Origin of the sequence: Tenebrionibacter intestinalis, from assembly GCF_016632365.1 — a bacterium.
In the GTDB taxonomy this organism is placed as follows: domain Bacteria; phylum Pseudomonadota; class Gammaproteobacteria; order Enterobacterales; family Enterobacteriaceae; genus Tenebrionibacter; species Tenebrionibacter intestinalis.
In genome coordinates this window covers 1-41,421 of sequence record NZ_JAEPBH010000035.1, presented here as the reverse complement: position 1 = coordinate 41,421, position 41,421 = coordinate 1, and the positions used below count along the sequence as shown (strand labels likewise).

General features: G+C 53.0%; 37 protein-coding genes and 1 tRNA gene. 20 read left to right on the top strand and 18 right to left on the bottom strand.

The genetic code is table 11. From position 1 onward, the window contains the following. Positions 1 to 650: 650 nt before the first annotated feature. Entirely contained in the window at positions 651 to 2,051 is a 1,401-nt protein-coding gene (gene asnS, locus JJB97_RS13450) for an asparagine--tRNA ligase (protein WP_238714511.1), read from the bottom strand. A gap of 227 nt (positions 2,052 to 2,278) precedes the next feature. Further along, the gene (gene pncB / locus JJB97_RS13445; RefSeq protein WP_238714510.1) at positions 2,279 to 3,481 is read right to left on the bottom strand and encodes a nicotinate phosphoribosyltransferase; all 1,203 of its coding nucleotides are present in this window, start codon (positions 3,479 to 3,481) and stop codon (positions 2,279 to 2,281) included. Between the two features lie 263 nt (positions 3,482 to 3,744). Here pncB and pepN point away from each other — a divergent pair, with 263 nt between their 5' ends. The 3 genes from pepN (at position 3,745) to JJB97_RS13430 (ending at position 8,467) form a co-directional block, all read left to right on the top strand. After that, the gene (pepN, locus tag JJB97_RS13440) at positions 3,745 to 6,357 is read left to right on the top strand and encodes an aminopeptidase N (RefSeq protein ID WP_238714509.1); all 2,613 of its coding nucleotides are present in this window, start codon (positions 3,745 to 3,747) and stop codon (positions 6,355 to 6,357) included. A 402-nt stretch (positions 6,358 to 6,759) separates the two neighbouring features. Continuing rightward, positions 6,760 to 7,770: a quinone-dependent dihydroorotate dehydrogenase gene (gene pyrD, locus JJB97_RS13435; protein ID WP_238714508.1), complete on the top strand. Its 1,011-nt coding sequence runs from the start codon at positions 6,760 to 6,762 to the stop codon at positions 7,768 to 7,770. 157 nt (positions 7,771 to 7,927) lie between these two features. Next, entirely contained in the window at positions 7,928 to 8,467 is a 540-nt protein-coding gene (locus JJB97_RS13430) for a cell division protein ZapC (RefSeq protein ID WP_238714507.1), read from the top strand. Here JJB97_RS13430 and JJB97_RS13425 read toward each other — a convergent pair. Continuing rightward, positions 8,464 to 9,573 (bottom strand): YcbX family protein, encoded by a 1,110-nt coding sequence (locus tag JJB97_RS13425; protein ID WP_238714506.1) that lies wholly within the window; start codon positions 9,571 to 9,573, stop codon positions 8,464 to 8,466. The two genes, JJB97_RS13430 and JJB97_RS13425, sit on opposite strands and share 4 nt — an antisense overlap. Positions 9,574 to 9,670: 97 nt before the next feature. On the opposite strand from JJB97_RS13425, the gene rlmKL reads away from it, so the two are divergent. The 6 genes from rlmKL to rmf all read left to right on the top strand — a co-directional run bounded on the left by rlmKL (position 9,671) and on the right by rmf (position 17,581). Then, entirely contained in the window at positions 9,671 to 11,788 is a 2,118-nt protein-coding gene (gene rlmKL / locus JJB97_RS13420; RefSeq protein ID WP_238714505.1) for a bifunctional 23S rRNA (guanine(2069)-N(7))-methyltransferase RlmK/23S rRNA (guanine(2445)-N(2))-methyltransferase RlmL, read from the top strand. A 3-nt stretch (positions 11,789 to 11,791) separates the two neighbouring features. After that, the gene (locus JJB97_RS13415; RefSeq protein WP_238714504.1) at positions 11,792 to 13,708 is read left to right on the top strand and encodes an ABC transporter ATP-binding protein; all 1,917 of its coding nucleotides are present in this window, start codon (positions 11,792 to 11,794) and stop codon (positions 13,706 to 13,708) included. Positions 13,709 to 13,722: 14 nt separating this feature from the next. After that, positions 13,723 to 14,991: a membrane integrity-associated transporter subunit PqiA gene (gene pqiA, locus JJB97_RS13410; protein ID WP_238714503.1), complete on the top strand. Its 1,269-nt coding sequence runs from the start codon at positions 13,723 to 13,725 to the stop codon at positions 14,989 to 14,991. Continuing rightward, positions 14,981 to 16,621 carry an intermembrane transport protein PqiB gene (gene pqiB / locus JJB97_RS13405; RefSeq protein ID WP_238714502.1) on the top strand — a complete coding sequence of 547 codons (1,641 nt, stop codon included), beginning with the start codon at positions 14,981 to 14,983 and terminating at the stop codon, positions 16,619 to 16,621. Before pqiA ends, pqiB begins: the two co-directional genes overlap by 11 nt. Further along, complete coding sequence (gene pqiC / locus JJB97_RS13400) at positions 16,618 to 17,178, top strand: membrane integrity-associated transporter subunit PqiC (RefSeq protein WP_238714501.1); 561 nt, start codon at positions 16,618 to 16,620, stop codon at positions 17,176 to 17,178. The genes pqiB and pqiC overlap by 4 nt, the downstream gene beginning before the upstream one ends. Positions 17,179 to 17,413: 235 nt before the next feature. Beyond that, positions 17,414 to 17,581, top strand: a complete 168-nt coding sequence (rmf, locus tag JJB97_RS13395; protein ID WP_238714500.1) for a ribosome modulation factor — start codon at positions 17,414 to 17,416, stop codon at positions 17,579 to 17,581. A 75-nt stretch (positions 17,582 to 17,656) separates the two neighbouring features. Here rmf and fabA read toward each other — a convergent pair whose 3' ends face one another. Further along, positions 17,657 to 18,175, bottom strand: coding sequence for a bifunctional 3-hydroxydecanoyl-ACP dehydratase/trans-2-decenoyl-ACP isomerase (gene fabA / locus JJB97_RS13390; protein ID WP_238714499.1), 519 nt, complete (start codon positions 18,173 to 18,175; stop codon positions 17,657 to 17,659). A 67-nt stretch (positions 18,176 to 18,242) separates the two neighbouring features. Continuing rightward, positions 18,243 to 19,997 (bottom strand): AAA family ATPase, encoded by a 1,755-nt coding sequence (locus JJB97_RS13385; protein WP_238714498.1) that lies wholly within the window; start codon positions 19,995 to 19,997, stop codon positions 18,243 to 18,245. Between the two features lie 183 nt (positions 19,998 to 20,180). Here JJB97_RS13385 and matP point away from each other — a divergent pair, with 183 nt between their 5' ends. Beyond that, entirely contained in the window at positions 20,181 to 20,633 is a 453-nt protein-coding gene (gene matP, locus JJB97_RS13380; RefSeq protein WP_238714497.1) for a macrodomain Ter protein MatP, read from the top strand. A gap of 111 nt (positions 20,634 to 20,744) precedes the next feature. Here matP and ompA read toward each other — a convergent pair whose 3' ends face one another. Then, on the bottom strand, positions 20,745 to 21,818 hold the full coding sequence (ompA, locus tag JJB97_RS13375; RefSeq protein ID WP_238714496.1) for a porin OmpA: 1,074 nt from the start codon (positions 21,816 to 21,818) through the stop codon (positions 20,745 to 20,747). A gap of 364 nt (positions 21,819 to 22,182) precedes the next feature. Further along, entirely contained in the window at positions 22,183 to 22,680 is a 498-nt protein-coding gene (gene sulA, locus JJB97_RS13370) for an SOS-induced cell division inhibitor SulA (protein ID WP_238714495.1), read from the bottom strand. Positions 22,681 to 22,897: 217 nt separating this feature from the next. Here sulA and JJB97_RS13365 point away from each other — a divergent pair, with 217 nt between their 5' ends. Next, complete coding sequence (locus JJB97_RS13365; protein WP_238714494.1) at positions 22,898 to 23,524, top strand: TfoX/Sxy family DNA transformation protein; 627 nt, start codon at positions 22,898 to 22,900, stop codon at positions 23,522 to 23,524. On the opposite strand, the gene yccS is transcribed toward JJB97_RS13365, so the two are convergent. Both yccS and JJB97_RS13355 read right to left on the bottom strand, forming a co-directional pair. Beyond that, the gene (yccS, locus tag JJB97_RS13360; RefSeq protein WP_238714493.1) at positions 23,521 to 25,644 is read right to left on the bottom strand and encodes a YccS family putative transporter; all 2,124 of its coding nucleotides are present in this window, start codon (positions 25,642 to 25,644) and stop codon (positions 23,521 to 23,523) included. The genes JJB97_RS13365 and yccS overlap by 4 nt on opposite strands. Positions 25,645 to 25,661: 17 nt before the next feature. Beyond that, positions 25,662 to 26,111, bottom strand: a complete 450-nt coding sequence (locus JJB97_RS13355) for a YccF domain-containing protein (RefSeq protein ID WP_238714492.1) — start codon at positions 26,109 to 26,111, stop codon at positions 25,662 to 25,664. Between the two features lie 139 nt (positions 26,112 to 26,250). Between JJB97_RS13355 and helD the strand changes: the two genes are divergently transcribed. Further along, positions 26,251 to 28,305 carry a DNA helicase IV gene (gene helD / locus JJB97_RS13350; RefSeq protein ID WP_238714491.1) on the top strand — a complete coding sequence of 685 codons (2,055 nt, stop codon included), beginning with the start codon at positions 26,251 to 26,253 and terminating at the stop codon, positions 28,303 to 28,305. On the opposite strand, the gene mgsA is transcribed toward helD, so the two are convergent. Then, on the bottom strand, positions 28,306 to 28,764 hold the full coding sequence (gene mgsA, locus JJB97_RS13345; protein ID WP_238714490.1) for a methylglyoxal synthase: 459 nt from the start codon (positions 28,762 to 28,764) through the stop codon (positions 28,306 to 28,308). 140 nt (positions 28,765 to 28,904) lie between these two features. On the opposite strand from mgsA, the gene JJB97_RS13340 reads away from it, so the two are divergent. Then, positions 28,905 to 29,318 carry a CoA-binding protein gene (locus JJB97_RS13340; protein WP_238714489.1) on the top strand — a complete coding sequence of 138 codons (414 nt, stop codon included), beginning with the start codon at positions 28,905 to 28,907 and terminating at the stop codon, positions 29,316 to 29,318. Positions 29,319 to 29,342: 24 nt separating this feature from the next. Here JJB97_RS13340 and hspQ read toward each other — a convergent pair whose 3' ends face one another. Beyond that, the gene (gene hspQ / locus JJB97_RS13335; RefSeq protein ID WP_238714488.1) at positions 29,343 to 29,660 is read right to left on the bottom strand and encodes a heat shock protein HspQ; all 318 of its coding nucleotides are present in this window, start codon (positions 29,658 to 29,660) and stop codon (positions 29,343 to 29,345) included. 108 nt (positions 29,661 to 29,768) lie between these two features. After that, positions 29,769 to 30,959, bottom strand: coding sequence for a 23S rRNA (cytosine(1962)-C(5))-methyltransferase RlmI (gene rlmI / locus JJB97_RS13330; protein WP_238714487.1), 1,191 nt, complete (start codon positions 30,957 to 30,959; stop codon positions 29,769 to 29,771). Positions 30,960 to 31,058: 99 nt separating this feature from the next. On the opposite strand from rlmI, the gene yccX reads away from it, so the two are divergent. Next, entirely contained in the window at positions 31,059 to 31,337 is a 279-nt protein-coding gene (yccX, locus tag JJB97_RS13325) for an acylphosphatase (RefSeq protein WP_238714486.1), read from the top strand. On the opposite strand, the gene tusE is transcribed toward yccX, so the two are convergent. Continuing rightward, positions 31,334 to 31,663: a sulfurtransferase TusE gene (gene tusE, locus JJB97_RS13320; protein ID WP_238714485.1), complete on the bottom strand. Its 330-nt coding sequence runs from the start codon at positions 31,661 to 31,663 to the stop codon at positions 31,334 to 31,336. The two genes, yccX and tusE, sit on opposite strands and share 4 nt — an antisense overlap. Positions 31,664 to 32,112: 449 nt before the next feature. After that, complete coding sequence (yccA, locus tag JJB97_RS13315; protein ID WP_238714484.1) at positions 32,113 to 32,772, bottom strand: FtsH protease modulator YccA; 660 nt, start codon at positions 32,770 to 32,772, stop codon at positions 32,113 to 32,115. Positions 32,773 to 33,081: 309 nt separating this feature from the next. On the opposite strand from yccA, the gene JJB97_RS13310 reads away from it, so the two are divergent. After that, positions 33,082 to 33,169, top strand: a tRNA-Ser gene (locus JJB97_RS13310). Positions 33,170 to 33,234: 65 nt separating this feature from the next. Here the strand turns inward: JJB97_RS13310 and JJB97_RS18575 are convergent. The 4 genes from JJB97_RS18575 to JJB97_RS13290 form a co-directional block, all read right to left on the bottom strand. After that, a complete protein-coding gene (locus JJB97_RS18575) occupies positions 33,235 to 33,516 on the bottom strand; it encodes a site-specific integrase (protein ID WP_399198542.1) in 282 nt (93 codons plus the stop codon). A gap of 551 nt (positions 33,517 to 34,067) precedes the next feature. Then, the gene (locus JJB97_RS13300; protein ID WP_238714483.1) at positions 34,068 to 34,301 is read right to left on the bottom strand and encodes a hypothetical protein; all 234 of its coding nucleotides are present in this window, start codon (positions 34,299 to 34,301) and stop codon (positions 34,068 to 34,070) included. Between the two features lie 311 nt (positions 34,302 to 34,612). After that, complete coding sequence (locus JJB97_RS13295; RefSeq protein ID WP_238714482.1) at positions 34,613 to 35,077, bottom strand: hypothetical protein; 465 nt, start codon at positions 35,075 to 35,077, stop codon at positions 34,613 to 34,615. Positions 35,078 to 35,079: 2 nt separating this feature from the next. After that, positions 35,080 to 35,868, bottom strand: a complete 789-nt coding sequence (locus JJB97_RS13290; RefSeq protein WP_238714481.1) for a winged helix-turn-helix domain-containing protein — start codon at positions 35,866 to 35,868, stop codon at positions 35,080 to 35,082. A gap of 773 nt (positions 35,869 to 36,641) precedes the next feature. Between JJB97_RS13290 and JJB97_RS13285 the strand changes: the two genes are divergently transcribed. From JJB97_RS13285 to JJB97_RS13265, 5 genes are all read left to right on the top strand, one after another. Further along, on the top strand, positions 36,642 to 37,058 hold the full coding sequence (locus JJB97_RS13285; RefSeq protein WP_238714480.1) for a winged helix-turn-helix domain-containing protein: 417 nt from the start codon (positions 36,642 to 36,644) through the stop codon (positions 37,056 to 37,058). Between the two features lie 332 nt (positions 37,059 to 37,390). Next, complete coding sequence (locus JJB97_RS13280; protein ID WP_238714479.1) at positions 37,391 to 38,344, top strand: OmpA family protein; 954 nt, start codon at positions 37,391 to 37,393, stop codon at positions 38,342 to 38,344. A gap of 62 nt (positions 38,345 to 38,406) precedes the next feature. Next, positions 38,407 to 40,332 (top strand): Ig-like domain-containing protein, encoded by a 1,926-nt coding sequence (locus tag JJB97_RS13275; RefSeq protein WP_238714478.1) that lies wholly within the window; start codon positions 38,407 to 38,409, stop codon positions 40,330 to 40,332. Between the two features lie 41 nt (positions 40,333 to 40,373). Then, positions 40,374 to 41,258, top strand: coding sequence for an Ig-like domain-containing protein (locus JJB97_RS13270; RefSeq protein ID WP_263457964.1), 885 nt, complete (start codon positions 40,374 to 40,376; stop codon positions 41,256 to 41,258). Continuing rightward, positions 41,237 to 41,421 (top strand): hypothetical protein (locus JJB97_RS13265; RefSeq protein ID WP_238714476.1); only part of this gene is annotated, 185 nt, incomplete at its 3' end. The genes JJB97_RS13270 and JJB97_RS13265, both read left to right, overlap by 22 nt.

Below are 41,421 nucleotides of genomic sequence, written 5' to 3'. Positions count from 1 at the left end.
TGGCAGCCTGAGCTTCCTGTCTTAGCTCTCTCCAGGAAAACCGGTGCGGTTCACCTGGACTGATTCGTAATCGCTGGATTCGGTCATTCTGTCTCCTGGTTTATACGGGTTAACCAGATAACCACGGGGAGCAGGTACCGGCATCCACTTTACAGACGGTCCCGGCGTAAAATGCCTGACCTGGCTCCTGTTAGCGGTTACCAGCGCCCCACCAGACCCGGTGACATCACCCCCCGGATCATGGACGACTGGGGGCAGTAATCATGCCGGGTCTGGCTGGCTAACACCCCATTATAAGGGGTTCGAATAAAGTAACGGGGCAGGCGGCGGGTAACACAGGCCGCTGCGGCTCTTCTGGCAAAGGCCTGCGATACAGTAAAATCACCACCGCTTCGCGGTGCGTCCACCGCCAGCTTGCGGCCGTCCCGGCGTTCTGTTTCGCCTCAGCCCGCCTGTCAGCAGACGTCAGCGCTCTGTGCGTAAGCCTGTACGCGTTAAAGCGAACAGGGATGCTGAGAGCAAAAAAAGAGGCCCGATATAACGGGCCTCAATATGCCGTGGATTTTTGTATTAACAGGAATCGTTATTTACAAACAGGCTTAACTGACTGGCATTACAGCGTGACGCAGGCCCTTTCAGTCAGTTGCTGTTTAGAAATTCGCGTTACGCGGCGTACGTGGAAAGGGGATAACGTCACGAACGTTCTGAACGCCGGTTACGTAGGCAATCAAGCGCTCAAAGCCAAGCCCGAAGCCGGAATGCGGCACGGTGCCATAGCGGCGCAGATCGCGATACCACCAGTAATCTTCTTTATTAAGCCCCATTTCCGCCATGCGGGCATCCAGTACATCCAGGCGCTCTTCACGCTGGGAGCCGCCGATAATTTCGCCGATGCCCGGCGCCAGTACATCCATTGCCGCCACGGTTTTGCCATCTTCATTAAGACGCATGTAAAACGCCTTAATATCTTTCGGATAGTTTTTTACTACCACTGGCGCTTTAAAGTGCTTTTCGGCCAGATAGCGCTCATGCTCTGAAGCTAAATCCACGCCCCAGTACACCGGGTTTTCAAATGGTTCGCCGCATTTTTCCAGGATAGCTACCGCATCGGTGTAGTCTACCTGCGCGAAATCGGCCGCTACGAAACGCTCCAGGCGTTCAATGGCTTCTTTATCAACGCGCTCGGCAAAGAACTGCATGTCGTCGCGCCGCTCCTGCAGCACAGCGTTGAAGACGTATTTCAACATGGCTTCCGCCAGTGAAGCGACATCGTTGAGGTTGGCAAACGCGACTTCAGGCTCCAGCATCCAGAACTCGGCGAGATGGCGGCTGGTATTGGAGTTTTCGGCGCGAAAAGTGGGGCCGAAGGTGTAAATCTTTGACAGCGCGCAGGCGTAAGTTTCGCCATTAAGCTGTCCGGATACGGTCAAAAAAGCTTCTTTGCCGAAAAAGTCCTTATCGTAATCCACGCGGCCTTTATCGGTGCGCGGCAGGTTTTCCATATCCAGCGTGGAAACGCGGAACATTTCGCCTGCGCCTTCCGTATCGGATGCCGTAATAAGCGGTGTGGAAACCCAAAAAAAGCCCTGCTCGTCAAAGAAGCGATGCAGCGCCTGCGCCAGCGTATGGCGAACGCGCGCTACCGCGCCAATCAGATTGGTACGCGGGCGAAGGTGCGCGACTTCACGCAGATACTCGATGCTGTGGCGCTTGGCGGCCATTGGATAAGTGTCCGGATCGTCAACCCAGCCCGTCACTTCAACCTGCGTTGCCTGAATCTCGAAGCTTTGGCCCTGGCCTGGAGAGGCGACGACGATACCGGTCACGATAACGGAGCAGCCGGTAGTCAGACGCAGCACGTCTTCATGGTAATTCGGCAGAGAATGATTAATGACGGCCTGTACGGGATCAAAGCAGGAACCGTCATAAACGGCAAGGAAGGAGATACCGGCTTTAGAATCTCTACGTGTGCGTACCCATCCGCGCACGGTGACTTCACTGTCAACGGCGACGCGACCCTGGAGTACGTCAGCTACAGGCACAACGCTCATATTTTTCTCTCTTTAAAAGTCAGTGTGATATCCCGGCGTCCGGCGGGCAAAACGAAGCCGCAGAAACGTCATGTTCCGATCCCGTTAATTGGCTAAGGGCCGGGAAATAAAGTTTACCCTGTAACAGGGGGTTACTTATGTTACCTACTGGCGGCTATCGGGCAAGCAGAATTCGCACGATGCAGAAAAGAAAAAGACAGGCAGGGCGCAGCTCGCGCGCCCTAAAATTAGCTGGCTTTGCTTACCTTAGGCAAATCGAACGCTTTGCGTAGCGCGCGGACAAACGCTTTATCTTCGCAGATGGTTTTTCCCGGGCTGTCTGAGAGTTTAGCGACCGGTTTGCCGTTACATTCCACCAGCTTAATTACAATATTAAGCGGTTTTACGCCTGGTATGTCGCAGGTTAATCGGGTACCGATACCAAAACCTAACTGCACACGTGAAGCGAAGTGCCGGTAAAGGCTGACGGCTTTGGGGAAATCCAGGTTATCAGAAAAAATCAGCGTCTTACTGAGGGGATCGATACCCAGTTTTTCATAGTGCGCGACGGCTTTTTCGCCCCACTGCACCGGATCGCCTGAATCATGGCGCAACCCCTGATAGCGGGTGGCGAATTCGCGGCCGAAATCGCGCAGAAAGGCGTCCATAGTGATGCAGTCGGTAAGCGCGATGCCCAGCCTGTCCGGATACTCTTTAAGCCAGGCTTCCAGCGCCGCGCGCTGGCTGTTAGCCAGTACCGGACTGATTTGTTGATGGGCCTGAAACCATTCGTGCGCCTGGGTGCCCATTGGCGTTAAATTCAGGCGGCGTGCGAGATCGTAGTTGCTGGTGCCGATAAACCACGGTTCCTGTTGCAAACGCTCAACGATGGCCTGCTGCACATCGCGCGAGAAGCGGCGGCGGGTGCCGAAATCCATAAGACGAAACCGGCTCATATCGAGGTCCGCGGTAATTTTCGCCAGATCTGCAAGTTTGGTTTCCAGTCGCTCCAGCGCAAGCTCAACGCTTGCCTGCGGCGAACGGTAGCGATGTACCACTTCGCTAATAACGGCTAACAGCGGTACTTCCCACATAATGACTTCGCGCCAGGGGCCGGTCAGACGGATATCAAGCTTGCCGTTCTGGCTACTGATTTTTACCTGATCCGGGTTATAGCGGAACTGGCGAAGCCAGCTCAGGTAGTCGTCTTTAAAGAAAGGAAGGGCGCAGAGCCAGCGAAATTCCTCGTCCGTCAGGGCAAGGTGCTGCATCTGCTCAACCTGTTCGCGTATGGCGCCGGCATAAATACCCAGCAGATCGTCACCACGACAGCGAAATTCCGCTGCGACATTGACATCATCATAGTGGTGAAAAACCGCCTGCTGCATATGAAGCTTGTAGGCATCGGTATCCAACAGCGTTTGCAGTATCGGGGAAGCGTATCGTGTCATGGCGCGTCGCGGCAACCTCTCACAGGAGCGTTTCATCGGTGCTAAACAGACAAAGACGCAGGAGTATACCCTGATTATTAGTTTATTGAACCAGAATCACAACATAACTGCCTCGATGGGTCGAGGGCAAATTGTGCCGCCTGTTACGCGGTTAGCGCAAACTTGCTGATGTGTTGCGCAGAAAGACGGATCGCCGTGGCAACATCGCAACAACAGGAATAGACTGACTGTCGTTACTTACGGATGATATAAAAGGCCCTTTTATGACACAGCAGCCACAGGCGAAATACCGTCGCGACTACACTGCGCCGGAATTCACGATTACAGATATAGACCTGACGTTCGAGCTGGATGCCGCCCGTACTACGGTAACGGCCATAAGCCGGGTGCAACGTCAGGGGAGCCATCCAGCCGCGCTGCGGCTGGATGGCGGAGAGTTGAAGCTAATAGCGCTGAAAGTAGACGACCGTGACTGGCGGGATTACCGGCTACAGGATGGAGCGCTGGTTATTGATAACCTGCCTGACACCTTCACGCTGACGGTGATTAACACCCTCAGCCCGGCGGCCAATACCGCGCTGGAAGGGCTGTATCAGTCCGGTGAAGCGTTGTGTACCCAGTGCGAGGCCGAGGGGTTTCGCCATATCACCTGGTATCTGGATCGTCCGGATGTCCTGGCGCGCTTTACCACAAAAATTATCGCAGACAGCACGCGCTACCCCTGTTTGTTGTCAAACGGCAACCGTATTGCGCAGGGCGAGCTGGATGACGGCCGTCACTGGGTGCAGTGGCAGGATCCCTTTTTAAAGCCGTGCTACCTTTTTGCGCTGGTGGCGGGCGATTTTGATGTGCTGAGGGATAGTTTTACTACCCGCTGCGGGCGTGAAGTCGCGCTGGAGCTGTATGTCGATCGCGGTAACCTCGATCGCGCCGGCTGGGCGATGGCGTCGCTAAAAAATTCGATGAAGTGGGATGAAACCCGCTTCGGCCTTGAGTACGATCTGGATATTTACATGATTGTCGCCGTTGATTTCTTCAACATGGGAGCGATGGAAAATAAAGGCCTTAATATCTTTAATTCTAAATTCGTGCTGGCGCGCGCTGATACCGCGACGGATAAAGATTATCTGAATATTGAACGCGTTATCGGCCATGAGTATTTCCATAACTGGACGGGCAATCGCGTTACCTGCCGCGACTGGTTCCAGCTCAGCCTGAAAGAGGGCCTGACGGTATTTCGCGACCAGGAGTTTAGTTCCGACCTCGGTTCCCGCGCGGTGAACCGTATCAGCAATGTACGCACGATGCGCGGTATGCAATTCGCCGAAGACGCAAGCCCAATGGCGCACCCCATTCGGCCGGATAAAGTTATTGAAATGAATAACTTTTACACGCTGACCGTGTATGAGAAGGGAGCGGAGGTGATTCGTATGCTGCACACGCTGCTGGGCGAGGCTAACTTCCAGAAAGGCATGCAGCTTTATTTTGAGCGTCACGATGGTAGCGCTGCCACCTGCGACGACTTTGTGCAGGCTATGGAAGACGCTTCAAACATTGATCTTTCCCATTTCCGCCGCTGGTACAGCCAGTCTGGTACGCCCATCGTTTCAGTGCAGGATAATTATAATCCGCAAACGAAGCAATATACGCTCACTATCGCTCAGCGTACGCCGCCGACGGCCGATCAGCAGGAGAAGCTGACGCTGCATATTCCGTTTGATATTGAGCTTTACGATGGCGAAGGTCGAATCATCCCGTTACAGCACAACGGGCATCCTGTACACCACGTACTGAACGTCACTCAGGCGCAGCAGACGTTTGTATTCGATAATGTCCATTCCCGGCCGGTGCCATCCCTGCTGCGCGAGTTTTCTGCGCCGGTGAAGCTGGAATATAACTGGAGCGATGCTCAGTTAACCTTTCTGATGCGCCATGCGCGTAATGATTTCTCACGCTGGGATGCGGCTCAGAGCCTGCTGGCGGCCGTTGTCAGATTTAATGTGGCGCGTCAACAACAGGGGCAGCCGCTGTCATTGCCTCAGCATGTAGCGGACGCTTTTCGCGCAATACTGCTTGATGAAACCATCGACCCGGCGCTGGCGGCGGAAATTATGACGCTGCCAACCCAGAATGAAATGGCCGAGCTGTTTGAGGTTATCGACCCGCAGGCGATTGCGGCGGTTCATGACTCGCTGACTCGCGCGCTGGCGCAGGAACTCGCGGATGAGCTGTTGGCGATTTATAACGCGATGGCCGTGAAGACGTACCGAATCGATCATGGCGATATCGGTAAACGCGCGCTGCGAAACGCCTGCCTGCGCTATCTGGCATTTGGAGAACAGACGCTGGCGCAGAGGCTGGTGAGCGCGCAGTATTACGGCGCGGATAACATGACTGACGCCATAGCTGCGCTGTCTGCGGCGGTAGCGGCGCAACTGCCCTGTGCCGATACGTTGATGGCCGAATATGATGATAAATGGCATCAGGATGGTCTGGTAATGGATAAATGGCTGGCGTTACAGGCAACAAGCCCGGCAGCCGATGTACTAAAGCGCGTGCGTATGCTGCTGACGCATCGCGCGTTTTCTATGAGCAACCCGAACCGCGTGCGTTCGCTGATTGGGGCGTTTGTCAGCGCCAACCCGGCGGCGTTCCATGCGCCGGACGGCAGCGGTTATCAGTTTCTGGTCGAGATGTTGAGCGAGCTAAACAGCCGTAATCCGCAGATAGCATCGCGTCTGGTTGAGCCGCTAATCCGCTTTAAGCGCTATGATGAGCATCGCCAGACATTGATGCGTACAGCGCTCCAGACGCTAAAGGCGCTGCCGAATCTTTCCGGCGACCTGTATGAAAAAGTGATGAAAGCGCTGGCGTAGTCATTCACCCCTTGTGATAAGAAGCCAGGCTCTGGCTGGGACCGCAGATTGATATCAAAGGGGGGCAAAACGCAGTTTTGCTCCCTTTTTACTTAAACATGCGCAAATCATCCCGTTATCTTATTTTCCAGGCGCCGGGGACGAATCTGTACGGCCCGGCGCTTGTTAACAAATTTTTTACTGGCGTGTAAATAGCGACGCGGCGAAAAATGTGACGCCTCTGTATGCCGGTCAGTACGCTCCCGGCGTAAAGACGGTTAAAAAAGCGTCTTTATGGTTTACGCGCAACATAGCGTAAAGCAGATGCAGTTAGCGCTTTTTTGCGACAGGTCAATTCACATTCGGCGTGCGATCCTGAATAATACGGCCCCGGTTTGCATACCGGGAATCCAAGGAGAGTTCATGTACTACCCCTTTGTTCGTAAAGCCCTGTTTCAGCTCGATCCTGAGCGAGCTCATGAAGTGACCTTCCAGCAATTACGCCGCGTGACGGGTACGCCGTTTGAGTGGCTGGTGCGCCAGAACGTGCCGGATAAACCGGTCGCCTGTATGGGTTTGACGTTTAAAAACCCGCTCGGCCTTGCCGCCGGCCTGGATAAAAACGGCGAATGCATTGATGCGCTGGGCGCGATGGGGTTTGGCTCGATTGAGATTGGCACTGTAACGCCGCGCGCGCAGCCCGGTAACGATAAGCCGCGCCTGTTTCGTCTGGTGGAAGCCGAAGGTTTAATCAACCGTATGGGCTTTAATAACCTCGGTGTGGATAACCTGGTTGAAAACGTTAAAAAGGCGCATTTTAACGGCATTCTTGGCATCAATATTGGTAAAAATAAAGATACGCCGGTTGAGCAGGGGAAAGATGACTATCTGATTTGTATGGAAAAAATCTATCCTTATGCCGGGTATATCGCGATTAATATTTCGTCGCCGAACACGCCCGGTCTGCGTTCACTACAGTATGGAGAAGCGCTCGACGATCTTCTTTCTGCGCTAAAAAATAAGCAGCAGGCGCTTCATGAGGCTCATCATAAATATGTGCCGCTTGCCGTTAAGATTGCCCCGGATTTGACCACGGAAGAATTGATTCAGGTCGCCGATAGCCTGGTTCGTCATAATATTGATGGTGTGATTGCGACAAATACAACGCTCGATCGCACGCTCGTAAGCGGCATGAAATATAGCAATGAAGCCGGCGGCTTAAGCGGCAGGCCGCTGCTGCAAAAAAGCACGGAAATTATTCGCAGCCTGGCGCAGGAATTAAATGGCCGCCTGCCGATTATCGGCGTGGGCGGCATCGACTCCGCCATTGCCGCGCGTGAAAAACTGGCCGCTGGCGCGACCCTGGTACAGATATATTCCGGCTTCATTTATAAAGGACCGACGCTAATAAAAGAGATACTTAAACATCTCTGATAACGGTTTCCGGGGCTTTATTTTTGGCCCTGGTTACATTATATTCCACGGCTTGTTGCTTATTTGGGCATTATGGTCTTTTCTTTTAGGTGAGCAATTTAAAGCGAAGCGCGAGCTTATAACAAAATAGCGTAGGCAAAAGTCAGGGGTTAGGATTATGCGCATTAAACCGGACGATAATTGGCGTTGGTATTTTGATAAAGGGCACGATCGTATGATGCTCGATCTGGCCAATGGCATGGTCTTTCGTTCGCGTTTCCCCGGTAAAATGCTCACCCCGGATGCCTTTACCCACTGTGAGTTTTGCGTTGATGACGCGGCGCTCTATTTTTCTTTTGAGGAGCAGGCGCGCGAACTGGAATTAACCTCTGACCAGCGAGCGGAGCTGGTGCTTAATGCGCTGGTGGCCATCCGCTTTCTCAAACCGCAGATGCCGAGAAGCTGGCACTTTATGTCTTATGCCGATATCTGGCAGCCTGCGCAGGGCGATGCCGCCAGCGTCTGGATCTGCGATAATTATCAGCAGGTCAACCTGCTGGTCGTCGAGGCTGCCGGCAGCGCCTCGCTGTGTTTGCTGGCGCAGCCGTCGCTTTGCCTTGCCGGGCGTACCATGCTGCTTGGCGATGCGATAAAAATTATGAACGATCGCCTGCGTCCGATGCCGGTACAGCAGGCGCTGGCGCGCGAAGCCGTTTAAGCTTCGCTCAGCCGCAGCGGCCCGGCCGGAATACAGCTACAGCACAAAATTGTGCCATCTTCGGCAATGGCGCTCTTTTTCAGCGGCGTCACTTCCCCTTCCAGCAGCCGTATACGACATCCCCCGCACACGCCGGCGCGGCATGACCACGCAACGCGTATTCCCTGGCTTTCCAGTTGCTCCAGCAGCGGTTGCTGGTTATTGCCCTGCCACTGCCGGTCATTCCACTGCAGGCTAAATTGTGAGACGGCTTCTGCCCGTGGTTTGCGCGTATCTTCAATTATGCCGGCGCCGTAAACCGGTGCTTCGCCAGTTTCAAGCACTTCGAATCTGTCTCCCTCGCGTACCAGCCCGCTGTTGCGGGCAATCAGGTTTTGCCCAAAGTTAATATTGCCATCTTCACCAGTGCGAAAACGTTGTAATGTTGCGAGCGGTTCGCCTGCGCCGTGCTTATGTCCACGCTGTGGATTAACGGTTGTGAGCACGCAGCGGGAGCAGGGCCTGGCGACGTCGAAAATGACATTGCCGATGCGCACTACGCGCCAGCGATCCTCGTCCCACGCCTCGGCGCCGGTCACGACCAGATTCGGACGAAATTGCTCCATTTGTACCCCGGCCGGGCAGCGTTTTTGAAGATCGCGCAGCGAGCTTTCGCTGGTAAGCAGATACGGAAAGCCGTCGGCAAAGCCGAGCGGAATTTGCTGATGGTCTTTGATGCGTCGCGTCGGCTGCGGCCCAATCCAGCGCAGCTCAATGTTGTGATTAAAGAAGCCGCTCAGCCAGCGGTTGATGTCGGCAGGTGCGATGCGGGCAGTGAAATGGTTACCCCAGACTTCAGTTGGAGCCTCCTGGGGGTGGAAATCGGTAAAACGCACGCTGGCCGCGCTGCCGTCAGGCGCATACAGGCACAGGCCGTCGGGCAGCATAACGGGCGTAAACAGCACCATTTCCGGGTACTGGCGCGCGGTAATAAACGTTCCGTCGGTATTTGTCAGCATAAAATGTCTGTCGAAATTCAGACCGCTGATACCGGCTGCGGCGTGGGAGACGCGCAGGCCACGCAGAGATTTGACGGGATATATGTAAACCCGGTTAAGTGAAAGCATGTGGCCCTCCGCAGGCAGAAATAAAAGGCCAACTTTAGGATATGTGACCTGGATTAGCTATAATGCGCGGCAATTTTCCTTATCAGTAAGTGAGACTATGAATTCTCTGTTTGCCAGCACGGCGCGCGGGCTTGAAGAACTGCTTAAAAGCGAACTGGAAAACCTGGGCGCCCGGGACTGCCAGGTGGTCCAGGGAGGGGTACATTTCCAGGGCGATATGCGTCTGCTGTATCAGAGTTTGATGTGGAGTCGCCTGGCGTCGCGTATTTTGCTGCCGCTTAGCGAGTGCAAAGTTTACAGCGATCTCGATCTTTATCTGGGGGTACAGGCGCTGGACTGGCCGTCGATTCTGGCGCCGGGGGCGACGTTCTCTGTACACTTCAGCGGGTTAAATGAGCAAATTCGCAACAGCCAGTATGGCGCAATGAAAGTGAAAGACGCCATTGTGGACGCCTTTACCCGTAAAAGCCTGCCGCGCCCCAATGTCGATCGTGAAATGCCCGATCTGCGCGTTAACGTGTGGCTGAATAAAGATGTCGCCAGCATTGCGCTGGATATGAGCGGCGAAGGCCTGCACCAGCGTGGCTATCGCGATCGCACCGGCGCGGCGCCGCTGAAGGAAAACCTTGCGGCGGCGATTGTGTTGCGCTCAGGCTGGCAGCCCGGCACGGCGCTGCTGGATCCGATGTGCGGTTCCGGCACGCTACTGATTGAAGCCGCAATGCTGGCAACCGATCGTGCGCCAGGTCTGCATCGCACCCGCTGGGGCTTTCATGGCTGGCAAAAGCATGATGAGGAGGTCTGGAAAACGGTAACCACGCAAGCGAAGGAGCGCGCGCGCCGCGGCCTGTCCGACTATGGCTCACGCTTTTATGGCTTTGATAGCGATGCGCGCGTTATTGAACTGGCGCGCGTTAACGCCCGTCGTGCCGGTCTGGCCAGTCTGATTCGCTTTGACGTAAGAGACGTAGCGCAACTGGAAAACCCACAGCCGCAGGGGCCGTGCGGAACAGTTATCAGCAACCCGCCTTACGGGGAACGCCTTGAAAGCGAACCGGCGTTAATTGCTTTGCATAGCCTGCTGGGGCGTATTATGAAAGCTAAATTTGGCGGCTGGAATCTGTCGCTGTTTAGCGCCTCGCCGGAGCTGCTCAGTTGCCTGCAACTGCGCGCTGACAGGCAATTTAAGGCCAAAAACGGCCCGCTTGACTGCGTACAGAAGAACTACCGTTTGGCTGAAAACCCCTCTGGCGCTCAGCCGGTTGATATTGCTGGCGATTTTGCCAACCGTCTGCGTAAAAACCAGAAAAAGCTGGAGAAGTGGGCGCGTCAGGAAGGCGTTGAATGCTATCGCCTCTATGATGCTGATCTGCCGGAATATAACGTTGCCGTGGATCGCTACGCCGACTGGGTGGTGATTCAGGAGTACGCGCCGCCGAAAACGGTCGAGCCGCAGAAGGCGCGCCAGCGCCTGTTTGACGTGATTGCTGCAACGCTCACGGTACTGGGCTGCGCCACGAATAAGCTGGTGCTGAAAACCCGCGAACGTCAGAAGGGGAAAAATCAGTATCAGAAAATGGCTGAGAAGGGTGATTTTATGGCGGTGCGTGAATATGATGCGCGCCTGTGGGTTAACCTCACCGATTACCTCGATACCGGCCTGTTTCTGGATCACCGCATTGCGCGGCGTATGCTGGGTGAAATGAGCGGCGGTAAAGATTTCCTGAATCTGTTCTCGTATACCGGCAGCGCCAGCGTCCATGCCGGGTTAGGGGGCGCACGCTCTACGACCACGGTAGATATGTCCCGCACTTACCTGGAGTGGGCCGAACGCAACCTGCGCCTTAATGGTCTGAGCGGGCGCGCTCATCGCCTGATTCAGGCTGACTGCCTGAGCTGGCTGCGCGACTGCGACGAACGTTTCGATCTGATATTTATCGATCCGCCAACCTTCTCAAACTCTAAACGAATGGCGTCGGCGTTTGATGTGCAGCGCGATCATATTCAATTGATGCGCGATCTCAAACGCCTGCTGCGCGCAGGCGGCGTCATTATGTTCTCGAATAACAAACGCGGGTTTCGCATGGATATTGAGGGATTGGCAGAAATTGGGCTAAACGCGCGTGAAATTACGCAGAAAACGCAGTCCCCGGATTTTGCCCGCAACCGCCAGATCCACAACTGCTGGCTGATTACCCACGTCGGCAAGGAATAAAACATGTCTTTAATAAGTATGCATGGCGCCTGGCTTTCCTTTAGCGATGCGCCGCTTCTGGATAACGCTGAACTTCATATTGAAGATAACGAACGCGTGTGTCTGGTAGGGCGTAACGGCGCCGGTAAATCAACCCTGATGAAGATACTCAACCGGGAAGTACCGCTTGATGATGGAAAGATTATTTATGAACAGGATCTGATTGTCGCCCGCCTGCAACAGGATCCGCCGCGTAATGTTTCCGGCAGCGTCTATGACTTTGTGGCTGAAGGCGTGCAGGAGCAGGCTGAATATCTGAAGGATTACCATCGCCTGTCGCAGACGGTGATGGCCGACCCCAGTGAAAAGAACCTTAACGCGCTGGCGAAGATTCAGGAAACGCTGGATAACCAAGGGCTGTGGCAATTGGAAAGCCGTATTAGCGAGGTGGTGGCGCAGCTTGGGCTGGAGGCTGATATGCCGCTCTCTTCGCTCTCAGGCGGTTGGCTGCGTAAAGCCGCCCTTGGACGTGCGTTGGTCAGTTCGCCGCGCGTACTGTTGCTTGATGAACCAACCAACCATCTTGATATAGAAACTATCGACTGGCTGGAAAATTTCCTGAAATCGTTTGGCGGCACTATTGTCTTTATCTCCCACGATCGCGCCTTTATCCGCAATATGGCGACGCGTATTGTCGATCTCGATCGCGGAAAGCTGATTTCATATCCGGGTGATTACGATCGTTACCTTCTGGATAAAGAAGAAGCGCTACGCGTGGAAGAATTGCAGAATGCGGAGTTTGACCGCAAGCTGGCGCAGGAAGAAGTGTGGATTCGCCAGGGCATTAAGGCGCGCCGTACCCGCAACGAAGGCCGCGTTCGCGCCCTGAAGGCGATGCGCCGCGAGCGTAGCGAGCGCCGGGACGTTATGGGAGCGGCGAAAATGCAGGTGGAAGAAGCGTCCCGCTCCGGCAAGATAGTCTTTGAGATGGAAAATCTCAGCTATGGCATTGGCGAGCGTACGCTGGTAAAAAATTTCAGCGCACAGGTGCAGCGCGGCGACAAGATTGCGTTAGTTGGCCCGAACGGCTGCGGCAAAACCACCTTGCTCAGGCTAATGCTTGGCGATTTGGCGCCCGTAGCCGGGCGTGTACATACCGGAACGAAGCTTGAAATTGCCTATTTCGATCAGCATCGGGCAGCGCTTGATCCCGATCGTACGGTGATGGATAACCTTGCTGAAGGCAAGCAGGAGGTTGTGGTCAATGGTAAACCGCGCCACGTACTGAGCTACCTGCAGGACTTTTTGTTCCATCCGAAACGCGCGATGACGCCGGTGCGCGCGCTTTCTGGCGGTGAACGTAACCGCCTGCTGCTGGCGCGCTTGTTCCTCAGGCCCAGCAATCTACTGATTCTTGACGAACCGACCAACGATCTGGACGTGGAAACCCTTGAGCTGCTCGAAGAGCTGATTGATAGCTATCAGGGCACCGTTTTATTAGTCAGCCATGACCGTCAGTTTGTGGATAACACCGTCACCGAATGCTGGATTTTTGAAGGCGAAGGCCGCATCGGGCAATATGTGGGGGGCTACCATGACGCCCGTGAACAGCAGGCGTATACGCAACCGCTGCGTCAGAGCGCAGCGCCAAAAGCTGAAGAGAAAAAAACGCCGGTGAAAAATGAACCGGCTAAGCGCGGCGCGCCTGCAAGCAAGCTCAGCTACAACCTGCAGCGAGAGCTGGAAGCATTGCCGCAAAAAATGGAAGATCTGGAGGCCGGGCTGGAGGCGTTGCAGGCCCGGGTGAGCGATGCTGATTTTTTTAATCAGCCTCATGAAGTAACGCAAAAAGTGCTTTCAGATTTAGCGGCCGCCGAACAGGCGCTTGAAACGGCATTCGAACGTTGGGAATATCTTGAGTCGTTGAAAAACGGTGGATAAGGGAGAATCCCGGCATGTGTGAACAGCACCACGCTTCGCGACATATTTTGTGCCCCCAGTGTGATTTGTTGGTGGCGCTGCCGCCTTTGACGGCGGGAGAAAAAGCCTGTTGCCCACGCTGCTCGACAACGCTTACGACGCAATGGCAAGCGCCGCGTCAGCGCCCGACGGCTTACGCTCTGGCGGCGCTGTTTATGCTGTTGCTCGCTAATTTATTTCCGTTCGTTAATATGAAAGTCGCAGGCGTCGTCAGCGAAATTACGCTACAGGCGATCCCTGGCGTCATGTTTTCCGAAGATTACGCCAGCCTCGGTACGCTTTTTGTGCTGTTTGTTCAACTGGCGCCGGCAACTTGCCTGCTCGGCATTTTGCTGCTGGTCAACCGTATCCCTGTGACTTTCAGGGTATCGCGCGTGCTTGCCCGTGTATTGTTCCAGCTAAAAACATGGGGTATGGCGGAGATTTTTCTCGCGGGTGTGCTGGTGAGCTTTGTCAAGCTGATGGCCTACGGCGATATCGGTATCGGGCCTGGCTTTTTACCGTGGTGCCTGTTTTGCATACTTCAGTTGCGCGCCTTTCAGTGCGTGGACCGACGGTGGCTGTGGGATGATCTCGCCCCTGCGCCTGCGGTGCGACAGCCGCTTGAAGCAGGCAAAATGGGTATGCCGCAGGGGCTTCGCGCCTGTTTGTGCTGCACCGCGATAGTGGCGGCGCAGCAGTCTGTTTGCCCGCGTTGTCATGTGAAGGGATATGTGCGTCGCCATAACAGTTTGCAATGGACGCTGGCGTTGCTGTTAACCTCCATCATTCTCTATCTGCCGGCAAACCTCCTGCCCGTCATGATTACCGACCTGTTGGGCGACAAAATGCCCTCGACCATTCTCGCCGGCGTCGTGCTGCTGTGGAGCGAGGGGTCGTACCCGGTGGCGATGGTGATTTTCATCGCCAGTATTATGGTGCCGACGCTAAAGATGGTGGCCATCGGTTGGTTGTGCCTGGATGCCAAAGGTTACGGGCGGCGTGACAGTGAGCGGATGCACAAGATTTATGAAGTAGTGGAATTTGTTGGACGCTGGTCAATGATTGATGTCTTTGTGATTGCCGTACTTTCTGCGCTGGTGCGTATGGGTGCGTTAATGAATATTTATCCCGCTATGGGAGCCTTAATGTTTGCTCTGGTGGTCATTGTAACAATGTTGGCCGCCATGATGTTTGACCCGCGGCTGTCGTGGGACAGGGCGGCACAATCAAGCCATAAGGAGCTTGCTGAGCATGGAAAGTAACCGCGGGGAGGCGCAGGTGCGTAAGATCAGAAGCTGGTCGCCAGTGTGGATCTTCCCGATTATTACCGCGCTTATTGGCGCGTGGATCCTGTTTTATCACTACAGCCATCAGGGGCCGGAAGTGACGCTGATTACCACCAATGCAGAAGGCATTGTTGGCGGTAAAACGGCAATAAAAAGCCGCAGCGTGGATGTGGGCGTGGTAGAAAGCGCGGTGCTCTCTGACGATCTGCATCATGTAGAAGTAAAGGCGCGTCTGAATGCGGGCATGGAAAAGCTGCTGCATAAGGATTCGGTATTCTGGGTTGTTAAACCTGCCATCGGCCGCGAAGGGGTGACCGGGCTGGGCACGCTGTTGTCTGGCGCTTATATTGAGCTTCAGCCGGGTACGGCAGGCGCTGCGCCGGGAGAGTATGAATTGCTCGATTCACCGCCGCTTGCTTCGCCGGATGCTAAAGGCATTCGTATTGTGCTTGACAGCGACAAGGCCGGGCAACTGTCGCCGGGCGATCCGGTGCTGTTTCGCGGCTATCGCGTCGGCTCGGTGGAAACCAGCAGCTTTGATGCCAACAAACGCAGCATGCAGTATCAACTCTTTATCAGCGCGCCGAATGACCGTCTGGTTACCAGTAATGTGCGTTTCTGGAAAGACAGCGGTATCGCGGTGGACATGTCCTCATCCGGCATGCGCGTGGAAATGGGATCGCTCACGACGCTGTTTAGCGGCGGCGTGAGTTTTGACGTGCCGGAAGGATCGTCGTTGGGCGAACCGGTGGCGGAGCGCAGCGAGTTTAAACTTTATGACGACCGGCGCAGCATTCAGGATTCACTGTTCACGCGACATATTGACTACCTGCTGTTCTTTAAAGATTCGATTCGCGGCCTGCAGCCGGGGGCGCCGGTCGAGTTTCGGGGCATTCGTTTGGGCAGCGTATCTCAGGTTCCGTTCTCAGTGCCGGGTATGGATCAGAAATTGAACGCGGATTACCGTATTCCGGTGCTGATCCGCATTGAGCCGGAACGGATTCAGAACCAACTGGGCGAAGATCCGGATATCCAGGGACATCTGTCTGAGCTGCTCCGAAATGGCCTGCGCGGTTCGCTTAAGACTGGCAATATTGTTACCGGCGCGCTCTATGTCGATCTCGATTTCTACCCGAAAGCGCCTGCGGTAAATAAACAACCAAACGTTGGCGGTTATCCGGTAATACTGACGGTTTCCGGCGGGCTGGCGCAGATTCAGCAGAAGCTTATGGATGCGCTGGATAAGATTAACAATTTGCCGCTTAACCCGATAATCAATCAGGCGACCAGCGTTCTGAGTGAAAGCCAGCGCACAATGCGTGAGTTGCAAAAGACGCTTGATAGCATCAATAAAATTGCCGGTAGCGCATCGATGCAGAAGTTGCCTGAGGATATGCAACAGACGCTAAGAGAGCTAAACCGCAGCATGAAAGGCTTCCAGCCGGGGTCTGCGGCCTATAACAAGATGGTGGCCGATATGCAGCGCCTGGATCAGGTGTTGCGTGAACTTCAACCGGTACTGCGTACGCTCAACGATAAGAGCAACGCGCTGGTATTTGAAGCTAAAGATAGAAAAGATCCCCAGCCAAAGAGGGCGAAGCAATGAAAAAATGGCTCGCGTTCGCTGTGGCTGCCGCGCTGAGCGCGTGCAGCAGCAGTGAAGATAAAACATACTATCAGCTACCGGTTGTCGCTCAGCCGGTCGCGCAAAGCCAGACATTGAGCAATCATCAATTATGGGTGGACCAGGTCACCGTACCTGATTTCCTTGCCGGTAACGGCGTGGCGTATCAGACCACGGATGTTCAGTATGTTATCGCGACACAAAACCTGTGGGCCAGCCCGCTGGATCAGCAACTGCGCAATACGCTGGTCGCTAACCTGAGCGCGCAGTTGCCGGGGTGGGTAATTTCATCCCAACCGCTGGGCAGCGAACAGGATGTGCTTAGCGTGAATGTTACCGGTTTTCACGGTCGCTATGACGGGCGTGTGATAGTCAGCGGCGAGTGGCTGCTTTATCATCGTGGGCAGATAAGCAAGCGCCCGTTCTGGGTTGAGCTCAAACAGGAGCAGGATGGTTACGATGCGATGGTTTCTACGCTGTCCCGGGCCTGGCAACAGGCGACGCAGGGGGTGTCCGGGCAAATTTCACGCCTGCCCTGAAAACGGGCAAACGGGCTAAAAAAGCCGTGCCGCGCGCAATGAGTGTACGCGTGGCTTTGCTGCGCTTACGTGCTTACTTTTACAGTAAGAGGACGAAAGTGATTAAAAATTGTCAAACTGGCGTGAAATTTGCGCATTGACGGCACCGATCAATCAGCGTATCTCTTATTTGTGGCTGCATAATTTGTAGCCGCTGTTTTCTTTTTCCACAGATCAAAAATGAGGGAAACGAGGCATGAAGAGACAAAAACGAGACCGTCTGGATCGGGCCCATCAGCGTGGTTATCAGGCCGGCATTGCTGGTCGCTCCAGGGAAATGTGTCCGTATCAGGCACTAAATCAGCGGTCCCACTGGCTGGGAGGCTGGCGAGCTGCCATGGAAGACAGGGCAGTACTTGCCTGACTCTGTCTCTTTAAAAAAGAAACCTCCGCTTTGCGGAGGTTTCGCCTTTCTGACGCGTAATGATTAAAGCGCTAATCAGAACATGGACGTATCTTTAAACAGACCCACTTTAAGATCGGTTGCGGTATAAATCACGCGCCCGTCAACCAAAACTTCACCATCAGCCAGCCCCATAATCAGACGGCGATTCACCACGCGTTTGAAGTGAATACGATACGTGACTTTCTTCGCGCCTGGCAGCACCTGGCCGGTGAATTTAACTTCACCCACACCCAGCGCGCGACCCTTGCCTTCCCCGCCCAGCCAGCCGAGATAGAAGCCGACCAACTGCCACATGGCATCAAGGCCCAGACAGCCAGGCATAACCGGATCGCCGATAAAATGGCAGCTAAAAAACCAAAGATCGGGATTGATATCCAGCTCCGCTTCCACGTAACCTTTATTAAAGTTGCCGCCGGTTTCGGTCATTTTTACTACGCGGTCCATCATCAACATATTGGGAGCCGGCAGTTGAGGGCCTTCTGCCCCAAATAACTCGCCACGTCCTGAGGCAAGCAGATCTTCTTTTGTATAGGATTCGCGTTTATCAACCATTCTGGGGTAAGCCTTATTACAGTGAAGAACGCAGATTAGCTAACACGTGTACGCTGAACAAGTCCGATCAGTTGTGGTTGAACCAGTTGAGCCAGCGCAGCGGCCAGGGATAACGATGACGAGCCTCCTGCTGATTGACCTGGGCAATACGCTCCTGGATAGCCTGCAGCAGCGTATTTTCGCCTTCTCCGTCCCACGGTTGGGCCGTAAGTAAAGTAATTGCTTCAACCGCATGCTCAACGGCCCAGATGCTAAACTGGCCCTGCTCGACCGCATCCAGTACATCCTGATGTAACGACAGATGACGAATATTTGCCGCAGGAATAATGACGCCCTGCTTGCCGGTGAGTTCACGCTGCTCGCAAATGCGGAAAAAACCTTCCACCTTTTCGTTCACTCCTCCGACTGGCTGAATGCGCCCAAACTGATCGACTGAGCCGGTAATGGCGAGGCTTTGGTTGACCGGCGCGCCGGACAGGGCGCTGATAAGCGCGCAAAGTTCAGCGGCTGAGGCGCTGTCACCGTCCACTTCGCTGTAGGACTGCTCGAAGGTGAGTGAGGCAGAGAAAGGCAGTTGTTGATCAAGTTCAAGCTCGGCCATAAGGAAGGATTGCATAATCATCATGCCCTTAGCGTGAATATTCCCCCCCAATTCAGCTTTGCGTTCAATATCAGTAAATTCGCCATCGCCGAAATGCACCACGCAGCTAATACGCGAAGGTTCGCCAAATGCGCGCGGATGGCCGGGAAATTCGATCACGGACAACGCATTTACCTGACCCAGCCGTTCGCCCTCGGTTTCAATCAGAATCTGATTAAGCAGAATCTCGTCCTGCATGCGCTCGGCCAGAAAATTTTCGCGCCAGGCGCGCTGCTCCAGCATTTGCGTAAATTCCGCTCCGGAGAAGGCGGCCTCACAAAGCGGCGCCACTTCCCGTAGCTGGCGCAATAACCATTCCGGGCACAGCGGCAGCGTTTCGCGATCGCCCGTATAGCGCACGGCTTCGCGTATTACCGGCGTCCAGGCATCCTGTTTTGCAGAAGGTAAATTGTATGCGCTGGCTATGCTTTGTACCCAGTCGCGCCATTGCAGCAGAGGGCCAGGATCGTTATCAGTTTGCAGGTTTTCTTCATACTCGCTATAAATCGCAAACTCAGCCAGGTCAGGTTCCATTTCCTGAAAATCGGCCAGCGCGTCGCGATCGCCGCACAGGACAACTTTTACCTGTAACGGCAGGGAGGGGACGCTAACCGGAAGCGGGCGGGCTTCGTCCGCAGGTAGCCAGTCAAAACGCTTTTGCGCCACCATTTGCCGCAGACGCAGCCAGAGCAGCGGTTGTAACAGTACGGTACGCAGTGACAATACCAGCACGCCGCCGTTCGCGTGATGAAGCAGACCGGGTTTCAGATCGATTTCATCAGCATAGCGGCGAACGCTGCCAAACAATTGTTCGTGCTCTATCCAGTCGGCCACCTGAGGTTCACCGCAGGCTGCAAAGTTGTCTTCAGGCGACGTGACGGGATGTAGCGTGACGCTCCCTTTTTGCGCCTGGTAGCGACCGCCGTAAAGCGAGCCTGTTTCCGGCTGCATTTTTCGTACCGTTGCGCCAATTAACGACAGATACGTTGGCGTAGCGGGGCATTTCACCAGCATGAAATCAGAAGGGCTGTAAGGCGATAAAAGCTGCGTCAACCCATAACAAAGACGAGGCTGAAGCTGCTGAAAAATATCCGTATCGGATGACGCAGGTTGCGCGTTTTGCTCCTGAAAAATGAGCGTTTCAGGAACCAGGGCCTGCCAGGAGAGTTGATTTATTGTCAAAATTTTCTGCGTTTGGTTAAAGGCGAAAAGCCTGATTATACAGGATATGATACTTCTTCACACGGCCTGAGCGCAGCCTGAAGCCATTAAGTTTGCACGGCCAGGTTAGCCTGTTATTTCTCCTCAGCAAAGCCCACAAAAACTGTTATCCTGAAGGGGTTACACGGTCACCCTGAGATCAGCATGAAATATCAGCAACTGGAAAATCTTGAAAGCGGCTGGAAATGGAAGTACCTGGTAAAAAAACACCGGGAAGGTGAACCTATCACTCGCTATCCTGAGGCCAGCGCAGCAAAAGAAGCTGTGGAATATTTACTCAGTCTGGAAAACCGGCCTGTTCTGGTGACTGAGTGGATTAACAGCCATATGAATCCCGATCTGGTGAATCGTATGAAGCAGACGATTCGTGCACGACGCAAGCGCCATTTCAATGCTGAACACCAGCATACGCGTAAAAAATCTATCGATCTTGAATACCTGGTCTGGCACCGGCTGGCGGGGCTTGCTCATCGTCGTGGCGCAACGTTATCGGAAACCATTGTACAGCTTATTGAAGATGCAGAGCGCAAAGAGCAGTATGCCGTGCAGATGTCGACCTTAAAAGGCGATCTACAGGCGTTACTTGGGAAAAAATAGTGGGGCAGTAGCGACGCTGCGGTTAAACGCAAACGGCGCGATATCATTAATAATCAACGAAACACATAAAAAACCCCGCATAGAGCGGGGTTTTTTGTATCAGTTAATAACTTAAGCCTGCGGCTGAGTTACAACGTCTTTGATGCCTTTAACTTCGATTTCTACGCGACGATCCGGCGCCAGGCAGTCAATCAGAGCTGCGCGAGCTTTCACGTTGTCACAGGTGCTGCCAGTAACCGGGTTAGATTCGCCCATGCCACGTGCAGAGATCTTGTTAGACGGGATGCCTTTAGAGATCAGGTAATCAACCACAGACTGCGCGCGTTTTTCAGACAGCTTCTGGTTGTAAGCGTCAGAACCGATGCGGTCGGTGAAGCCCAGAACAACAACAGAGCCATCTTTCGGATCCAGGTTGCTCAACTGAGTGTACATCTGATCCAGCGCCTGACGGCCTTCCGGCTTCAGGGTCGCTTTGTTGAAGTTGAACAGAACGTCAGACTTCAGTGTGAAGTGCTTGGTCTGTACCTGCGGAGCCGGAGCTGGCGCCGGTGCAATAACCGGTGCCGGCGTGTCCTGACCAAAGCGGTAAGACAGGCCCAGGCTCAGCATGCCGTTGTCCGGACGGGTACCAACGGTATGCGCGTCGCCGATGTTGCTGATCCACTGGTATTCCAGACGGGTAGCGAGTTCCGGCGTCATCGCCCACTCAAAACCTGCTGCATACAGCGGAGAAACGCCGGTGTCGTGATCTTTCAGGCGATTGTCGAACTCATTTTTAGCCGTAGAGTCTGCACGCCATACCATACCGCCCAGACGGGTGTAGATATCCAGATTGTCAACGATCGGATAGCTCAGTTTAGCGGTAGCCTGAATACCCTGCGCTTTGAATGCGCCGTTTTCAGTATTACCGGTGTATTCCATGCGACCCAGCCAGTCGTAACCCATCTCGAAACCAACGTACGGGTTAACCTGATAGCCACCGAAAGCGCCTGCGCCCAACTGGCTGTTATGAGTGGAACCGTTACCGATGCCGTTATCATAACCATTGCCGTAGAAGCCGGTGTCGTGGTACTGAGACCAGCCTGCTTTAGCACCTGCATACCAGGTATTATCTTTCGGAGCGGCCTGCGCTACGGTAGCGAAGCCAGCCAGTGCCACTGCAATCGCGATAGCTGTCTTTTTCATTTTTTGCGCCTCGTTATCATCCAAAAATTCCACGGGCTTTAAACTGATAATTTACAAGCCCGCGGCTAAATCCTTTACTGGTGTTAATGCTCAGTTATAACTTTACCGTTCACAACGGTTTTTCAATGAACAACCCCAGCGACGTAAAGTCTACAACGTCGCTCAAAACTTACAAGTGTGAAGTCTGTGCGAAGTTTGGGAAAAACCGAAGCAAAAAAATTTTTTTTTACATTTTTGTTCGAAAAACAAACGCCGAAGATACTGCCGGAAACGAATGGAAGCCTAGTGGGCAGTGCTTTTGCTCGTTTTGTCAGTGACATGGCGGCAGGGTAAAAAAAAATACCAGGATTACTCCTAAATTTACTTAATGATACAAAGTTGAATGAATTTTTAGGCCAGTTCGTGGTCTTCCGCCTGAGATATGGATGCGTTCAGGGCGCATAATGAACCCGATTGTTCGTCCTTGTTCGGCAGATCTTATAAGCAAATCGTGCTCTGCATCGGTTAACAATTGCGGTAACCAGCCGATAACAACGCTATAGTTTCCAGTACGAAGCGCGTTTGCCATTGTCTCTACTGACGTGACCGGCGCCTGCATGATTTTGTTCAGCGGAAGCCCGGTCGAGCGTATCCATTCGCGGCTCAGCTTGCGTTGCGGCGTCAGCCACAACAGCCAGCGGGATTGCTGTCCTAACTGTTGAAGAAGCGGCAACAACAGCGTTTGTGTAAGCAGCGGACGCTCTTCATTATAGATAACTTCGCTTACCAGCCCCTGAAAATGACCTTCCTGTGCTGAAACTGCGCTGCGCTTTGCTGGCCAGGCCGTATTTTTTGAATGTTTATTATAAGCAGGTAAATACATATCGTATCCACTCCTGTGGTTCACTGTATGTATGTACAGTAATATCAGGCTGGATGAAGATCAACCAGAATTTTTGAAACCACCTCGCAGTTTTGGATCGGGATCGACGCTTTCAGTGAATTACATATTGCTCCGCGAAGAGAAGTTGCCTATTTTCACAATTAACGGAGCGATTAATGAGCAGGCATCATTTACCCCTTGATTTTAAGGAAGAAAAATGAAGGATGAAAGCTACGCCAAAATTAAGCAGGCCCAAACCTGTCTCTCTATCCTGGGTGAAATTCGCTCAAGGGCGCTATTCGGAGGTTACAGCCTTTCCATTGATGATACGATCTTTGCAATGGTGGCAGAAGGCGAGATGTATTTGCGCGCATGCGAACAAAGCGCTGAATATTATCAGTTGGCTAAACTTCCGATGCTTTCATATACGAAACGCGGGCGCACGGTGCAACTTAACTATTATCGGGTGGATGATTCACTGTGGCAGGATCCCCCACAGCTAATGCGTTTATCTGCACAGGCGCTGGAGGGGGCCAGGCGAGAGAAGGCGCAGCGCGCGAGCGCCAGGAGGTTAAAGGATCTTCCCAATATCAATTCCGGTATTGAAAATATGCTGCTGTTGGCAGGCATCCGCAATGTTGACGCGCTGTATCGAATCGGTGCGAAACGGGTTTGGATCCGGGTTCGCAAGGTTAACCGGAGGGCCGGAGCGAAGCTACTCTTTGCCCTGGTCGGCGCCATTACCGGGCAGCATGAAGCCGTCCTGCCAATGCAAACGCGTCGTGAATTACAGGCCTGGGTCAAAGAACAAATCGCTCTGGAGAAGGCGCGCTCCGGGAATTAACGAATGTGCTGCTGTAGCTGCGATAGCTCTGGCAGTAGAGCTATTAACAGGCCAAGCTGCTGAATGACCAACTGATCTTTACTACCCGGGGTTGGTGAAGCGTTTTCAAGCTGCGACAGTATATCACGCTGTATCTGAACCAGCCGGCTTTGATCGGCGTTTTGATGATAAAGCGCGCTGTCGATATAACTAACGGCATTGCTAAGCAATGCCAACGTTTCAGGGTGAGCCAGTTTTTCCCGGTGCGCGCCCAGAGTGGAAATATAGCTGTTAAACGTGTGGTTCAGACATAAAAGCCGGAATGCCGTTTCGCGCATAGCCGCTGTGGCATCAGGCTCCGATGACATGTTTGACACAACCGAGGCCAGCTCTGCGTCGCGGTTATAAGCATCACGGCGGGCAATACGATAAGCAAGATGATTATTTCTCCCATAACGATATTGCTCCATTACGGCGTTCAGATACCGGCTGTTTGCGCTGAAGGTGCGAGAAACGACCTGTGACAAGCGGCGAAAGCGCCAGTCAGGCCAGATAAAGCTGACGGCGGCCCAGGCAATGGCGCAGCCCAACAGGGTATCGATAATACGCGGCAGCGCGACTTCAAAACCCTCCCCCAAAAGGTTAAAACACAGCAATACCAGTAGCGTGATAAACATTGTCGCGTGCGCGTACTGTACGTTGCGAAAAGCAAAAAACAGCACGCCGGCAATCACAATAAGGGTAAGCTGACCTTCAATTGACGGCACCAGCAGCAGCACCGGTAGGCCGAGAGCAACGCCCATTAGCGTTCCGATAATACGCAGCGTCAGCCGGCGGCGGGTTGCATTATAGTTAGGCTGGCACACAAACAGGCTGGTCAGCAAAATCCAGTAGCCATGTTGAAAGCCGGTCAATTGAATAAAGAAATAGCCAGTACATAATACGGCTGACATACGCACCGCATGGCGAAAGAGGGCGGATTCTGCGGTGAAATGGCCGCGCAAGCGTAACCAGATATCTTTAATACTGTGCAGGTCTTCATCAGAAAGCCGGTTATCCGTATCCGCTTGCGCCAGCGCTTGCTCTGATTCAGAGGTCGTCAGTTGTGCGTCAATTGCCCGTAAGTTGTTAATTAAAAAGCGGATAGCTTCGCGGTCAGCATCGGTGGTCAGCTCCCTGGGAAGACGATCAAGGGCGGTTTCCAGGTGCAGAAATGCGCGCTCAAAACGCGGATCATGCTGGTAAGGCTCATGCAGCAGTATCGAGCGCGCCAACTGTTGGCAGGCTAACCCCTGCATGGATAGCAGACGCTGAAAGCGAAACATCACGTCGCTGTGGCGAAACTTTTCGCGCAGCATCTGGTAACGAATATGCGATGAACTGGCGCGTTCATGGATATCCTGGGCAATAAAATAATAGTGCAACGCCCGGCGCGTGCCTCGCTGCCCCCGATCGCCGCGCAGGCGAGTAAGTAGTGTGGCTTTGGTTTGATTGAGTATTTCAACCAGTTGAGCATTGGCCATAGCCAGCTCAACCAGCAGCGCCTGGTTTTCGCCTTCGAGATCGGGGTTGAACAAACGTGACTTTAGTTCAAGATAGTGCGCAAGCTGTTCATAACAGCGGGCCAGCTTATCCTGGAGCGGCCGAACCGGAAAAATAAGGTGGCCCGTCAGCGTAAGCAGGTTATACCAGATAGCGCCGGCAATCAGCAAAAGCGGTTGAATATACCACTGGTGAAAAAGCGAGATACCAAGCATGGTATAGACAGCAATCAACAGCGCCCCGAACGCAATGGTCGCATAGCGCTGCCCAAGCCCGCCAAGCAAAATAAAACCGCTGGTTGAGACAGCCAGCGCGGGCGCAAACAGCCAGGGCCAGGGGAACAATAGCGCAACTGATGCCGAAGCAATAAAAAAGCACATTAATGTGATGACCAGATTGCGTAAGCGGCCAGCCAGGCGATCGTCAAGATCGGTTAGCGCAGCGGCAACCACGCCCAGCGTGAGCGGAATGGTGAGTTTTACCTCATTTAACCACCACGGCAGGGCGGTTGTACCGCTTAGCGCGATGAAAATGCGCAGGTTATAAAGCCAGGCGCTGTTCCAGGTGTAGCGGCGTAGCAAAGGGCTTAATTTGAGCACGGGCGTTCCTCTATGCGCTATTTATTGAAACGGCGGCGCGCATTCGCCTCGCGGGCGGCACGGGCGGTTTCAATGGAAACGACGCGTCGGCCAACGGGCCACAGCGCAATAGCGGCAATTTTGAAGTTGGCAATACCGACTGGAATACCAACCAACGACAGACATTGCGCAATGCCTGCGGTGATATGTAACAGACACAGCCACCAGCCAAAAAACACCAGCCAGAAGAGATTAAGCAAAGTGCCTCCCGCGTTCAGTATCGCGCTTTTATTGTCAGGTTCGAGGATATCCACATGAACGGCCTCATTGCCAAACGGCAGCAGCGAAATCCGGGTTATCTCCCAGCAGGAACGGGTAAGCGGAAGGGTGAAAATGAGAATAATGCTCGCAAGCGTCGTCAGTAGCCACGCAAGCGTTGTGGCAAAGCCACCCAGAACAAAATTAAGGATGTTAAGTGCAGTACGCATAATCTCCCCGGCATGACCAGATTTCGATATAAAATCGTTAATTGTGCTGATTGTAACGCGTTTTTGCCTGGAGCGTGACGCCTCTGACGGGTAAAATGGCGGCCTCCTGAGCAATCGCAAAAGTGGGTACAGAACCTGTATGGAACTGAAAGCAACGGCCCTGGGTAAACATCTGGCTCAACATCCCTACAATCGTGTGCGGCTGCTTACGGCTGGCGTGGAAGTATCAGGCGAGCGCCACCAGTACCTCATTCCTTTCAATCAACTACTGGAAATTAACTGTAAGCGCGGCATGGTCTGGGGAGAACTGGAATTTATTCTGCCGCAGCGGCAGGTGGTGCGGCTGCACGGTACTGAATGGAGCGCCACCCAGCGTTTTTATCACCACCTGCACGAAAGCTGGCAACGCTGGAGCGCTGAGATGAGTGAGGTTGCCGCCGGGGTGTTAAATAGCCTGCAGGCGGAACTGGGGCTGGCCGCTACGAGCGAAAAATGGCTCAATCGCGCGCAATTGCAGGCGTTGCAGGAGCGGATACGGGGGCTGGCGGCGGCGTTGCCGTTGCCAACCGAACGCCTGACGCAATTCGATAACTGTCGGGATGCCTGGCAGGCCTGCCTTGAGTGGCTCGATAACGCAGAAGCGAAGCGGCGCGCGTTTAATGATGCTTTTACTGCCCGCATGCTGGAACAGTATGCGGCGTTTTTTGACCAAATTGAACGTTCACCGCTGAATGCCTCGCAGGCAAGGGCGGTCGTAAACGGTGAGCCGTCGCTTTTAGTGCTGGCAGGCGCCGGGAGCGGTAAAACGTCTGTGCTGGTGGCACGCGCGGGATGGCTACTTACGCGCGGCGAGGCGTCGGCTGAGCAAATTTTACTGCTGGCTTTTGGCCGTAAGGCGGCTGAGGAAATGAATGAACGAATCAGCCAGCGCCTTCATACGTCCGATATTACTGCCCGCACTTTTCATGCGCTGGCGTTGCATATTATCCAGCAGGGAGGCCGAAAGGCGCCGTGCGTCAGCGAGCTGGAAAGCAACACGGCGGCGCGCCATTCGCTGTTGATTAACTGCTGGCGCGAGCAATGTCGGGACAAAAAAGCGCAGGCTAAAGGCTGGCGGCTGTGGCTGGAAGAGGAGTTAAACTGGCGCGTCGCGCAGGGCGAATTCTGGCAGGATGAGCAACTGGCAAAACGGTTAGCCGGGCGGCTGGATCGCTGGCTGGGGCTGATGCGCATGCATGGCGGTTCTCAGGCCGATATGATTGCCGGTTGCCCACAGGCGCTACAGGAGGTCTTCCAGAAACGCATTAAACTCATGGCCCCCCTGCTTAAGGCATGGAAAGCGGCCCTGAAAGCCGAAGGCGCGGTGGATTTCTCCGGCCTTATCCATCTGGCCATTAATGTGCTTGATAAAGGGCGTTTTATCAGCCCGTGGAAACACATTCTGGTCGATGAGTTTCAGGATATCTCGCCGCAGCGCGCCGCGCTGCTGGCGGCGTTACGTCGGCAAAACAGCCACAGTACGCTATATGCGGTTGGCGATGACTGGCAGGCCATCTACCGCTTTAGCGGCGCGGCGTTGACGCTGACTACCGCTTTTGAACACCATTTTGGGCAAGGCGATAGCTGTGCGCTGGATACGACATACCGTTTCAATGATCGTATTGGCGAGGTTGCCAATCGCTTTATTCAGCAAAACCCGCATCAACTGGCCAAACCACTCAACAGCCTGACGCGCGGTGATAAAAAAGCGGTTACGTTGCTTGCTGATGAAGAGCTGGATGCGCTGCTTGACAAAATGAGCGGCTACGTGGAACCCGGGCAGCGGGTATTGGTCCTGGCGCGCTACCATTATTTGCGCCCGGCTGCGCTGGAGAAAGCGGCCACGCGCTGGCCGAAGCTCGCTATCGATTTTATGACAATACATGCCAGCAAGGGACAGCAGGCGGATTATGTGATTGTTGTGGGGTTACAGGAAGGGCAGGACGGTTTTCCGGCGCCGGCGCGTGAAACCATCATGGAACGGGCGTTATTGCCGCAACCGGAGGATTTCCCGGATGCAGAAGAACGACGCCTGCTGTACGTGGCGCTCACGCGCGCGCGCCACCGGGTATGGCTGTTGTTTAACAAACGCCAGCCGTCGGCCTTTGTGGAGATATTAAAGCGCCTCGATGTACCGGTAGCGCGCAGGCCGTAATTACTTCAGGCGTGCTGCCAGATAGCGTGGATAATCGGGGATCTGGATAGCTACGCTGTCGTTAAAGTGCGGCGATTCAATCAGAAAATCAGCGGTAGCCGCATTGGTCGCGACGGGAATATTCCACACTGTCGCCAGGCGCAGCAACGCTTTCACATCCGGATCGTGAGGCACGGCGTTAAGCGGGTCCCAGAAGAAAATCAGCACATCAATCTTCCCTTCTGAAATCAGCGCGCCCACTTGCTGATCGCCGCCGAGCGGGCCGCTTAGCATGGCGTTAACCTCCATTCCACTGGCGCGCTGCACCAGATTACCGGTGGTCCCCGTAGCGTAGAGCACATGCTTTTCAAGCAGTAATTTGTGGCGTTTAACCCACGTCAGCAGCATATCTTTGCAGTGATCGTGGGCAACCAGAGCGATATGTTTTTGCGCGGGCAGGGTTCGGACGGTCAGTTCCATATTTTTTCCTGAAATAAAGAAAATTGGCTACAGCTTAATGAATATGGAGCAGGCTGCAAGCAAAGCGAAGTGAAAACAGCGGACTGGAGCACATAACTTAACTGACTTACACTTAGCTTATCCCACATCAGGAGAGCGTAATGAACGACCGCGAGCTTGTAGACATCCTTAAACAGACGCACACCATAGCGTTGGTTGGCGCCAGCGATAACCCCGACAGGCCGAGCTATCGCGTTATGGATTACCTGCTTAAGCAGGGGTATCACGTAATCCCCGTATCGCCTAAAGCGGCAGGTAAAACATTGCTCGGACAGCAGGGATTTGCCACCCTGGAGGATGTGCCGGAAAAGATAGATATGGTGGATGTGTTTCGCAATTCCGAGGCGGCATGGGGGGTTACGAAAGAGGCGATTGCCGTCGGCGCTAAAACACTTTGGCTACAACTGGGCGTGATAAACGAACCGGCCGCAGCGCTTGCACGCGAGGCGGGGCTTAATGTTGTGATGGATCGCTGCCCGGCAATTGAAATCCCACGGCTTGGTCTGGCGAAGTAAAAACCCGGCGCAGGCCGGGTTCGGTTAGTTGCGCAGGCGCGGCGCCTGTAACTGGCGGCGGATGGAGGCGGCCAGTTCATCCAGCGTCGGTTGTTCAGGGTGTTCAACCGGCGCTTCGCCGCTAAGCTGCGCCTCGGCCAGATAAGTGTGTACAGGCTGGCCCTGGTCATCTTCCATAACAACATGATACCAGGGCGCGGCGCGCAGTTCGTCATCCACCGCCAGCTCCTCTGCCGTTGGCTCATTGAGTGAGTATTCAGGATCGATATCCACCACTACACCCAGATAACCCAGCAGAGAGTGGCGCACCTGCTGACCAATACCGAATTTGCTGGCAATCATAATCACCTCCCGGAAACGTCGCTTATTCCCCCACAAGTGGGGATGAAAGCAGCCGTTTTCAAGTTTACTGGCGCTCATTTGTTATTGACGGCAGCAGATAAGTGGGCGCTACATCACGCGGCAGGCAAAGCCTTTCAGGTATAGCCCTTCCGGATAGGATGAGATGACCGGATGATCGGCGGCCTGGCGAAACTGCTCTATAAATTGTACATCACGACCGGCGTCAACGGCGGCGTCAGCAATGATTTTCTGAAAAAGGTCGCTGGTCATTAATCCGGAGCAGGAAAACGTCAGCAGCACCCCGCCGGGGTTGAGTAACTGAAAGGCCAGCATATTAATATCTTTATAACCGCGGCAGGCGCCCATTAGCTGGTTTTTGTTTTCAACAAACTTTGGCGGATCCATAACGATAACATCAAATTTCTCTCCCTGGTCGCGGTAGCGGCGCAACAGTTTGAATACATCGTCGCGTACAAATTCAGCCTTAGCGGGGTCGAGCTGGTTTAATGTAATATTCTGGCGGGCGATATCCAGCGCCTCCTGAGACGTATCAACGCTGATAACCTGGCGACATTGGCCTATAAGTGCCGATATGGCAAAACCGCCGGTATAAGAAAAACAGTTAAGGACGCGTTTACCTGCCACGTAGCGGCGAGTGGCGAGACGGCTATCGCGCTGATCAAGATAATAGCCGGTTTTATGGCCGCCTTTAATATCCACCAGTAGCTTCATGCCGTGCTCTTCAATCGCCATCAGCGCAGGCGGCAGCGAGCCGCTGATCGGCCCCTGCACCGGTTCCAGCCCCTCTTTTTTACGCACGGATACGTCTGAACGCTCGTAAATACTGCATTGCGGGTAGCTTTGCTGTAACGCGCTTACCAGCGCCGGGCGTTGATACTCTGCGCCGGCGGACAGCAGTTGCAGAACAATGAAATCGCCGAAGCGGTCAATCGTGACGCCGGGCAGGCCATCAGATTCACCGGCGATCAGGCGGTAGCTGTCGAGGCCGTCACGCTGGGCAAGCTGGGCCCGCCACTGCTGGGCGCGTTGCAGGCGGCGTGTGAAAAACGCAATATCAATAGATTCAGTAGGATCGAAAGTCCAGACGCGGGCGCGGATCTGCGAGCTGGGCGACCAGGCGGCGCGAGCCAGCCAGTTGCCTTTGTGATCGACAACTTCCACGGTTTCGCCGGCATTGGCTTTGCCTTCCACGTGCGCAACGGCGCCGGAAAAGACCCAGGGGTGGCGGCGCAATAACGATTTCTCGCGCCCTTTGGCTAATACTAAACGTACGCTCATAATTTGTTATGCTGCGAAGAGATGAGAAAGGGGCGCTATTCTCCCGACTTCGAATGGGAAATGCAACGTAGCTCCCGATAACACGGAGGCACAACAGGTATGTCGACATGTATTATCGCCTGGGTTTACGGAAGCGTGCAGGGCGTAGGCTTTCGTTACAGTACACAGCAAGAGGCGCGACGCCGGGGGCTAAACGGCTATGCGCGCAACCTTGACGACGGCAGTGTGGAAGTGGCGGTCTGTGGCGATGCCGAGCAGGTCGCGGCGCTGGTGTCATGGCTGAAGGCCGGCGGCCCGCACAGCGCCAGGGTGGATAAAGTTGTGAGCGAGCCGCACCGGCCCGGACGCCCATTCAGCCGTTTTGATATCCGCGGCTAAATGCACTTCACCGGTTTTGGCAGGCCGGCAATTTTTGTCGCCTGTTTAGCCGGGCCTTTTGGAAACAGACGGTACAGGTAGCGGCTGTTTCCTTTTTCTTCGCCAAATTTATTCGCCACCGCCTTTACTAACATGCGAATAGCGGGAGACGTATTAAATTCCAGATAAAAATCGCGTACAAAACGCACCACCTCCCAGTGTTCAAAAGACAGCGCTATGCCTTCTTTTTCGGCGATAGCCGCCGCCAGCTCTTCGCTCCAGTCGGCGCTGTTTTTCAGATAGCCTTCGCCGTCGGTCGCTACTTCTTTGCCTTTAAACATCAACATCGGATTCTGCCTGTTACTGTCAAACGCTACGCAGTGTAGCAAAACCTGGATACCATAAAAACAACGCCCCGCCGTGGCAAGGCAGGTTAGTTAAGGTTACGTGGGGGCTATTCACTTAACGCCCGATGAAGTAGGGGATTTCAGGCGAACGGGCCCGCTTTGCCGACGTCTGCGCAAAGGTTACGGCGCGCACGTCTCCTGGCTATCACCTGTGGCTCGGCGGCCTGCTTCGGCGCCGGTTTCAGCAGGCGCCAGCAACCCGCCAGTAGACGTACAAGGATGCTGAATAGATAACAAAGGAACGAGGCCCGGTAATCCAGACCCCAACATGACGCGCTTTTGCGTTAACAGGAATCGCTATTTACAAACATGCATCACTGACCGGCATTGCCCGCCGCGCGCTGGATTTATGGGATCCTTTAGCGCTACGGCGGAGCAGAGACGACAAATTAATCGCGGCTGGCGAAGCCCAGGATGCTGAGCAGGCTAACGAAGATATTATACAGCGACACGTAGAGGCTGACGGTGGCGCGGATATAGTTGGTTTCGCCACCGTGAATGATGTTGCTGGTTTCATACAGAATAGCGCCTGAGGAGATCAGGATAAACAGCGCGCTTATCGCCAGATGCAGCGCGGGGATCTGTAAAAACAGGTTCGCTACCATGCCAATGAGCACAACAACGACGCCAGCCATCAGCATACCGCTCAGAAACGACATATCTTTGCGGGTTGTCAACACATAGGCGGAACAGCAGAAAAACACCAGCGCGGTACCGCCCAGCGCAAGCGCGATAACATCGCCCATATCGGCGGATAAAAAGCTATTCAGGATTGGACCGAGGATATAGCCCAGAAAACCGGTGAAGGCGAAAGCCGCCAGTATACCGCTCGGCTTGTTAGCAAGGCGATAGGTCAGGAACATCAGGCCATACATGCCAACCAGCGTCAGAATCAGGCCCGGAGACGGCAGCATTAGCACGGTGCTTGCGGTTGCGGTTATGGCGGAAAACGCAAGCGTCAGGCCCAGAAGAAAATAGGTGTTGCGCAGAACCTTATTTGTGCTTAGTAGCGATGCGCGCTCGCGTGAAGAGGTAATGATACGATCCATTAGTGACTCTCTCTATATATAGCAGGTGATAATAATTTTTGAGCATAATGAGCGCAGCACGGGCGGGGAAGGGGGTTTACCCATCTTTACTCGAAAATCAGAGGCTAACATTGTTCAGGCCGTAGCCTGTATCCCTGGCGTATGTATTTTCCTGATTCGCATTGCTGCCAATATACCGGCGCGTGGTGATGAATGCGCGAGCAATCTGGCGTTATTTCAGGCAAAAATGCGCCGGTTGCTGAATTTTCAGGCGATTGAACGCGTTAAGGCTTTACAGGACGCAGTGGGATGTTTATAGTTCGCGGCATTGGAAGTGTGGCCGAGCGGTTGAAGGCACCGGTCTTGAAAACCGGCGAGGGGAAACCCTCCCAGAGTTCGAATCTCTGCGCTTCCGCCATATAAAAGAAGGGGTTGCCAAATGGCAGCCCCTTTTTCGTATGCGCCATTAGAACGGACTTAGAATTAACCCTTAGAAGTACGCCCGGTGAGAGAAGGGCGAGCCAGTGTTGGGGAGCGCTTAATTTTTCGTTCATAGGCCAGCATCTGGCTTTCCGTCTTATGCCCGCTGAAAAGCTGTTTGCCCCGGCTGCCGCCTTTGTAGTCTGATATCCCTTTTGCCTTCAGGTCATGAAACGTACAGTCCAGTACATACCCTAGTTTTACCGTCGCTTTATGTCGGGCAGTCTCCCTGCGATGGCTGAACCCCTTTTTACTGAACCCGCTGCCGTGCGTTCCCTGTATCACGCATGAGCCTGGATTATTTGGTGTAGAAAATGCCTTTGCCAACTCAAACGCCAGGCGTAGCCGGTTACGGGAAGGGCAATTGAGCGTCAGGTTTCATTTTCGACAATAAACCAGCCCCGGCTTTCCCTTCATAACTCTGTTAAATGGCGCTGCCGCGCTTTTATGTTCATGTGCGTTAATGTAGCCAATTACCGAAAGTTATTACTGGAACGTCTTAATTTAATCTGTATGCGTTATGCATATTCGGATAAAAGGATGCGAAAAAACTTAATTTTCAGGGGAGCGGAAAACGGTTACTCCTGACTTCAGAGCTATATTTTAAGTTCCGCGCCGCACACGCTCACTTTTTTTGTTGAACGGGCTTACGTGGCCTACAGCGGAACATAACTGGTGGCGTATTAGCGCCGGCTATGCCCGGACAGGGGCGTATGCCGGCATAGTGTCGAGCGCATGTTCGGCAAAAGGGCGCTATTTTCGGTTTTCGCGGCGCATCCGCGCTACGGCTTTTGTGGCAGGCTTTTTCCTGTGCCCGGCCCACAGGCCCTGATTTTTCAGGTCTTCTTCCACATCGCGTATTCGTTATTTTGCCCGTTGCCCGCCTGTTGGAATACACGCCACGCTGCCGCCCGTTTGCCGCTGGCAACCTCAATACAAATGTTGTGTTTCCCTTCAGTAATATCCCTTTTTCTCTCCTGTAAACGTAGTGAAGCCGGTATTGCAACGGCCCGCTCAGATACAAATAACCACCATGCGTTGTACGGGTAGTACAGTACGCTTTCGGGCATAAATCCTGCTGTGTTTGAACCGTTGCCGTTACCGCGCTGTTGTCGGCATGCGGGCAAAGTTTGTCTTTAAAACAGGCCGCTATTCTCCGGGGGGTATAATACCGGTATCCCGCACAGATGAGTCTTTATCCACAATACTGCCGCTGTCTTTTTGCGCAACCGCATTTAAACATCGACCCGTAAGGGGCGAGTTAAGAAAGCGGATATTGCAAAAGCGAAGAGGGCGCCGGGGCGATGCGGGTTGCGTAAAAAGCGCAGCCCCGCAGGCGGCTATGCTATAGCGGCTTTGTTAGCGCGCGAAGCGGGCGGCGTTATGATGTCCGGCTGCAATAGGCCAGAGGCAGCACGCCATTAAGCACCACAAAGTCGCCGTTTGGTTGAGGGATAATTTTGTATTGAATGGTTGCGCGATCTTCGTAAAAAAAAGCGCTGATCAATTGCCTGAACGTCTCATTATCCACCTCATCATAGCTTTCGCGAAGGGTCTTCACCGATTGCATAAAATAAATCGAATTTCGTTCCTTGAATGTAAAGTTAATTTGTCGGTTTAACGCTAAGTGTCTGCCTTGCTCGTCCTTAACATCGCCAGTTAACGTTGCCACGCCGTCGCTTCCGTTAAACACCAGGCGAAAAATCGCCTTCATTGAGATGTTTTTCTGGCTGGTGTAGTACTGCGATGAGCAAGAAAAATGCCGTTTCTGATAAAAACGAAAAGTGATGTAAAGTGAGTTAATCAACGCAAATGCCAGGAAAAATAAGAAAATTTTCTTACTCATGACTACTTAAACCCCCTGATGATGCTTGATATGCACTGTGTGTGCTTATGGCCTATTGCGGCTGTGCACGACAGGGCCGTTGCGGTATGTAGAATGGGATAAACGGTAATATAGGTGTAGGGGTTATGCTTACAACTTACCTCCAGCGCGCCCAGCACCTTCCGATACGCCACGGAATCGTAAGCGTCTTTGTTGAGGTAAATTTTGCAGGCCTCAATATCCTTATAATAGATATAGCGTTGTGCGATTGCGTTGTGAGGAAACATAAAGTAATCAATGGCGGTAAGGCTCGCTGCAAGCAGTGTGATAAAAACAACCCAGGTAAAAATCAGCGTTTTTTTATATTTAAACCAGGTCATTAATAAACCTGCTGACGGGGGCGGGGGGGCCGGTGCTACAGGCGGCATCTCATCAGCGACGGAGGTTGAGGAAGACGCTGCTTCGGGCGCGGCAATTTCCTCAATCGTTACGTTATCGTCAAGCTGAAACCCCTTACGCGGCAGCGTCACTATCCAGGCATTGTCATGGCTGGTCAGCCCTTTTAGCGCCTTACGTAGCAAAGAGATATTCTGGTAAAGGTTGTTCGGCGTTGCAGAAATTGCATTATCGCCCCAGGCATAGTTAAACAATTCATGTTGCGTAACGAGATCCCTTTTTTTAACCAACAAAAGCAGGCAGCGGGCGCATGAGGCCGACAGCGTTACCTGCTGCTGTGTATTATGTAAGTTGATTAATCTGTTGTCGTCTGGGCGGAACTCAATACTGTCGTTGAGTCGGTAAATAAAACACATTTTCTAACACCCGCAGCGAGTAGTTTTAGAGGTAAAACATTAGCCTTTCGAATGTATAGTAAGTGCAATTTATTTTTAGAGCAATTTATTTAAGGTTTTACTTAATTGTTTTTGTTGTTTTTTTGACCGTTTGTCGGAGGTGTTACGTAGCGGTATATGATCCCCCCTCTTTTTTGGGAGGTGACAGATAGATAAATTCACTTCTCATTATTTTAGTTAAAAAATCACACAATAATTAAACATTTTGCTTTTGGCCGACTTCTTAGTGTCTGCCAGGAGATATCTTAATCGACTTTTAAGAATTCCTAGTTTACTGATTTTTTTAAGGAAAAAATCTCATGGTGGTTAAGAAAGAGCTTAAGACCTGAAACGATATTAATAAACAGTTTTACATTGCCAGCCTCAACAATTTGCGGGATATTTATTCGCACACAGGAAAAACGTGGCGTTTTACAGCATCGATCACCATGAAGAGTGAAAAAAACAATGTAAAATTTTTATGACTTCATGAAGCATACGGGTTAATAGTTAGGCGAAAAGTTTTATCTGAAAGTGATGGTTACGCCGGTTTTTCGTGTTTTGGTCTGAGTTGATGTTTTTTGTTGGGTTGTTTTTTTTGGTATTTTGTTTTTTACGGGATTTTATGCTGAGCTTTTGGCTGGAAGCTTAACTGCTTCAGTTTTTATAAGTAAAAGGTAAGATAGGATTATTCGGTGTGTGTATCATGGAACTGATTAGCCAGATGATGCTATCTGTGAAAAGGAATGGTTAATATGGAAAAAATACTTGCTGGTTACTATATTGGGGATAACGTTCAACTCGATCTTGCTCATCGCAAATTAAGTAGCTTGGACTCAAAAAGCCGACAGTTAAACTCTTTTGTTTTCAGAGAGACTATGTTACGGCTTTTTTTGTATTTGCTAAATCATGCTAATGGAAAAATTGTAAGTAATGAGCAATTGCTTTACCACGTCTGGGATCTTCACGGATTGAAATCTTCCAGCCAAAGGTTATGGCAGGTTATGCAGGCTTTAAAACTTCGTCTGGCTATATTAGGCGTTGAGCATGACTTTATCATGAGAATAGAGACGATTCAGGTGAAAGGCTACTCGCTAAAGCCCGGAATGGCCAGGCCGTTCTATTTTTATAATGAAGAAAATGTCAACGTCAGTCAATTTATCTCACTATGAATTTACCAGGGTTTAAATAACTCTACTTACCGAGGGTGAATGCTAAGAAGACATGCTTAACTGGGGGTTGGGTAGTACGTGTTCGCCTGTATTTTATTAATGAATACTTTACATAGAGAGGAGGGATAACTCTGCCAGTAACAATAGAGTTCATGCTTGTGTTTTAAATAACCTTTGGGGCAGTTAAAAAGCTGACTGTTTTTTATCTGTGATGGCTTTTTCTGGCTGCAGTTTTATTAACTGTGCCGGGCATCAGCCATGTAAGTTGTGCAGATTGGATTAGCAACAATTATGTTTTCCAGTAACTATTTGTAGCGATAAGGAATAAAATTATGATAAGTGGCAGAAAAGTTTTTTTCTGCATGCTTGCCCTGTTGTCTATTACAGCAAGCATAGGATGTGCAAGCGCTTCGGCAGCGGTTGCCGGTAAAGTTAATAAACCAGCATGGACGATGGATATTCCACCTTCTGCAGCGCAGTGGGAGGCAGAAAGTTCGCGTGCGCGCATTGTTATTTTTCGTCTACAAAAAGAGAATGATGACTATGCGCTATTGCCGCTGAACGTTTTTGTGAACAAAGATTACCATGCCAGCCTCTATCCTGAACATCAGGCTGTTAGCGTCTCCGTTTGTCCGGGCGTTTCTTCGCTTATTGTTTTCCCGGGCAATCGCAAAAGCGGCATGGTTGGCTATGGTCACGCCCCTGACGTTGCAACGCCGGTTTTGCATGCCGGGTCAACCTACTTCTATCAGATAGCGATGGATGATATGGGGCAAGTGGCCGGCCGCTGGGTTAATGCCGATCAGGCCAAAGAAGTTTTGTCCAGCGTCAATATCCAGGCGCATACCCTCTCTCGCGTTGATTCAGGAGAAAATTGCCCTTCAGAAAGTTATATCCTTAATTCCTCAGTGCTATTTAAGTTTGATAAATATGATACTGCCGGGCTTTTGCCAGGCGCCGTTCAAACCATTAACGAACTGGCAGCCGCCATTAAATCAGGACATCAAAACATCAGCAAAATTGTTGTTATTGGGCATGCCGATCCATTAGGCAGCGCACGGCATAATCAATTCATTTCTGAGCAGCGCGCGCGTACGGTAATGAACCATTTAATTTCAGCGGGTCTGGATGCGCAAACGCTGTCCGCGCAAGGTCTGGGAAGTTCGACGCCTGTCAGAACAGACTGCGATAAATACAGTAGCCAGCGTGAGCTTATTAATTGTAATCAGCCTAATCGCAGGGTCGAGGTTGAAGTTTACGGTATTAAAAAGCCGGCTAATCAGTAAGGGACGAGAAAACTACAGCAGCGGTAGTTTTCATCATAGTTGTTACGTAAAAGGAAAGTGACATGGATAAGGCGATAAAAATAAATGTGAGAGGGACGCAGGGGGTTATTTCGTCTCACGAGGTTCAGGCTGGTAAAAATGCGGCATTGAAAATCAATGTTCCCCAGTCAGGCCATTTTAATATCGAATTAATTGATGAGAATACTGGTTATGCACCGCAGGTGGTGATGACGAAACGCGTTGGCAACGATCTGGTTCTGATCTTTGAAGGTGAGAATGAAAAAGATGCTGACGTTATTCTGGAAGATTATTACAAAAATGACGACCTTCGTTTAATCGGTAAGGCCGAAAACGGCCAGTATTATGAGTTTATTCCTACAACGGGAGACGTGGCCGACTATACGCCAGCGCTGGCTGACGGCAGTAGCAGTGAACTGGCGTTGGGAGGTGAAGGAAGCGTTGTGGCTGAACCTGCCGCAGACAGCAACAACTTCGCCTGGCTGCCCTGGCTGCTGATTGGCGGCGGTGCGGTTGCGGCTGCGGCCATTGCCATTGCGGCGAGCAATAAGGATGATAACCACGAGTCTGGCGGGGTTACCGTTAAAATTAACCCGGCAACGGATAAAGACAAAGATGGCCGCCCGGAGATTTCTGGTTCTTCTTCCAGCCCATCGTCAAAAGTTGTGATTACCCTGCCGGATGGCTCAAAAGTTACCACGACGACCGATAAAAACGGCAACTGGTCGATTGAAGCCCCGAAATCTCAGCCTAATGGCGTAATTTCAGTAACGGTGACGGATTCAAACGGCAATACGGGCACAGCGAACGATAATTACCGTGATACGACCGCGCCGGATGCGCCTGTTGTGGCGACTAACAATGACGATCGTATTTCGGGGACCGCAGAACCGGGCGCGACGGTTATTATTAACAATCCGTCTACCGGTAAATCCACGTCTACTGTTGCGGATTCCAACGGTAAATGGAGCATTGAGCCGAACCCTGTCAAGGAAGGCGACAACAATGTGGTTATTATCGCCAGAGATCCGGCGGGCAATAACTCCTCCCCGACAGTTGTAGGCCGCCCGGATACCACCGCGCCGGATAATATCACCTCCGGCATTGTGAAGGGTTCGCAGAACCTGTTTGACGATGTTGCGCCGGTGACCGGCACGATTGCTGACGGCGCTACCACCAATGACACCCGCCCGACCTATTCAGGTAAGGCCACCTCCGATATTCATCACGTTAATATCTACGACAACGGCGTGCTGGTAGGCAGTGCGGCGGTGGATGCGAAAGGAAACTGGAGCTACACGCCGGCGACCAGCCTCAAAGAAGGGTCCACGCATAACTATACCGCTGCGGCTGTAGATAAAGCAGGCAACATCGGGCCGCAGGTTAGCGGCACGAAGGATAACGGCTGGACGTTTACTGTTGATAGCCTGGCGCCGGATAACAAAACATCGGGTATTGTGGCCGGCAGCGTCACTTTGACGGATGATGTGGCGCCGGTGACAGGCATTATCGCTGATGGCGCCACCACTAACGATACTCGTCCCACCTATTCCGGTAAAGTCACGGCGGATATCGATCATGTCAATATCTATGATAATGGCAAGCTTATCGGCAGTGCGGCGGTAGATAAGAACGGCAACTGGAGCTTTACGCCTGCGGCGAATCTGGCGGAAGGTTCTTCCCATGAGTTTACGGTTTCTGCGGTAGATAAGGCCGGTAACGAAGGGCCGCAGGTTTCCGGTACATCAGATGCTGGCTGGAACTTCACTGTCGATACAACCGCGCCGGATAACAGTACCTCCGGTATTATCAACGGCTCTTCGGAACTGACTGATGACGTTGGCCCGGTAACCGGCCCCATTGCTGACGGCGGATTAACCGATGATGCTCGTCCAACATGGTCAGGCAAAGCCACGCCGGATATTGATCACGTCAANCGGGCAATACCGCACGCGCGGAGATCACCCTGACGGTGGACAGCGCCGCGCCTTCCGTTCCGGTTATCGTCTCAATGGAAGACGATGTGGGAACCGTTAAGGATACCGTGACGGCGCCGGGAAGCGTGACCGACGATCCGGTACCGACCTTTAAGGGGACCGCCGATGCGGGCACCGTTGTCACCATCCGCGACGGCGACAACGTGCTGGGCAGCGTGGTGGCGGACAAGGACGGTAACTGGGTCTACACCCCGACCACTAACCTGGTGGAAGGCGAGCACGCCATTACGGCAACCGGCACCGATGCGGCGGGCAATGAAAGCGCCCGTAGCCCGGAGTGGGATTTTACGCTGGACACCAGCACCACGGCGCCGGTTGTGACCGAAAACACCACCGACAAAATTAGCGGTACGGCAGAGCCGGGCGCAACGGTGACTATCACCGATCCTTCTGACGGCACGCAAACCAGCGTGGTGGCGGATAAAAACGGGAACTGGAGCTTTGAGCCGAACCCGCTGGAGGTGGGCGACAGCGATGCGGTGATTACCGCGACCGACCCGGCAGGCAATACCAACTCGACCACCGTGGACGGCCCGGGAGATACCACGCCGCCGGACAACATTACCTCCGGTATTGTGTCAGGCTCCATCACCCTGACTGACNATATTTACGATAACGGCAAGCTTATCGGCAGCAGCGCGGTAGACAAAAACGGCAACTGGAGCTTTACGCCAGATAGCGATCTGGCGGATGGCGAGCATGAATTTACGGCTTCTGCGGTTGATAAAGCAGGCAATGAAGGGCCGCAGGTTTCCGGTACCGATGACGAGGGCTGGAGCTTTACCGTAGATACCGGCGCGCCGGACAACATGACCTCCGGTATTGTGTCAGGCTCCGTGACCCTGACCGATNGCCGGACAACATTACCTCCGGTATTGTGTCAGGCTCCATCACCCTGACCGACGACCAGGCGCCGGTAACCGGCCCCATCGCGGACGGCAGCACCACCAACGACACCCGCCCGACCTACGCAGGCCAGGCCACGCCGGATATCGGCTATGTCAATATTTACGACAAGGGCACGCTTATCGGCAGCAGCGCGGTGGATGAGAACGGCCGCTG

Bases quoted from the DNA above. Each gene is read 5' to 3' on its own strand.
- pepN (WP_238714509.1), top strand. From the start codon at position 3,745: ATGACACAGCAGCCACAGGCGAAATACCGTCGCGACTACACTGCGCCG.
- sulA (WP_238714495.1), bottom strand. From the start codon at position 22,680: ATGTATTTACCTGCTTATAATAAACATTCAAAAAATACGGCCTGGCCA.
- JJB97_RS13280 (WP_238714479.1), top strand. From the start codon at position 37,391: ATGATAAGTGGCAGAAAAGTTTTTTTCTGCATGCTTGCCCTGTTGTCT.
- JJB97_RS13430 (WP_238714507.1), top strand. From the start codon at position 7,928: ATGCGCATTAAACCGGACGATAATTGGCGTTGGTATTTTGATAAAGGG.
- rlmI (WP_238714487.1), bottom strand. From the start codon at position 30,959: ATGAGCGTACGTTTAGTATTAGCCAAAGGGCGCGAGAAATCGTTATTG.
- pqiA (WP_238714503.1), top strand. From the start codon at position 13,723: ATGTGTGAACAGCACCACGCTTCGCGACATATTTTGTGCCCCCAGTGT.
- fabA (WP_238714499.1), bottom strand. From the start codon at position 18,175: ATGGTTGATAAACGCGAATCCTATACAAAAGAAGATCTGCTTGCCTCA.
- JJB97_RS13285 (WP_238714480.1), top strand. From the start codon at position 36,642: ATGGAAAAAATACTTGCTGGTTACTATATTGGGGATAACGTTCAACTC.
- yccA (WP_238714484.1), bottom strand. From the start codon at position 32,772: ATGGATCGTATCATTACCTCTTCACGCGAGCGCGCATCGCTACTAAGC.
- JJB97_RS13355 (WP_238714492.1), bottom strand. From the start codon at position 26,111: ATGCGTACTGCACTTAACATCCTTAATTTTGTTCTGGGTGGCTTTGCC.
- yccX (WP_238714486.1), top strand. From the start codon at position 31,059: ATGTCGACATGTATTATCGCCTGGGTTTACGGAAGCGTGCAGGGCGTA.
- pqiC (WP_238714501.1), top strand. From the start codon at position 16,618: ATGAAAAAATGGCTCGCGTTCGCTGTGGCTGCCGCGCTGAGCGCGTGC.
- mgsA (WP_238714490.1), bottom strand. From the start codon at position 28,764: ATGGAACTGACCGTCCGAACCCTGCCCGCGCAAAAACATATCGCTCTG.
- hspQ (WP_238714488.1), bottom strand. From the start codon at position 29,660: ATGATTGCCAGCAAATTCGGTATTGGTCAGCAGGTGCGCCACTCTCTG.
- JJB97_RS13295 (WP_238714482.1), bottom strand. From the start codon at position 35,077: ATGAGTAAGAAAATTTTCTTATTTTTCCTGGCATTTGCGTTGATTAAC.
- helD (WP_238714491.1), top strand. From the start codon at position 26,251: ATGGAACTGAAAGCAACGGCCCTGGGTAAACATCTGGCTCAACATCCC.
- JJB97_RS13365 (WP_238714494.1), top strand. From the start codon at position 22,898: ATGAAGGATGAAAGCTACGCCAAAATTAAGCAGGCCCAAACCTGTCTC.
- rlmKL (WP_238714505.1), top strand. From the start codon at position 9,671: ATGAATTCTCTGTTTGCCAGCACGGCGCGCGGGCTTGAAGAACTGCTT.
- tusE (WP_238714485.1), bottom strand. From the start codon at position 31,663: ATGTTGATGTTTAAAGGCAAAGAAGTAGCGACCGACGGCGAAGGCTAT.
- pyrD (WP_238714508.1), top strand. From the start codon at position 6,760: ATGTACTACCCCTTTGTTCGTAAAGCCCTGTTTCAGCTCGATCCTGAG.
- JJB97_RS13415 (WP_238714504.1), top strand. From the start codon at position 11,792: ATGTCTTTAATAAGTATGCATGGCGCCTGGCTTTCCTTTAGCGATGCG.
- JJB97_RS13290 (WP_238714481.1), bottom strand. From the start codon at position 35,868: ATGTGTTTTATTTACCGACTCAACGACAGTATTGAGTTCCGCCCAGAC.
- JJB97_RS13340 (WP_238714489.1), top strand. From the start codon at position 28,905: ATGAACGACCGCGAGCTTGTAGACATCCTTAAACAGACGCACACCATA.
- pqiB (WP_238714502.1), top strand. From the start codon at position 14,981: ATGGAAAGTAACCGCGGGGAGGCGCAGGTGCGTAAGATCAGAAGCTGG.
- ompA (WP_238714496.1), bottom strand. From the start codon at position 21,818: ATGAAAAAGACAGCTATCGCGATTGCAGTGGCACTGGCTGGCTTCGCT.
- rmf (WP_238714500.1), top strand. From the start codon at position 17,414: ATGAAGAGACAAAAACGAGACCGTCTGGATCGGGCCCATCAGCGTGGT.
- matP (WP_238714497.1), top strand. From the start codon at position 20,181: ATGAAATATCAGCAACTGGAAAATCTTGAAAGCGGCTGGAAATGGAAG.
- pncB (WP_238714510.1), bottom strand. From the start codon at position 3,481: ATGACACGATACGCTTCCCCGATACTGCAAACGCTGTTGGATACCGAT.
- asnS (WP_238714511.1), bottom strand. From the start codon at position 2,051: ATGAGCGTTGTGCCTGTAGCTGACGTACTCCAGGGTCGCGTCGCCGTT.
- JJB97_RS13425 (WP_238714506.1), bottom strand. From the start codon at position 9,573: ATGCTTTCACTTAACCGGGTTTACATATATCCCGTCAAATCTCTGCGT.
- JJB97_RS13300 (WP_238714483.1), bottom strand. From the start codon at position 34,301: ATGCCCGAAAGCGTACTGTACTACCCGTACAACGCATGGTGGTTATTT.